This is a genomic window from Zoogloea sp. (assembly GCF_030157465.1).
In the GTDB taxonomy this organism is placed as follows: Bacteria; Pseudomonadota; Gammaproteobacteria; order Burkholderiales; family Rhodocyclaceae; genus Zoogloea.
Window position 1 is genome coordinate 1 of record NZ_JAOAUU010000167.1, and the last position, 55,759, is coordinate 55,759.

Here is a 55,759-nt window from a genome sequence, read left to right on the forward strand (position 1 = left end):
CTGATCGGCGAAACGGCACGCCGAAGGCTGTCAAGCTATAGCAGGACGGGACACACTGACCCGATTCTTCGGTAGTCGTGCGCTTGTCGATTTTTCCCTGGCTACCCGATTTCGATCTTCGTTGCGCCCTGTTGCAGTGCACTGCAGTGCAGGGCGCGCGGGCGTGTTCGGGCGGCGTGTGAGGTGTACGTCATGGTGGCGGCTCTGTCCGGTGTGTATCATTAAAATAAGGTTTGCCGTGTCGCGGTGGCAGGGCGGACGTGCAAAGACAAATGCAACCGTTATCCGGGTTTTTGCCGGGTCAAGTGGAATGATTCGACCATGCTAGGCAACAAAAAGGCACATTTTCTTCTCACCCTGTCCTTGAGCGTATTGATGAGTATTGCCGTACGTCCGGCTCAGGCCGACGAGGCGATCACTGCCGTTGAGTTTATGGTTTTGCCTGAATTCTGCCGGTCGGCGCTTGCAGGTTCATCGTATGCCGCAAGCGTCCCGTTCGAATACAGGTCGCGTCGGGGCGTGGCTGCCCCGCAGGGCGGGAACAGCACTCTTGGTGCCGGGATTCCAGGGGGGCACCACTTCTGCATGGGCATGGTGTATCTGAACAGGGCCGGTCGTGGTAACAACGGCGCCTATGCCGGGGCGGTCCAGGAGTTCACGTATTCCCAGACGCGGATGGAGATGGATTCGCCGAGTTACTCTTACGTCAACGCCAATCTGGGTCGGGCTTTGTATCGGTCAGGCAAGCGCAGCTATGCCATGAAGGTGTGGGCCGAGGCGATCAGCGTGCAGCCCCAGGGGCGTGATTCCTACCTGGCGATGGCTGAGGCGCTGCTCTCCGAGCGCCGCCCCCAGGATGCGCTCGAAGTCCTGCAGAAGTTCGATCAGGTGAAGGATGTGGAATACGCCGATGCCGAGCATTTCATGGCCCAGGCATATTTCGAGCTCAAGCGCTACGACGAGGCCAAGCTGCATCTCGATAAGGCCTATTCACTGGGCTACCCGGTTTTTGGCTTGCGGGACAAGCTCAAGCGTGTAGGCAAGTACTGAGCCGTTCAGGCTGCGGGGCCGCTCTCTCGCAGCTCAAGTGCCTCGACGGTGGCTGAATGGGCCACCCTCTTTCTCCGGGGCAGGGATCCTTTCAGCGCGTCTTGAAGCTTTCGGGGATAGGCCTCGGGGCCAGTTTTTCGGCGGCGACTTCAAGTGCGTAGAGGGTGCCGCCGGTGACCAGCCAGGCATTGACCCAGTCGGGTTTCGGGCCGACGCCGGACCAGGTCAGGGCGCGATTTGACGGATGCATGTAGCGGACAGCCTGCGCAGCGGCTTCGCGGGCCTGGCGTTCGGCTTCGGCAGCCCGGGCTGCGCGCTCGGCCTCTGCTGCGGCTTCTTTCGCTGCAGTTTCGGCCCGTTCGGCCTCGGCCGTGGCGTCCTCGACTGCCCGTCGCGCCCGCTCCTCTTCTTCCCGTTCGCGTTTGCCGATTTCGGATTTGATTTGCTCGGCGAGTGCTTCGAGCTGGGGGAGGTCGTAGGACTTCAGTTCGGTCATGGGGCGTGTGGGGTTTGGGGCGGCAGGCTGGCAGGTGGCTGCCGCGAACATATCAGGCTCTCCCGACGGCGAGGCGCCAGATTTTCGACGCTTCGTTCCGGGTGTCACGTTTCGGCCGATATTTCAGCTTGCAGGCCTGGCTCGTTCAAGGCCCGCCGACAGGTGTTTTCCGAGAGTTCGTGACGGTAGCACCATCGACCCCCGCCATGCCATATCGTGGGGCAGGAAATTTTCAGATCCGGGGTAGCCGGCTTGTGCTGCGCAAGTCCGATCCCGGGGCGTTTTCCTGCAGCGTTTTTTCTATCCGTCAGCCGATAAAAAACCCGCCGGGCCATCAGCCGGGCGGGTTCTTGATTTCATGCATCCAACCGGTGAAACGTCGCTCAGTCCGATTCCGGCCGCATCTGCGGGAAGAGAATGACGTCGCGGATGGCCGGGCTGTCGGTGAGGAGCATGACGAGGCGGTCGATGCCGATGCCGCAGCCGCCGGTCGGGGGCAGGCCGTATTCGAGCGCGCGGATATAGTCGGCGTCGTAGTACATGGCTTCTTCGTCGCCGGCCTCCTTGGCCTGGGCCTGGGCCTGGAAGCGGGCGGCCTGGTCTTCGGGGTCGTTGAGCTCGGAGAAGCCGTTGGCGATCTCGCGGCCGACGATGAAGAGTTCGAAGCGCTCGGTGATGTCCGGGTTTTCATCGGAGGCGCGGGCCAGCGGGCTGACTTCCACCGGGTAGTCGATGATGAAGGTCGGCTCCCAGGTGTCGGCTTCGGCGCAGGCTTCGAAGAGTTGCAGCTGCAGGCTGCCGAGGCCACCGGGTTTCACCTTTTCGCCGAAGTCGTGGATCTTCTGCTTGAGCCAGTCGGTGTCGGCCAACTGGGCGTCGGTGAAGCCGGGGTGGTGCTTGCGGATGGCCTGGACGATGGTCAGGCGATGGAAGGGCCTGGACAGGTCGAGTTCGCGGCCCTGGTACTGGAACACTTCGGTGCCCAGCGCCTCGCGGGCGGCGTGGCGGAGCAGGCCTTCGGTGAAGTCCATCAGCGTGCGGTAATTTGCGTACGCCTCGTAGAACTCCATCATCGTGAATTCGGGGTTGTGGCGGGGCGAGAGGCCTTCGTTACGGAAGTTGCGGTTAACTTCAAAGACCTTCTCGAAGCCGCCGACCACCAGGCGCTTGAGGTAGAGCTCCGGCGCGATGCGCAGGAACTGCTGCATGTCGAGGGCGTTGTGGTGGGTGACGAAGGGCTTGGCCGAGGCGCCGCCGGGGATGGGGTGCATCATCGGCGTTTCGACTTCGAGGAAGCCGTGGCCGGTCATGTAGTTGCGAATCGACTGTACGAGGCGGCTGCGGGCCACGAAGGTGTGGCGGGATTCCTCGCTGACGATGAGATCGACGTAGCGCTGGCGGTACTTGGTCTCGGTGTCGGTGAGGCCGTGGAACTTGTCGGGCAGCGGGCGCAGGCTCTTGGTGAGGAGGCGCAGTTCGCTGCTCTTGACCGACAGCTCGCCGGTCTTGGTGCGGAACAGGGTGCCCGTGGTGCCGACGATGTCGCCGATGTCCCAGCGCTTGAAGTCGGCGTAGGCGTCTTCACCGAGGGCGTCGCGGGTGACGTAGAGCTGGATGCGGCCGGAGAGATCCTGGATGGTGATGAAGCTGGCCTTGCCCATGACGCGCTTGAGCATGATGCGGCCGGCGACCTTCACTTCGACGGGCATCGCTTCGAGGTCTTCGGCGGTTTTCTCGCCGTAGATTTCGTCGAGTTTGCCGGCGGTGTTCTCGCGGGAGAAATCGTTCGGATACGCCTTGCCGGCGGCACGCCATTCGGCGAGCTTTTGCCGGCGTTCGGCGATCAGTTTGTTTTCGTCCTGGACGGGCGTGTTGGTCTGGTCGGACATGGTGGGCTCTTCAATCAACGGAATCGGGGCGCGGCGTGGTCGCGGCAGCATCAATGAAACGCTGCAAAGCCCTGAATTTTGACACATCCGGCGCTGAACGTCGCGGCCTGGGCGGGGCAAAGCGGCCCTACAGGAAGATTTCGTCGATATCGGACTGGATCTGGGCCTGGCCGGCCGGGGTGTTGATGCGCAGCTTGCCGCTCATGATCAGCTCGTCGAAGCCATTGACCTGGTTGCGGCCGTTGTTCTTGGAGTAATAGAGGGCTTCGTCGGCGCGGCCGAGGAGCTCGGCGGGTGAGAGGCGCGGGTCGATGCGGGCGAAGCCCAGCGAGCAGGCCACGCGGCCGACCCGCGGGAAGTCGTGTTTTTCGACATCCGAGCGAAAGCGGTTGAAGATGCTCTGGACGTGGTCTTCGGCCACGTTGCGCAGCATGACGACGAATTCTTCACCGCCAAAGCGGAACAGTTTGTCGTTGTTGCGAAAGCTCTGGCGCATCAGGTCTGCCACCCGCAGCAGCACTTCGTCGCCGAAAAGGTGGCCGAAGTTGTCGTTGATTTTCTTGAAGTGGTCGATATCGACGACGCCGAGCCAGCAGGGCTGGGTGAAGCTCTGGGCTTGCTCGCGCCTTTCCTGCGGGGCTTTGCGGGCCTGTTCGGCAAGCTCGGCGGCGGCAATCAGGCGTTCGAAGTCGTCGTCGAACGTTTTGCGGTTGAGCAGCCGGGTGAGGGTGTCGAGATTGGCGTATTCCCATTGCTGCTGCTGGTTTTCAAAGCAGCGCAGGAACAGGCAGAGGGCGTTGCAATCGGCCTCGCGGGGTTTGGTCGGGGTGTGGATCTCGAGCACCCAGCGGGCCTGGCCGAGGGCGCCGACGGAGAAGGCGAGGCGCCACATGTCCCCTTCCTGCATGAGCGCGTGGCCGAAATCGGTGTCCAGGCAATTGGCCAGCAGCGGATCCACCGGTAGCCAGGATTGTCCGTCGCAGACGTCGTCCCAGTAGGTGTCGGTGCCGTCCGACACGCAGCAGCCGAGCAGGCCGACGGTGAGATCGGGCGGGGTGAAGCGCACCGCAAAGAGCAGGCCGTAGCTGCCGTTCAGGAAGCGCATGGCGCATTCGGCTGCGGTGCGGAAAATCTCGCGCAGATCCCGCGTGCGCGACAAGCACTCTGCGCCGGCGAGGAGCTGGAGGAGGCGCTGTGACGAGAGCGAGGATGCCTGGCGTGGGGGCATGGAGATTTGTGTCAGGGTGTGTCTTCGTCCAATAACGTCAGCTCCGGAGAAATCTGAAGTTTCCGTGGCGCCCCGCCGGGTCGGGTTTGAGCCGTGCTTCAGGGGGCTCCGGACCGGCCAGGGGCGTCAGAAAGCCGGATGTGCCCCCGGCTTCCAATCACAAGGCCCGCTGGATCAGCCCGATCGGCGGGGCCCAGTCGTCGCCGGGTTTTTTCTTGCGTGTGACGAGGGTGAGCTGGGCCGGGGCGAAGACGTTGGCGTTGTGGGTGACCGGCGTGGTGATGAGGTACTGGGCGCGGGTTGCGCGCAGGAAGGTGCCGACGCGGTCGATGTTGGCGATGTCGAGGTGGGCGAAGGGTTCGTCGATGAAGACGAAGCCGCCGGGACGCGCCTCGTCCATCAGGAGGGCGATGAGCAGGATCAGGGATTTCATGACCTGCTGGCCGCCCGATGCTTCGCCGTCGTTGAGGCCGACGGCGCCCTTGCGGTCGAAGTCGAAGCGCACCTCGAGCCCTGCGGCGGACAGCAGGCGGTCGTCGTTTTCGAGCAGAGGCACCGGGCAATCCACGTCCACGTTGGCCAGATCGCCTAGGGCGCGCAGGTTTTTGCCGTACTGGCGCACGGTGGCGCGCAGCTTGGCGATGTAGGCGGCGCGGGCGTCGGAGGTGAGGCGGCGGGTTGTGGCGAAGTAGGCTTCGCGCTCGGCGTAGTCGCGCTCGCGCAGGCCGAGGTCGGCCTTGAGGCGGCCGGCCAGCGTGAGCACGGTGTCGTCGGTGATCCAGTCGCCCTCGGCGAGGCGCGAGCGCAGGCGTTCGAGTTCGGCGCGGGCGCCGCGGGCATCGCCGTATCGGTCGGCAAGGAGGGCGTTCTGCTGCGGGTCGCGCCAGTCGGCGGGCATGCCGCGGCGCAGCTTGCGCAGCCTCAGGATGCGCCGGGCCTGCTCGCTGCGGCGCGGGGCGGCCTCAAGGGCGAGTTCGCTGACGCGGCGGGCGAGGCCGGCAATGTCGCGTTTGCGGCGGTCGAGTTCGATATCGATGCCGCGCAGGCGCTGGTCCACGGCTTCCACCTGGCGTTTGGCTTCGGTGCGGGCGGCGATGGCGGCGGTGAGGCGGGCGCGGGCAGCGGGCAGCGCAGCGTCGGCGCGCTCGAATTCATCCGCGCGGGCGGCCAGCAGCTGGGCGGCTTCGATGCCGTGCAGGCGGGCGCGCAGGGCGTCGGCTTCTTCCTTGGTGGCGTCGAGTTCGGGGCGCAGCTTTTGCAGGCGGGCGTCGATGCTGTGCATGTCGGCCTCGCATTGCTTGAGGCGGGCACTGCGGGCCAGTTCGCCAAAATGGAAGTCGGTGGGTTTGCCCAGGTGGCGGGCGCCGCGGCGTTCGCGGTGGTAGCCGTCCGGGGTGATCCACTCGGTTTCGCGCGGCAGGCGGCGGGCGGCGTCGGTGTCGGTAACGCGCTGGATGCGGCCCAGCAGGTCGGCGAGCCAGCGGGGCACGTCGCCGGCAAAGCGGATGACTTCGGCCAGCGAGCCGCGGGTGGCCGGCGGGGCGGTTTCGAGTTCGGGCACCAGGAAGTGGCGGAAGCGTTCCTGCTCGCCCAGCGCCCAGGCGGCGTGGCGATCCTGTTCGCGTTCGAGCAGCAACACGTGGCGGTAGGGGCGCAGCACGGCTTCGACCGCGCCCTGCCAGGCCGGGTCGGTGACTTCGACGATTTCGGCCAGCGCGCGGTGGCCGATGCCGGCTTCGGCCAGGCGGGCGCGGAAGCGGCTGACTTCCGGGTCGCCCGGCGGGCCGCGATGGTCACGGGTGGTGCGAAACAGGGCGGTTTTTTCTTCGAAGGCGGCGATGGCCTCGCGCTCCTGGCGCTGCAGGTGGAGCAGGCGGGCGTCGGCCCTGGCGTAGGCGGCTTCAAGGTCGACGGCGCCGTCACCGGCTTCGCGGGCCAGGCGCGCGCGCAGGGTGGCGCGTTCGGCGAGCAGCCTGTCGGCGTCGCGCACCTCGTCGTGGGCGGCGAGGTGGGCTTTTTCGGCTTCGAGTTCCGCGCTGCGGGCGGCCTTGCGTTCGGCCTCGGCGGCGGCTTTTTCGGCTTCTACACCCGCGCTGCGGGCCCGTTGCGCGGTGACTTCGTCTTCGCCCTTCTGGCGCTCGAGGCGGCTGCGGGCGATGTCGTCGCGGGACAGGCGGATGTCGCGGACGAGTTCGGCGACTTCGAGGCGCGGCACGATTTCGCTGGCCAGCGCGATGGCTTCGTCGTCGAGCTGCTTCCATTCGAGGAAGCGGTCGGCCTCGAGGCGCTTGGTTTCGGCCTGAGCGCGCAGGCGGTCGAGGTCGAGGCCGAGGGCGGCGAGTTCGCGTTCGGCGTTGTTCTGTTCTTCGCGGGCGGCGGCGTAGTTGTCGAGCACTTCCTTGTCGCCGAAGACGTCGAAGACGAGTTCGAGCAGGGCCTTGGGCGAGTATTCGCACAGCTTGTCGGTGTCGCCCTGTTCGAGCGCCAGCACCTTGGCGATGGCCGGGGTGAGGCCGCCCCAGGCGAGGCGGCTCTGGTAATCCCGGTAGCCCACCCATTCGACGACCTTGTCGGCGTTGGCTTCCAGGGTTTCGATGGAGATGTCGCCGTCGGCGATGGCGTAGTCGCGGGTCCAGTCGCCGCCGGCGCGGCGGATGCGGCAGGCGAGGGTGACTTCATCCTTCAGGCACGGAAAGAAGGGCCGCTTGCCGGTGCTGCCGGGCTTGTTGGCGACCACCGCGCGAATCCACGCAAAGCTGCGGTTGGCGCGGCGCACGTAGCGGCGGAAGTCGCGCTTGCCCGAGCAGCGCAGGCCGAAAAGGGTGCGCAGGGCGTCGAGCAGGGTGGTCTTGCCGGAGCCGTTGGGGCCGACGATGGTGATGATCTGGGCGTCCAGGGGCAGGTTGAAGCGGCGCCAGTAATCCCAGTGGACCAGTTCGAGTTGCTTGATGTGGAACATCAGTCGTTTTCCTCTGCGTCGTCGTCCGCGTTTTCAGGCTCGGGCGGCGTGAATGCGTCGCGGCTGGGGGGCGGGTGGCCTGACTGGGCGAGCACCTCGCCGAGGGTGCCGTAGATGATGCGGTCGGCGAGCAGGCGGTAGTCGAGCAGCACGTCGAGCAGCGGGCCTTCGAAGATCAGGCCGCCACGGCGTTCGATGAAGCCGAGCTGCGCCAGACGCGACAGCAGCTTGCCCTGCACGTAGGTTTTATGGCCGAGCACGTGGGCGAAGTCGGCGAGCAGCGAGGCCTCCGACAGGCTGCCGGCAACCGCCTCGCCGTGGGCTAGCGGGGTGTCCTTGCCGAACAGGTCGTTCTGGCCGTCGTCGGCGAGTTTTTGACGATTGACCTGGCGTTCGCGCTTGGGCAGCACGATCAGCGCCCAGATGATGACGAGCAGCGCGATCTGGTCACGGGTCAGGCCGATGTTGCTGGCGGCGTATTCGCGGGTGGCGCCGAACACCGGCTCGTGCATGTCGTCGGCAAGGGCGACGGCGACGTGGGCGGCGTAGGGGTTGTCGATGAGCTGCAGGCCGACGTTGGCGAGGCGGGCGTCGAGCTCGACGCGAAAGGCTTCGTCCACCAGCGCGCGGCGCACCAGCGGGTCGGTGCGCGGCAGGCTGCGGCTGGCCAGCAGGCGGGCGGTGAGGGTCCGGATCTGGTGTTCCATCAGGCTTCGTCGGGAAGGGATGCTGTTTCGGTGGAGTCGAGCTGCGGCACGGTTTCGGGCGCCGGCAGGCTGCCGTGGGCGCCCACCAGGCCGGCAGACATGGTGGCGATTTCGTCTTCGTTCACCTTGACGGTGGCGGCCTCGAAGCGCACCTCAAGGGGGAGGCGCATGAAGTCGCCGATGGGGCCGTCGGCCGGCGTGGCGCCGCCTTCGCCACCGCCGTCGGCCAGGAGCGCGAGCAGCGACAGCCGGTAGCTGGCGGCCGGAAAACCGCCACCGGCCACCAGCCGGGCGAGGCTGGCGGGCTCGCAGCCGGGTTCGGCAAGGCGCCCGAGGCGCTGGCTGAAGTGTTGCAGCAGGCGCAGGTCTTCCTGCTCGGCCTGTTTGCTGCCAGGGGCTTCTTCTGCGGGCGGCAGCGCCGTGTCGGATTCGATCTGGCGGGCTTCTTCGGACAGGGTGAGTTCGGCCCGGTCGAGGAGTTCGTGGCCGCCGGCCAGCAGCGTGAGTTCGGGAGCCGGGGCCAGGGCGCCCATGGCCAGTTCGACCAGCCGGCGGGCATCCAGCCCGCGCAGCCAGCCGGCCACGTCACTGGAAGAGATGCCGGAGCCGCCTAGGGTGACGCGTTGGGCCTCGATCTTGTTCACGGCGCGCTGGAAGGCGGCGTCGGCCCGGGCCAGCCGCGACTGGGCCAGGCCGATACGCTGGGCCACGCGGGCGAGATCGAAGGGAACGTCCGGATCGGCCAGTAGTTCGAGCAGGATCTCGGTGCCCTTTTCGATCCAGCGGATGTTGGCCGAGAGGCGCCGGCGGGCGTCGGCGATGCGGAATTCCGAGCCGGACGCGATGGCGTCCTCGAAGTGCCAGGCGAGGTCGTTGAGCTTGCCGAGCAGGTGGCCGAGGGCTTCGGGCGTTACGCTGCCAACCGCCTGCAGGCCGGCCAGCTGGGCGGTGAGAAATCCGAGTTCGAGGTCGTCTTCGGTGCTGAAGCTGACCAGCATGCCGATGGCCGCCACGGCGTTGCGGCCCAGGTTGGAGAGCGCGTAGCGGTTGTCGTCGCCGATTTCGAGCAGGCCGTTGCCGCGCAGGCGGCGCAGCACGGTTTCAAGCTTGACCGGATCGAGGAAGGCAAAGCGCTGGCGCAGTTGCTCGGGGCCCCAGCGCGGGGCGTCGGTTTCGCGGCCGATTTCGCGCAGCACCAGGAGGCGCATCAGCACTTCGGCCTCGCTGCCATGAAACAGTGTGCTGAAGGCGGCCAGTAGCGGCCGGGCCTGGAGCAGCGGGGCCAGTTCGGGCACGTCGTCGGCGGCAACGCCGGGGGCGAGCAGTTCGTCGAGGCGGACTTCGGTCATGGTGTCAGCGGAACAGGGCCAGGGCCTTGATGCGACGGTCGATTTCGTCGCTCATCTGGCGGTAGGCCGGCGCATCGGTGCTGCCGAAGCGCTGGTGGAATTCGCTGGCCATCATCGCTTCGGGCAGGCCGTCGATGGGCGGCAGCAGGGTGCTGCCCTCAATGCCCGCTTTGATGGCGGCGGCCAGGCGCTCGGGGTTGTGCACGGCCAGTTCGCCCAGGCGCGTGCCGGCGCGGTCGGCGGCGAGATCGACGAAAGAGAAGCCGCTGCCGTGCCGGGAGTCGCTCACTTCTTTGTCGAGGCCGACCACGTTGGCCAGCGATTCACCCCCCCAGGCGGCGATGGCGGCCGAAATGGCGAAGTGCTGGGCGAGGTCGCCACGCCCCCGCAGGCTGAGCGCCAGCGGAAGCGGCCGGGGCCAGCGGGCGGCCTCGGGGATCACAAGGGCGATGTTGTGGCCGGAAAGGTGGAGCGCTGTGACCAGCAGCGCGTCGCGGTAGGCGTCGCTGCGCCGGGATGCGCCGGCCTGGTCGCCGGCCGCCTGCAGCAGCGGGCCGAGCACGTCGGCGAGGTCGGCCTTGCGGCGGGTTCTGGCGATCGGGTTGATGCTGTCCACCAGCAAGCGGTGGGCGGCGGCAAGGCGTTCGCGCTGGGCGGGCGTAACGGCCAGGGTGCGCACCGAGTCTAGAAGTTCGGGCTGCCAGACGTAGGTGAGCTTCGCGGCCTCGGGCGTGATGGCCACCTTGGCTACGGTCTTCTTGAGCAGTTCGAGTTCTGGGGCGAGGCCGGTGTAACGCATGCCTTCTACCAGCAGCACTTCGAAGAGCGCAGCCGGCAGCGGAATGCGGCCGATGCGTACCTGCTCGACTTCCAGGCGCTGCTTGCTCACACCCAGCCGGGCCCGGACGTTGATGAAGCGGCCGGGCCCGATGTCGGCAAAGAGGGCCGGCAGCGCGGCGGTGTAGCCGATGTCGGCGCCGTCCTGGCGCAGGGTGAGCGCTGCGTTGCCCTTTATGCCGCGGCGGGCGGCAAAGTTGAGCAGGGCTTCGAGGTCCGGGCCGCTGAGGCGGATGTCACGGGTGCTGCCGGGGGCCATTCTGCGTGGATCGTTCTGGCGCAGGATGGCCTTCGCCCGGCTGATGGAGGCTGCCGACAGTTCGTCCGTGGCGGTGACCAGGGGCCGCATTTCGAGGGCCTGGATGCACAGCAGGATCAGGGCTGCCAGCGCCAGCACGAAGCCGGTCGTCAGCCAGGCAAGGAGACGGAGCATTGGGGAGCTGCGGTGAGGGGGCGCTGGCCGTGCCAGCTCTTTGCCCGTTCAGGAGTGCGGGTTGGCCGGGGGCGTCGGGCGCGCAGCCCCTCACCCCCGACCGATTTCAGACGCCCTGCTTGAGGCTGGCCTGGATGAAGCCGTCCAGGTCGCCGTCGAGTACGCCTTGGGTGTTGCCGACTTCATAGCTGGTGCGCAGATCCTTGATGCGGCTCTGGTCGAGCACGTAGCTGCGAATCTGATGGCCCCAGCCGATGTCGCTCTTGGAGTCTTCCAGCTTCTGCTGCTCGCTCTGGCGCTTGCGCAGTTCGAGTTCGTACAGCCGGGCACGCAGCATGGACCAGGCTTCGTCCTTGTTGCGGTGCTGGGAACGGTCGTTCTGGCACTGCACGACGATGCCCGATGGAACGTGTGTGAGACGCACCGCGGAGTCGGTCTTGTTGATGTGCTGACCGCCGGCGCCGGATGCGCGATAGGTATCGGTGCGCACATCCGCGGGGTTGATGTCGATCTCGATGGAGTCGTCCACTTCCGGGTACACGAACACCGAACAGAAGCTGGTGTGGCGCCGGGCATTGGAGTCGAAGGGGCTCTTGCGGACGAGGCGGTGGATGCCGGTCTCGGTGCGCAGGAAGCCGTAGGCGTATTCGCCGCCGACCTTGATGGTGGCGCTCTTGATGCCGGCCACTTCGCCTTCGGATTCTTCGAGCAGCTCGACCTGGAAGCCCTTGCGTTCGGCGTAGCGCAGATACATGCGCTCGAGCATGCCGGCCCAGTCCTGGGCCTCGGTGCCGCCGGCGCCGGACTGGATTTCGATGAAGCAGGCGTTGCCGTCCATCGGGTTGTTGAACATGCGGCGGAATTCAAGTTCGGCCACGCGGCCTTCGAGGGCAGCGGTGTCGGCTTCGACGGCCTGCATGGTGTCTTCGTCGTCTTCCGTCGAGGCAAGCTCGAACAGATCCTTGCAGTCGGCCAGGCCCTGGTCGATTTCCTGCAGGTTCACAACGACGCCTTCGAGGGTCTTCTTTTCCTTGCCGAGTTCCTGGGCGTGGGCCGCGTCGTTCCAGATATCGGGGTCTTCGAGTTGCTTGCTGACTTCGATCAGCTTTTCAGCCTTGGTATCGTAGTCAAAGATACCTCCGAAGTTCTTGCTCCCGAGCCTTCAGGTCGGTGAGCTTGTTGGAGATGGCGTTAATGCGTTCTGCTTCCATGATCAAGGCCCTGGCTAATGCGGGAAAACCGAGCATTATACCCAGAGCTGCAGCGGGCAAAGAATTCATCGAGCGGCGCTTTTGCCGATCGATGAAGCCCGGCGGTGAGCTGGATCAGGGTTGGCCGGCCTCTGCCTTGCAGGCCTTGAACCTTGTGCGGCAGCGGTTGGCGCACAGGAACTCGCTGTTGTAGTCGCCCTGGGGGCAGGTGGACAGGCAACGGGTGTTGCTCTTGATGCAGTCGGTGATGGAGGCGGCGCTGCCGATTACGCGCATGGGGTCGCGTTTTTCCTCGTCGCGCTCGGGCTCCTTGCGCAGGAGCCGGAAGGTGCCGCGCGATGCGGCGTCGCGGCGGCCGGGCTGGGAGTACTTGCCCTCGAAAATGCCGGGCCGGCAGGTGCCGGTCAGGCGCAGGGCCGCGCCCCCGTGGAAGGCAACCTGGACATCGCATTTTTCGCCGCTCATCTCGCCGCTGCGAACCGGCGCGACGCCGTAAAACGGCGCGCCGGCCTTGACGCGGCCAACCAGCACGCCCTGCAGGTCGCGCAGTTCGACGGTGACGGAGATGGGGCCGGCGAAGTCGTCGGGCAGCAGCAGGCCTTCGTAGTATTTGTCTTCGGAGGCGAAGGCGCTGCCGAAGGCCAGCAGGAAAACGAAGCCGAGGCAGCGCAGCGCGGACAGGAGGTTCATGGGCAGTGGCAGCAGTCTGAACGCGCGGATGCGCGGGTTGGGGCGGCGGGGGCGGTCAATGGCACCCCCGCGCGGCCAGACTCTCAGAATAACTCGTTTGCGGCCAGATACCGCCACTGGCCGGGCGGCAGATTGCCCAGCATGACACGGCCGATGCGCACGCGCTTTAGGCCGACGACCTTGAGGCCGACGAGATCGCACATGCGGCGGATCTGGCGCTTCTTGCCTTCCCGCAGCACGAAGCGCAGCTGATCCTCGTTGAGCCAGCTGACCTTGGCCGGGCGCAGGGCTTCGCCGTCGAGGGACAGGCCGTGGTTGAGCAGCTTGAGGCCTTCGGCATCGACCGTGCCTTCGACGCGCACGTGGTATTCCTTCTCGATCTTGGAGTCGTCACCGATCAGGGCGCGGGCGATGCGTCCGTCCTGGGTGAAGACCAGCAGGCCGACGGAGTCGATGTCGAGCCGCCCGGCCGGCGCGAGGCCCCGGTGGTGGGTGCGCAGGTAGCGGGTTTCGGAGGGGTCTTCGACCCAGCGGTTTTCGGGCTTGAGCAGCACGCTGGCGGGCTCGTAGCCATCCTCGGCCTGGCCGGAAACGTAGCCGACCGGCTTGTTGAGGATGAAGGTGACGCGCTGGTCCTGGATGGTCTGGCCACGGCGATCGAGTTCGACGACCTGCCCCGGTTTGACCCGCGAGCCGAGTTCGCTGACCACGTGGCCATCGACGCGGACCCAGCCCTTTTCGATGTATTCGTCGGCTTCACGGCGGGAGCACAGGCCCAGTTCGGTCATGCGCTTGGAGAGGCGGATCGAGCCGTCGTCGCGCAGGGGCGAGGCGGTCGGTGCGGGTCGCGCTTCGCCGGTCCATTGCTTGCGCTCGTGACGCGGCGGACGGGCCTCGGCATCGGGACGCGCGGGACGGTCGCCGTAGGGCCGCGCCGGGCGGTCGCCATCGGGACGTGCGGGGCGGTCGCCGAACGGACGCGCCGGACGATCGCCCGAGGGGCGGGCGGGACGATCGTCGCCGGAACGGGGCGGGCGATCACCGTAGGGCCGCGCCGGGCGGTCGCCATCGGGACGTGTGGGACGGTCGCCGAACGGACGCGCCGGACGATCACCGGAGGGGCGGGCAGGACGATCATCGCCGGAGCGGGGCGTGCGATCACCATAGGGCCGCGCCGGGCGGTCGCCATCGGGGCGTGCCGGGCGGTCACCGAACGGACGTGCCGGGCGATCACCCTCCGGGCGCGGGGGTCGGTCGTCGCGGGCGCGGCGTTCCGGTTCGGCGTTGGCTTGTTCCGGGAAGGAGGCCTTGCCGCGCTTGCGGTTCGGTGTGCCATCGGCGGGCTTGCGCCATTCGCGGTCGGGCTTGGCCGTGCTGGCGGGGACCGGTTCTGCCGGTGCGGTGGTGCGCGGCTTGATGCTGAGGGTGCCGGACTTGGTCGGCAGGGGCGGGCGGCGGCGGGGCGTATCGGTCATGAATGGCCCTTTCAGGCAGCGGGGTACAGTTGTTGGAGGTCGGCCTCTTCGAGGTAGATCCATTCGCCTTCGGCCAGGCTGGCGAGCGGGCCTTCACCAAGGGTGAGGCCACCGAAGCCGTTGCGGTGGAGCTTCTCCACGTGGTTGCCGGCGGCGGCGACCATGCGTTTGACGACGTGGTATTTGCCCAGGTCGATGCTCATTTCAAGGCTTCGTTCGGCCAGCAGGCGGGCGGTGAGGGCAGGCACCGGCAGGGGCTCGTCGATCAGGTCGACGCCGGCCAGGAGGCGCTCGATCAGTTCGTCCGTGCCATCTTCGGCCAGCTCGGCACGGTACACCTTGGGGATGTGCTTCTTGGGGGACGACAGATTGTGGATGAAGGCGCCGTCGTCGGAAAACAGCAGCAGGCCGGTGGTGTCCAGATCGAGCCGCCCGACGCTTTGCACATTGCGCTCGACCAGCTGGTGCGGCAGCAGGGAATACACGGTGCGGTGGTGCTTGGGCTCGTGGGAGCACTCGTAGCCGGCGGGCTTGTAGAGGGCGACGTAGGTTTTTTCGCGGTAGGTCCAGGCTTCGCCTTCGACTTCATAGACGAGGCCGGCGGTGGCGATTTCGGCGCCGGGGTTGTCGATGACTTCGCCGCCGATGCGGACTTCACCGAGTTCGACCAGCTGCCGGCACTGGCGCCGGCTGCCGAAACCCTGGTTCTGGAGAATGCGTTCGAGTTTCACGGGGGAGAGCGGATTGCTTGGATAACCCGCTATTGTCCTCGCCAAACAGGGGGGAGGGCAACCCGGGGCGAGCGGTCCCCGTGATTCGTGCGTCTACCGCCCGCGCAAAAACAGCTTGTCCAGCTCGGTCATCGTCAGTGCGGTCCAGGTGGGGCGGCCGTGGTTGCACTGGTCGGCGCGGTCGGTGGCTTCCATTTCGCGCAAGAGGGCGTTCATTTCTGGGATCGTGAGCGTGCGGTTGGCGCGCACGGCGCCGTGGCAGGCCATGGTGGCGAGCAGTTCGTTGCGGCGCGCGGTGATGACTTCGGTGCTGGGGTAATCGCGCAGCTCGGACAGCAGCGCGCGCACCAGTTCGCTGACCTGGGCGGAGGCCAGCAGGGCGGGCACGCTGCGTACGGCGAGTTCCTGCGGGCCGGCGGGGGCGATCTCGAAACCCATGCGTTCGAGGAGCCCCGCGTGCTCTTCGGCGCTGGCCATGTCCTTGGCGCCAACCCCGAAAACGGCCGGAATCAGCAGGCGCTGCACGCCGGGCGTGCCGTCGAGGAGGGTCTTGAGGCGCTCGTAAAGAATGCGCTCGTGGGCGGCGTGCATGTCCACCAGGATCAGGCCGGCTTCGTTCTGGGCCAGGATGTAGACGCCGTGTAGCTGGGCCACGGCATAGCCGAGGGGCGGGGCCAGATCGCTTGCGGGGAGCGCGGGCGCCGCCATGCCGCCGGAGGCCGCGGCGCCCGGACGCGGCGCGAAGGCGGTGGCCGAGAAGCCGGCGGCGGGTTCCGGCCGGGCCGAGGCGGCGAAGTCGAAGTAGGCGCGGGAGGCGGGCTCCATGGCGAGCCGCCCCTGCTGGGGTGGTTGGTGGAAATAGGTTTGCTGGGGGGCGTGGCTGGCGGGCGCCGGGCTTTCCGCGCCTTGCGTCGCGTCGGCTTCGGCGGCCGGGCTGCCCACGGCGCCTGCACCCGATGCGGCCAGCGCGCGGTGGATGGCGTGATAGACGAACTGGTGCACGGCGCGCGAGTCCCGGAAGCGGACTTCGATCTTGGCCGGGTGCACGTTCACATCCACGCCGAAGGGGTCGAGTTCGAGGAACAGCACGTAGGCCGGGTGGCGGCTGCCGTGGAGGATGTCGGCGTAGGCTTCGCGAATGGCGTGGGTGACGAGCTTGTCGCGCACGAAGCGGCCATTGACGTAGAAGAACTGGGCGTCGCGGCTGCTGCGCGAGTAGGCCGGCAGCGAGGCAAAGCCGCTGAGGCGGAGCAGGCCGGATTCGGCTTCGATGCTGCGGGCCGCGGCGAGGAAATCGTCGCCCAGCAGGGCACGCACACGGGCTTCGCGGCGGCCGGAGGGCAGGCGCAGGCTGACCCGGCCGTTGTGGGTGAGCTGCAGCGCCACGTCCGGCCGGGCCAGCGCGACGCGGCGGAAGACGTCGTCGCAGTGGGCAAATTCGGTGCCTTCGCTCTTCAGGAACTTGCGCCGCGCCGGGGTGTTGAAATAGAGATCGGCTACGTCGACCACGGTGCCGTGGTTGAGCGCCGCCGGGGCGAGTTCGCGCGGGTCGGCGTCGATGCGCCAGGCGTGGGGTTCGGTATCGAAGCGGCTGGTGATGCTCATCCGTGACACCGCGGCGATGGCCGCCAGCGCTTCGCCGCGAAAGCCCATCGTGCCCACGCGTTCCAGGTCGTCGAGGCTGGCGATCTTGCTGGTGGCGTGGCGTTCCAGCGCCAGCGGGAGTTCGTCCTTCGGAATGCCGCTGCCGTCGTCGGTGACGCGGATGCGCCGCACGCCACCTTGTTCGAGCTGCACCTCGACGGCGGTCGAGCCGGCGTCCATGGCGTTTTCAAGCACTTCCTTGAGCACCGAGGCGGGACGTTCAACCACCTCGCCGGCGGCGATCTGGTTGATGAGGTGGTCGGGGAGGAGCTGGATCGGCATGGCGGTTTCCGGGTCGGCAGGGGGCGAATTGTAGCGCCCGTGAACGAAAACGCCCCGCCAGGTTTTCGCTGGCGGGGCGTTGTGCCGATGGGCTCAGAAGGGCAGCACGTCCAGTCGGGTGATGGCCATCGAAGTGCCGGAGGCGGTGGCGAGGCTGCCGTTCAGGTTGGTGGTCAGCTCAGGGCTCGAACGTGGAGCAACTCAACGTGGTGCCGCCTTTGTCCGGCATCACGGCAAGGGTGAAGCCCTTGTCCTCGTTGTCGCCGCTGTAGCTGCCCTGGATCTCGTGCAGTTTGGCGCCCTGGGCTTTGGCCCGGGCCGCAATCGCGCTGGCGACCGCCTTGGGTTTGGCGGCAAGCGTCACGCCGATCATCGGTGCGATTTGCCCGTAGGCGGGATAAAGCATGACGCTGACCAGCGGAAAGCCGAACACGCTCAAGCCTTCGGCGGCCTTGAAGGCCGTGGCTTTCCGGCCGGCCTTCGGGATGACCGAATTGTTCGGGATGGCGCCGGTTTCCTTGAGAAGCTGGAGGTGCATCTTGATGTCGGTGTGCGGATACGACGCGCAGGTCAGGTCTTTTTCGAGGAGATCCTTGTAAGCATCGAAAACGATGGCTTGGGCCTGCGTGCTGGCAAGCACAAGCGCCACGGCCAGGTATTTTTTCATCAGGGTTTGCTCCGGTTGGCTGGGTGTCGATGAACGCTTGAAACGGCTTATTCGATGCCGCCTGCGAAATCGACTTTCATCTGCGATTTGATTTTTTTCAGCGTGGCCTGGAACTGCGGGTAGGTCATGAGCCCGAACTTCGACTTGTTGTTGAAGTCCAGCAGTTCAAAGCGTTCTTCGGCCATTGACGGGCTGCCGCTGGTGTCCAGGTATTTGACCATGGTGTAGATGTCCTGATTGACGGTGGCGACGTAGCCCAGCCCGGCAATCCAGAACTTGTAGCTGCCGTCCTTTTCCTTCGGAACCGAGCTTGAAACGTAGCCGCCGCCCTCGGGGAAGAGGATTTCCTGCTTCAGGCAGGTGTAGCCGCGCGGAATTGAAAAGTCGCAGTCGTATTTGACCTTGAAGGTGCGCTGGTTGACCTTGTCCTTGTATTCCACAAGCTTCTGCTCTGCGACGGCGGTGCTGGTGGAGAGGCAAAGGGTCAGCAACAGGCTCAGGGATTTGATCATTGGCGTAAGGGCGTTGAGGGAGATTTTTCTTTTACGGTGCCGCCCGTGGCGACTTTAGCCGGCAGCCGTAGTCGGGCTTTTTGGGTGCCTGCAGCGCGGTGCTATGATCCTGCGCCTGTATCCACCCTACCCGGAGCGACTCATGAAATTCGGCACCCCTCTCTCTCCTTCGGCCCTGCGCGTGATGCTTCTTGGCTCCGGCGAACTCGGCAAGGAAGTCCTCATCGCGCTGCAGCGCCTCGGGGTCGAGACGATTGCGGTCGATCGCTACCCGAACGCCCCCGGCCACCAGGTGGCACACCGCGCCCACGTCATCCAGATGACCGACGGCGCTGCGCTGCGCGCCCTCGTCGAGCTGGAAAAGCCGCACCTGATCGTGCCGGAAATCGAAGCCATCGCCACCGACATGCTGGTGCAGATCGAGGCCGAGGGGCTGGCCGAAGTGATTCCCACCGCCCGGGCCGCCCAGCTGACGATGAACCGCGAGGGGATCCGCCGCCTGGCCGCCGAGGAGCTGGGCCTGGCCACCTCGCCCTACCGTTTTGCCGACTCGCTGGACGAACTTCAGGCCGCCATCGATGGCAGCGACGGCGCGCCTGCCATCGGCTACCCGTGCATCGTCAAGCCGGTGATGTCGTCCTCGGGCAAGGGTCAGTCGCTGCTCCGTGGCCCGGACGACGTGAAGAAGGCCTGGGACTACGCCGCTGCCGGCGGCCGGGTCAATTCCGGGCGTGTCATCGTCGAGGGCTTCATCGATTTCGACTACGAAATCACCCTGCTCACCGTGCGCGCGTGCGATGCCGGCGGCACGGTTCAAACCTATTTCTGTGATCCCATCGGCCATGTGCAGGTGTCGGGCGATTACGTCGAATCCTGGCAGCCGCAGGCCATGAGCCCGCTGGCCCTGCAGCGCTCCCGCGAGATTGCCGGGGCGGTTACCGCCAACCTGGGCGGGCGTGGCCTGTTCGGCGTCGAACTGTTTGTGAAGGGCGATGAAGTGTGGTTCTCGGAAGTCAGCCCGCGTCCCCACGACACCGGCCTCGTCACGCTGTGCTCCCAGCGTTTCTCCGAGTTCGAGCTGCACGCCCGCGCCATTCTCGGCCTGCCGGTGGATGTGAGCCCGCGCGAGCCGGGCGCCTCCGCAGTGATCTACGGCGGTATGGACGAAGCCGGCATTGCCTTCGAAGGCGTGGCCGACGCGCTGGCCGTGCCGCGCACCGACATTCGCCTGTTCGGCAAGCCGGAAGCATTCGTCAAGCGCCGCATGGGCGTGGTGGTGGCCAATGGCGCCGACGTGGGCGAAGCCCGCGAGCGGGCGAAGCTGGCGGCCGGCAAGGTCAGGCCGGTAAAGGCATAAACCATGAAGCTGCTGCGCTACGGCCCGCCGGGCCAGGAGAAACCGGGGATGCTCGATGGGGAAGGCCACATCTGCGATCTCTCGGGTCTGCTCGACGACATCACCCCCAAAACCCTCGCGCCGGCCGCGCTGGAGGTGTTGCGTGCCATCGACCCGAGCCGTCTGCCACGGGTTGCGGGCGAGCCGCGCCTCGGCGTGCCCTGGAGCGGCACGCCCAAGTACATCGCCATCGGGCTCAACTACCACGATCACGCCATCGAATCCGGCATGCCGGTGCCGGTCGAGCCGGTGATGTTTCCCAAGTGGACCAGCTGCCTGTGCGGCCCGAACGACGACATCGTGCCGCCGGCCGATTTCAATCGCCTCGACTGGGAGGTCGAGCTGGGCATCGTCATCGGAAGCCGGGCACGCAATGTGTCGGTGGAGGATGCGCTCACCCACGTGGCGGGGTTTTGCGTGGCCAATGACGTTTCCGAGCGCACCTGGCAGCTCGAGCGTAGCGGCGGCCAGTGGGGCAAGGGCAAGGGCTTCGATACCTTCGGCCCGGTGGGCCCGTGGCTGGTGACGCCGGATGAAGTGGCCGATCCGCAGGCCCTCGAGCTGTGGCTGGATGTGAACGGCGAGCGCATGCAAACCGGCAACAGCCGTCTGATGATCTTCTCGTGCGCCGAGCTTGTGGCCCGTTGCAGCCGGGTGATGACCCTCGAGCCGGGCGACCTGATCATTACCGGCACGCCGCCGGGCGTCGGCATGGGTTTCAAACCGCCGCGCTTTCTCAAGGTGGGCGACGTGGTCGAACTGGGAATTTCCGGGCTCGGCAGCCAGCGTCAGCGGGTCGTGGCGGGGCTTTAGGTTTTAGACAGCCAGGCGTTTGCGTGCTTCGATAGTCTGTTGTTAACGTAAAAAGCGCCGGTTGTCCGGCGCTTTTTTGTGCTCGTTGCAGCCTTGCGGCTGCGCGGTGCAATTACACGGACATGGCCAGTTCGAACAGTTCGCGCTTGAGCATGAATTGCTTGGGCAGACGATCCTGCAGCTTTTCGAACCACTCCTTGTGGCCGGCCAGCTCGGTCTTCCAGGCTTCGGCATCGATCTTGGTGAGTGCTTCGAACTCTTCCTTGGTGACGTCGGAGCCGGTCCAGTCGATGTCTTCGTACTGGGGCATCCAGCCGAGGGCGTTTTCCTTGGCGTGGACACGGCCGCGGACGCGATCGACAACCCATTTCAGGACACGCATGTTCTCGCCGAAGCCGGGCCACATGAATTCGCCCTTCTCGTTCATGCGGAACCAGTTCACGCAGAAGATGCCGGGCGCCTGATCCACGGTGTGACCCATCTTCAGCCAGTGGTTGAAGTAGTCACCCATGTGGTAGCCGCAGAACGGCAGCATGGCGAACGGATCGCGACGGACTACGCCCTGGGCGCCGAAGGCGGCAGCGGTGGTTTCGGAGCCGAGGGTGGCTGCCATGTAGACGCCGTAGTTCCAGTTGAAGGCCTGGTATACCAGCGGCACGGTGGTGGCACGACGGCCGCCGAAGATGAAGGCGGAAATCGGCACGCCGGCCGGATCTTCCCAGTTCGGGTCGATGGACGGGCACTGGCTGGCCGGGGCGGTGAAGCGGGAGTTCGGGTGGGCAGCCTTGCGGCCGGTTTCCTTGGCGATCTCCGGGGTCCAGTCCTTGCCTTGCCAGTCGATCAGGTGCGCCGGCGCTTCCTTGGTCATGCCTTCCCACCACACATCGCCATCGTCGGTCAGCGCGACGTTGGTGAAGATGATGTTTTCCTTGAGGGTGGCCAGCGCGTTGAAGTTGGTCTTCTCGGAGGTGCCCGGTGCGACGCCGAAGAAGCCGGCTTCCGGGTTGATGGCGTAGAAGCGGGTGGTGCCGTCGGCTTCCTTGCGGGGCTTGATCCAGGCGATGTCGTCACCGACGGTGGAGATCTTCCAGCCGTCGAAGGAGCGCGGCGGGATCAGCATCGCGAAGTTGGTCTTGCCGCAGGCGGACGGGAAGGCGGCGGCGACGTAGGTCTTCTCGCCGGTGGGGCTTTCCACGCCGAGGATCAGCATGTGTTCGGCCAGCCAGCCTTCGTCGCGGGCCATGTTGGAGGCGATGCGCAGCGCGAAGCACTTCTTGCCGAGCAGGGCATTGCCGCCGTAGCCGGAGCCGTAGGACCAGATCTCGCGGGTTTCGGGGTAATGGACGATGTACTTGACGGTCGGGTTGCAGGGCCAGGCGGAGTCCTTCTCGCCGTGGGCCAGCGGGGCGCCAACCGTGTGCATGCAGGGGACGAATTCGCCGTCGGTGCCGAGCACGTCATAGACTGCCTTGCCCATGCGGGTCATGACGCGCATGTTGGTGACGACGTAGGGGCTGTCGGAGATTTCGACGCCGATGTGGGCGATCGGCGAGCCGAGGGGGCCCATCGAGAACGGAATGACGTACAGCGTGCGGCCGTGCATGCAGCCCTTGAACAGTTCGTTCAGGGTCTTGCGCATCTTGGCCGGGTCTTCCCAGTTGTTGGTGGGGCCGGCGTCGTCCTTGTTGGCGCAGCAGATGTAGGTGCGGTCTTCCACGCGGGCCACGTCGGACGGGTCGGAGCAGGCGAGGTAGGAGTTCTTGCGCTTTTCCGGGTTCAGCTTGATGAGCATCCCGGCATCGACCATCTCGGCACAGAGGCGGTCGTATTCTTCTTGCGAGCCATCACACCAGACCACGCGATCGGGCTCGGTGAGGGTAGCGATCTCGGCAACCCATTGCTTGAGCTTCTGGTTCTTGACGTATTCGGGGGCGGCTGCGATGGCGGCTTCGGCAATGCTTTGAGACATCAGACGATTCTCCAGGACGTTACGGATGCGTTGTTTCACGTTTGCCGGCGGGGAGCTTGCCGGCTGGGTAATCGCGTCTTTGGGCCTCCAGGGCGCGGCGCGTATTATTGGGCGTCGATAGGATTGCCGCCGGTTGATTGCCGCCGGTTCATTCCGGTTCGGGTCAATCGGGAATAACCCTAAAGAAGCTAGCCTGTAATTATGCCACGGTTCGCAAGGTGACGTAATTCACCCGTCACGCCGAAATGCTGCGGATGTCACGAATTGCCGTCATTGCGCTTTGGCAGGATCATGGGTCGGGAACAGCAACAACACACGAGAGGGAGAAAAGCATGGATGAGCAAATTCGCCAGGCCGCACTGGAATACCACCGCCTGCCCAAGCCGGGCAAGATTTCGATCGCCCCCACCAAGGCGCTGACCAACCAGCAGGATCTTTCGCTGGCCTATTCGCCCGGCGTGGCTGCTGCCTGCGACGCGATTGTCGAAGACCCGGCCGAAGCCGCGTCGCTGACTTCGCGCAGCAACCTCATTGGCGTCGTCACCAACGGCACCGCGGTGCTGGGCCTGGGCAACATCGGCCCGCTGGCTGCCAAGCCGGTGATGGAAGGCAAGGCCGTGCTGTTCAAGAAGTTTGCCGGCATCGACGTGTTCGACCTGGAAATCGACGAACCCGACGCCGACAAGCTGATCGACATGATTGCGGCGCTGGAACCCACCTTCGGCGGCATCAACCTTGAAGACATCAAGGCGCCGGAGTGCTTCTACATCGAGAAGAAGCTGCGCGAGCGCATGAAGATTCCGGTTTTCCATGATGACCAGCACGGCACTGCGATCGTCGTCGGCGCTGCGATCCTCAACGGCCTGCATCTGCTGGGCAAGAGTCTGTCGACGGTCAAGCTGGTGACTTCCGGCGCCGGCGCGGCTGCGCTGGCCTGCCTCGATCTGCTGGTGATGCTTGGCGTGCCTGTCGAGAACATCTGGGTGACCGACCTTGAAGGCGTGGTGTATGTGGGCCGTACCAAACTGATGGATCCGATCAAGGACCGTTACGCCAAGGTGACCGACGCCCGCACGCTGGGCGAGGTGATCGAGGGCGCCGACGTGTTCCTGGGCCTGTCGGCGGGTGGTGTGATGAAGCCCGAGATGGTTGCCAAAATGGCGCCCAATCCGATGATCATGGCGTTGGCCAACCCGACGCCGGAAATCCTGCCCGAAGAAGTGAAAAAGGTGCGCAGCGACGCGCTGATGGCCACTGGCCGTTCGGATTACCCGAACCAGGTGAACAACGTGCTGTGCTTCCCGTTCATCTTCCGCGGCGCGCTCGACGTGGGCGCCACCACCATCACCGACCAGATGAAGCTGGCTGCCGTGAAGGCGATTGCCGAACTGGCCCGTGCCGAGGCGTCGGACATCGTGGCGGCGGCCTACGGCGAGAACGTCTCCGGCTTTGGTCCCGAGTACATCATTCCCAAGCCCTTCGACCCGCGCCTGATCGTCAAGATTGCGCCGGAAGTGGCGCGCGCGGCGATGGAGTCCGGTGTGGCGACGCGTCCGATCACCGATTTCGAGGCCTACCGCCAGCAGCTCAACAACTTCGTGTGGCAGTCCGGCCTGGTCATGAAACCGGTCTTCCAGGCGGCCAAGCGTGCGCCCAAGCGCATCATCTTCTCGGAGGGCGAGGCCGAGCGCGTGCTGCGCGCCGTGCAAACGGTGGTGGACGAGGGGCTGTGCCGGCCCATCCTGATCGGCCGCCCCGAGGTCGTGGTCGAGAGCATCGAGCGCTTCGGCTTGCGTCTGCGTCCGGAACTCGACTTCGAAATGGTCAACCCCGACACCGATCCGCGCTACGAGCAGCTGTGGAGCCACTACCACTCGCAAATGGAGCGCAAGGGCGTGTCGATGGATTACGCCAAGCGCGAGGTGCGTCGCCGCCCGACCCTGCTGGGCGCGCTGCTGCTCAAGTTCGGCTACGCCGACGGGATGATCTGCGGCACCTACGGCATGCATGGCTTGCACCTCAAGTTCATCGAAACAGTGCTCGGCCGCCAGAAGGGCGTGCGCAACTTCTACACGATGAACCTGCTCACCCTGCCGGGCCGCACGGTGTTTTTGTGCGACACCTACGTCAATTACGATCCGACTCCCGAGCAGGTCGTCGAGATGACCCGGCTTGCGGCCGACGAGGTGCGCCGCTTCGGCATCCAGCCGCGCATTGCGCTCTTGTCCCATTCCAGTTTCGGCACCGATATCTCGCCGACCGCCGACAAGATGAGAAAGGCGCTGGTGATGCTGCACACCGAGCATCCCGAACTCGACGTGGAAGGCGAGATGCACGGCGATGCGGCGCTGGATGCGGGCATCCGCAAACAGGTCTTCCCCAACGCCAGGATGAGCGAGGACGCCAACCTTCTGATCTTCCCGACCCTGGATGCGGCCAACATCGCCTTCAACCTGCTCAAGACCGCTTCCGGAGAAGGCATGACCATCGGTCCGATCCTGCTCGGTTCGGCCAAGCCGGTGCATATCCTCACGCCCACCGCAACCGTGCGGCGGATCATCAACATGACGGCGCTGACCGTCGTCGAGGCAGGGCGCTAAAAGGGAAAGGCAGCCTGTTTTTGCCCTGAGCCGTGCCGACGGGCTGCGCCCGCGCCTGTCCATGCCGTTAAACTTCCTGAAATAAACGATCGGGGAGGCGGCATGGCAGCAGGACGGACAGCACTGGTGCTCACCGGTGGGGGCGCGCGGGCCGCTTATCAGGTCGGTGTGCTCATCGCCGTGCGCGACGTGTGGGGCAAGCGCCCGGAGAATCCGTTTCCCATCATCTGCGGAACCTCGGCCGGGGCCGTCAACGCGGTGGCGTTGGCGGTCTTCTCGGCCGATTTCAACGAGGCGGTGCGCAAGCTCGCCTTCATCTGGCGAAATTTCCACGTCGATCACGTGTATCGGGCCGACACGCTGGCGATCACCGAATCGGTGCTGCGCTGGGGGTCGGCCATTTTTTTGGGCTGGCTGGCCCGCCAGACGCCCCATTCGCTGCTCGACAACAGCCCGCTGAGAGAACTCCTCGAAGCCCAGCTCGATTTCAGCGCCATCGGCCGCGCCATTACCGATGGCCACCTGCAGGCCGTCTCGGTGACAGCGTCCGGCTACACCTCCGGCGAGAGTCTGGCGTTCTTCCAGGGGCGCGAAGAGCTGCAGCCCTGGCGTCGCGCCCAGCGCATCGGCGTGCGTACCGAACTGAAGGTCGAGCACCTGCTGGCCTCGAGCGCCATTCCGTTTGTCTTTCCGGCCGTGCGCATCAACCGCGAGTATTTCGGTGATGGCTCCATGCGCCAGTTGGCGCCGATCAGCCCGGTGATCCACCTGGGGGCAGAACGCATTCTGGTGATTGCCGGCGGCCGCCGCTCCGAGGAGGCGCGCCAGCGCTCCGATGCCTACCCGTCACCGGCCCAGGTGGCGGGTCACGCCATGTCGAGCATCTTTCTCGACGGTCTGGCCATGGATCTCGAGCGGCTTGAGCGCATCAACGCCATCGTGGACGCAATCGAGCCGTCGCGGCGAGCCGAGGCCGGCATTCCCCTCAAGAAAATCGAAACCCTGGTGATTGCACCATCGCAACGACTGGACTATCTTGCCGCCCGTCATCGTAATGCCTTACCACGGGCCCTGAGCCTTGTTCTACGCGGGATTGGTGCAACGCGGAAGAACGGCTCGGTGTTACTCTCCTACCTTTTGTTCGAGCGAGGGTATACCCGTTCTTTGATGGAGTTGGGCTACCGGGATGCCATGAGCCGGCGGGCCGAACTGACGCGCTTCCTGCATGGCGCTGGCCAGTGACAGGCCTCGATCGGGGTGCATCCGGAGGCTTGGGCTCCTGCTTACAAAAAAACATTCACAAAAAACTTCAAAAATTTAAAATAAACCATTATTTTGAATAAGAAGTCTGCCGTTGATGGACTTGACCCCGAGGGGGCTTCAGGACCAAGCAAGTCGATGATCGGCCGGGAGGCGGTCCAGTCCGCGAGAGTGCTTCATCGCGAAGGTTTGTTATCTGGGAAGGGCGTGCCCTTCCTGTTTCTGATTCAATATTGAAATACGATGAAAATCCGTAATACCGTAATCGCCTTGCTGAGCGTTTTTGTGCTCGGCTCAGTGGCACCCGCCGACGCTCTTGCTGCTGCGCAGCGTCCGTCATCCAAAAAAACTGCCGAGGCCAAGCCTGTGGCCAGACTGGCTGCGAAGTCTGCCGCCAAACCCGGGAAGCGTGCCGACGCGGCAGACCGGATTGTCGCCCGGGCTGGCAAGTCGGCCAGCCAGCGGGAGAAAAACCGTCGCGTAGCCTACGCCTCGCCGCTGGTTCAGCGCACCGCCGTGGCTGCGGTGGGGCCGGAAATCGACCAGGAGGGCAACCCGCTGCTGCACTCGGCCGCCTTCATGATTGCCGACCAGGCAACGGGCAACGTGCTGCTCGAAAAAAATTCCGACGCAGTGCTGCCGATCGCCTCCATCACCAAGCTCATGACGGCGATGGTGGTGCTGGATGCGCGCCTCAGCCTGGGTGAGTCGCTGGTCATCGCTGGGGACGACGTGGATACCCTGCGCAACAGCAGCTCGCACGTGCCGGTGGGTACCGAGCTGTCCCGCGAGGACATGCTGCGCCTGGCGCTGATGTCATCCGAAAACCGGGCTGCAGCGGCGCTGGCCCGTAATTACCCCGGCGGCTTGCCGGCCTTCGTGATGGCCATGAACCGCAAGGCGACATCCCTTGGCCTCCGCGAGACGCGCTTCTCCGACAGCACCGGCCTCAACTCGGCCAACGTGTCGAGCGCTCGCGATCTGGTCAAGATGGTGTCGGCGGCGTCCCGCTATCCGCTGATCCGCGAGTTTTCCACAACGGCCAACTACGTCGTGTCGCTTAACGGGCGCCAGCGTCAGTTCAACAACACCAACGCACTGGTGAGCAGCCCGGACTGGCAGATCGGGGTCTCCAAGACCGGTTTCATCAATGAGTCCGGCAAGTGCCTGGTGATGCAGGCCTGGCTGCTCAACAAGCCGATGATCATCGTGCTGCTCGATTCCTTCGGACGTTTTACCCGCGTGGCGGACGCCCAGCGGGTCAAGCGTTGGCTGGAGAGCGCAGCCGTGCAGCAGAAGGTTGCCGCGAACCTTCGTGGCCCGGCTACCTGAGTACGCTTAGGCTGAGACAAAAAAAGGCGCCACGCGGCGCCTTTTTTCATTGCGGCTGCGCTTCAGCGTGCCGGCGGCTGGATGTAGCCGAGGGAGTGGGAGATTTCGTCTGCCGTTTCGCGAATCAGCGGTGCCCAGTCGGCGTCGAAGCGCTCGGAGGGGGTCGAGAGGGACAGCCCGGCCACCAGCTCGCCGCTGTCGTCACGGATGCCGGCAGCGATGCAGCGTACGCCGTTTTCGACTTCGTCGAGGTCGAAGGCAACACCATGGCGGCGTACCTTGTCGAGCTCCTTCTCAAGGCCCTGCAGGGTGGTGAGCGAGGTTGGCGTGGAGGCGGGCAGGCCGGTGCGCCTGGCGTAATCCTTGACCTTCTGGGCGCCGTCTTCGACGAGGAAGAGCTTGCCGGTGGCGGTGGTGTGCAGCGGAGCTCGGGCGCCTACGATGTGCACCACGCGCACTGCCGAGCGCCCGCTGGAGGTGCGTTCGACGTAAACGATTTCGTCACCGGCACGGATGCCCAGATTGACGCTTTCGCCGGTGGCGGCATGCAGCTTGAGCATGGCCGGCATGGCGGTTTCGCGCAGCGAGATGCGTGATTTGACGATGCTGCCCAACTCGAGCAGACGAATGCCCAGGCGATAGACGCCGGCCTCGCCGCGTTCCACGAAACCGCTGCCGGTCATGGCGCCGAGAATGCGGTGTGCCGTGGACGGATGCAGGCCGGTTTCTGTGGCGAGTTGCTTGAGGGGAACCGGATCGGGATGCTCGGCGAGCACGTCGAGCAGCTTCATCATGCGCTCGATGACCTGGATCGGATTCTTCGCGGGTTCTTGTGTGGACAACGGTTTCTGCCTGTTCGTCAGCGGTGGGGAATGGTAGCCCAGGAGAGCCTATTTCGCCTAGTGAAATGCTGCGCTGCAGCAAAAACGGATTAGAGCTTGATCGAAAAGGGCGTGAAGTTGGTGGCCACGTCGTAGTGGTCTTCGCGTTCGGCGTGCTTGAGCGCGGCGACGATCTTGTAGGTGAGGGGCGTGAACAGCACTTCGACGCCAACCTTGGAAACGAACTGGGTGAGCATGATGCCGGCCAGCAGTTCGTTCGGGATGAGCCCGGAATTCCAGAACGCGAGCGGGTAGAAAAGCAGTGAGTCGACGCCCTCGCCGACGAGGGTCGAGCCGATGGTGCGCTTCCAGAGGTGGCGTCCGTTGCTGCGGATTTTCATCCGGGCGAGGATGAATGAATTGACGAATTCGCCACAGAAAAACGCACACAGCGAAGCGCCGACGATGCGCCAGGTGGAGCCGAAGGCGATTTCGTAGGCCGGCTGGTTGGCCCAGGTGGGCGCCGGGGGCAGGGCCACGACGACTGCGGCCATCACCGACGCAAAGACCATGGCGCCGAAGCCGGCCCAGATCACCCGCCGGGCGCGGGCGTAGCCGTACACCTCGGTGAGGATGTCACCAAAAATATAGGAGACGGGGAAGAACAGCACGCCAGCGCCAAAGGTGACGGGGCCCCAGCCGGGTAGATCGAGCTGGGCGGCCTTGGCGGGGCCGATCAGGTTGGAGCACAGATAGACGGCGACGAAGGCCGCCATCACGAATTCGTAGTACTTGTACTGGCGGCTTGGGCTGGCGTGGGTGTGGTCGGGGCGCATGGGAGCTTTCTGGTCAGCCGATCAGCATGTGTCCGGCCATGCGGACGATGAGCCCGACCACGGCGCCGCAGGCGGCCGGCTTCCAGACATCGGCGACGCGCCGACCGGCGGAGAGCAGCACGGCAACGCCGGGGAGATCGAGGGGGTGGATCAGCAGGCCGGCGCTGGCGCCGTTGAGGGTGGCTGGGGTGGCCGTGCCGGCACGCAGCATTTCGTCCATGACACCCATCATCGCGGTGCCGCCTGCCAGGAATTTGGTGAGGGTAGGCAGGATCAGCGCCGGGTCGGCGCCGACGGCCAGCAGCAGCGGAGCGAGCAGGGCTGTCAGCGCGTCCAGGGCACCGAGCCGGCGCAGGGCCAGCACCACGGTGAGCGACAGGACCAGCATGGGAATGGAGCCGACGGCGATCTTGAAGGCTTCGGCGCCGGCCCGGTTGATCACGTCGAGCACGCCCTTGGCGTTTTCTGCCACCGGGTGGTGGAGGGTTTCGTCCACCGTGTGTTCGATGGCGGAGAGCGTGCGCCCGAAGATGTAATACGTGGCGGCTGCGGCGACCAGCCCACCGACGATCGACCAGCCGAGGACGATGCCGAAGTGCAGGCCCATGGCCGCCATCGGCATCGAGACGTTGGCCTGGGCCATGGCCATCACCATGGCCAGCGTGGCGGCAATGTGGCGGCTCGAGGCGCCGCGCTGGTCCATCATGGCCAGCGTGGCCACTGGCGCGGCAAAGCTCACGAAGTTGATCTGCAGTGCGGCGAAGCCGCCGAGGCCGGTGAGGCCCAGCGGGCGCAGAACCGGGGCGAGGCGGGCAACCACCCAGTCGAGCACGCCGCGGGCTTCGAGCAGGCGCATCAGCGACAGCATGACGACCATCACCGGCAGCAGCACAAAAAACGATAGCTCGACCGCTGAACGGCCGGCTCGCAGGATTACGTCGATCAACAAGTCCATGGGAGGCTTACTGCAGATGAGGCAAGGGCTCCGATTATCAGTGCCCTTGCGGGTGGTCACAAACTGGGGGGTTACCTGACCGGTATGGGCTACCTGAGCAGCGGGGCCAGCAGGGGCAGCAGCCAGGGCAGGGTGAGGGCGGTGAACAGGCCGTTGATGCCCATCGCCAGCGCGGCAAACGCGCCGGTTTGTTCGCTGAGTTGAAAGGCCCGGGCGGTGCCGATGCCGTGGGAGGCGAGCCCCATGGCAAAGCCGACGCTGGCTTCATCCTTCACGCCGAGGCACCGAAGGATGCCGGTGGCGAATATGGCACCGAAGATTCCGGTGAGGATGACGAACACCGCCGTGAGCGATGCCAGCCCGCCGAGGCGTTCGGCAATGCCCATTGCGATGGGGGTGGTGACTGACTTGGGGGCCAGTGAGGCCAGGGTCGGGGCGCTTGCGCCCAGCCATGCGCCGATGGCATAGGCCGACAGCCCCGCGACGAGGGAACCGACCACGAGCGCGACGATGAGCGGCCCGCTCATGGCGAGGAGCCGCTTGAGCTGGGCGTGCAGTGGCACGGCGAGGGCGACGGTGGTCGGCCCGAGCAGGAAATGCACGAACTGGGCGCCGTCGAAATAGCGCTGGTAGGGCGTGCCGGTGGCCAGCAGCAGGGCGACCAGGATGCTCACCGAGATCAGCACCGGATTGACTGCCGGATGCCCGCCGGACTTGCGGTGCAGGAATACGGCCAGCAGGTAGATCGCCAGGGTGAGGGTCAGCCACAGCAGGGGCTGGGCGGAGAGGTAAACCCAGATTTCCGTCATGCTGTCGGGCGTCATTGCGCGTCCTTCTTGTGGCGGGTGAGCCGGTGCAGCGTGAGGCCGGCGGCAACAATGCCGAGCACGGTGCTGGCCACGAGGGCGATGGCGATCGGCCAGGCTTCATCGGCGAGCCGGCCCACGTGGAGCATGACACCGGTGCCGGCCGGCACGAACATCAGCGAGAGGTTCTGCAGCAGGGTGCCCGATGTATGGCGCAGGGGCTCGCCCGGCCCCCGGCGGATGATCAGCCAGACGAGCAGGAGCGCCATGCCGATGACCGGGCCGGGAACCGGCAGGTGAAGGGCAACGCGCAGGGCTTCGCCGGCGAGCTGGAAAGCGAGGAGGGTGGCGAGAGCGGCAATCATGGCTGGCGCTGGGTTTTGGGGGCGGGAAGCGAATGGTCTCAAAAAACCTTCACAAAGAAAAAGAGCCGCGCGAGGCGCGGCTCTTCGGTGCCGGGGCTGACGGGCTTATTTCTTGGCGGCCTTGGCGTTGCGGTTTGCCTGTTGCATGAAGTTGTCGTAGCGGTTTTCGGCTACGGCGAACCATTGCAGCTGGTCTTCGCGGAATTTCTTCCAGGGTTCGTAGATCTTCTTGAACTTGGGGTTCTTGGCCGCGGTTTCTTCGTAGAGCTCATGGGCGGCCTTGTAGGCGGCAGCCATGACGTCGTTCGGGAAGGGGCGCAGCTGGGTGCCGGACCCGACGAGTTGCTTGAGGGCGTTCGGGTTTTTGGCGTCGTAGCGGGCCTGCATTTCGGCGTGGGCGTAGAGGCAGGCATCTTCCAGGATGGTCTGGTATTCCTTCGGGAGGGAGGCCCACTGCTTCTGGTTTACATACAGGGAGATCTGCGGGCCGCCTTCCCAGAAACCCGGGTAGTAGTAGTACTTGGCAACCTTATTGAAGCCGAGCTTCTGGTCGTCGTAGGGGCCGATCCATTCGGCGGCGTCGATGGTGCCTTTTTCGAGCGCCGGGTAAATGTCGCCGCCCGGAATTTGCTGGGGCACGACGCCGAGTTTGGCGAGCACCTGCCCGGCAAAGCCGCCGCAGCGGAACTTGAGGCCCTGCAGGTCTTCAACGGTCTTGATTTCCTTGCGGAACCAGCCGCCCATCTGGGCGCCCGTATTTCCGCAGGGGATGTTGTAGATGTTGTATTCCTTGAAGAACTCGCGGAACAGCTCGAGGCCGCCGCCGTCCATCATCCAGGCCGTTTGCTGGCGGCTGTTGAGGCCGAACGGAATGGCGGTGTCGAGAGCGAAGGTGGGATCTTTGCCGACAAAATAGTAGGAGCAGGTGTGGCCGCATTCGACGGTGCCATCCTTGACGGCATCCATCACGCCGGGGCCCGGAACGATTTCACCAGCCGCGAAGACCTGGATCTGGAACTTGCCGCCCGTGGCTGCGGCTACGCGCTTGGCTACCACGTCGGCGCCGCCGAAGATGGTGTCGAGGCTCTTCGGGAAGCTCGAGGCCAGGCGCCATTTGATGGTCGGCAACTCGGCTGCAAGTGCAGGTGCTGCAACAACTCCGGCAGCAACGCCGGCGCTGGCTTTTTTCAGAAATGAACGTCGTTCCACTTTGTCTCCTTTTTATTGCGCTGCGAAAGTTGAATCGATTATTGATGAGGCCCGGGGAGCCCTGACATTACGGAAAACCCTATGCTGCTTTGCGGAAAAAACGATGCTTGATACGGGTGCTCATGCCGGTCCCGCCGGGGTTTGCCCGGCGGGGCTGTTTCGATGATTACTTCTTGGCGCGTGCGGCGTTGTGGCGTGCGGCCTGCATGAAGTTGTCGAAGCGGTTTTCGGCCACGGCAAACCATTGCAGTTCTTCGTCGCGGAATTTTCTCCAGTGATCGTAAATCTTCTTGAACTTCGCGTTCTTGGCCGCGGTTTCTTCGTAGATTTCGTTGCTGGCCTTGTAGGCTGCGTTCATCACGTCATTGGGGAAGGGGCGCAGTTGGGTGCCGGCGCCGATCAGCTGCTTGAGTGCCGTGGGGTTGCGTGCATCGTAACGGGCCTGCATTTCGGCGTGGGCATACAGGCAGGCGTCTTCCAGGATGGTCTGGTATTCCTTGGGCAGCTCGGCAAACTTCTTGGCGTTGATGTACATGGAGAGCTGGGCGCCGCCTTCCCAGAAACCCGGGTAGTAGTAGAACTTGGCGACGCGGTTGAAGCCGAGCTTCTGGTCGTCGTAGGGCGAGACCCATTCGGCGGCGTCGATGGTGCCTTTTTCGAGCGAGGGGTAAATGTCGCCCGCGGGGATTTGCTGAGGAACGACGCCTAGCTTGGCGAGCACCTGACCGGCAAAGCCGCCGATACGGAACTTGAGGCCCCTGAGGTCTTCAACGGTCTTGATCTCCTTGCGGAACCAGCCGCCCATCTGGGTGCCGGTGTTGCCACAGGGAATGTTGTAGATGTTGTAATCCTTGAGGAATTCGCGCATCAGCTCAAGTCCGCCGCCGCTCAGCAGCCAGGCGCTGTGCTGGCGGCTGTTGAGGCCGAAGGGGATGGCGGTATCGAAGGCGAAGGTGGGATCCTTGCCGATGAAGTAGTAGGACGCCGTATGGCCGCATTCGACGGTGCCGTCCTTGACCGCATCGAGCACGCCGGGGCTGGGTACGATCTCGCCGGCGGCGAAGAGGCTGATCTGGAATTTGCCGCCTGTGGCTGCAGCCACGCGCTTGGCGACGGTTTCGGAGGCGCCGAAGATGGCGTCCAGGGTTTTCGGGAAGCTTGAAGCCAGACGCCACTTGATGGTGGGCAGTTCGCTGGCCAGGGCCGGAGCGGCCGCGGCGCCAACGGCAATACCAGCGCCGGCCTGTTTCAGGAAGGAACGCCTTTCCATGATGTTTCCTCTTCTTTCTGTTTGACGAACGGTAAAGCGAATCATTCGGGCTGGATCCGCCGGGCTCAGGCGCCGGCGACGGTCATGCGGTCGACGAGAATCGAGCCACAGTGCTTGGAGCCGCGCACCAGCACATCGGAGCCGATTTCCTGGATGCCCATCAGCATGTCCTTCAGGTTGCCGGCGATGGTGATCTCGTGCACCGGGTACTGGATGATGCCGTTTTCGACCCAGAAGCCGGCCGCACCGCGGGAGTAGTCGCCGGTGACGTAATTGACACCGTGGCCGAGCAGCTCGGTGACGAGCAGGCCGCGGTCCATCTGTTTGAGCAGGCCGTTGAGATCGTGCTGGCCGGGCTTGACCAGCAGGTTGTGGCTGCCGCCGGCATTGCCGGTGGTCGTCATGCCGAGCTTGCGGGCCGAGTAGGTGCTGAGGAAATACCCCTGCAGCACGCCGTCGATGATGATCTCGCGGTCTTTCGTGGCCACGCCGTCGTCGTCGAAGGGGCTGCTGGCGAAGGCCTTGGCCAGATGCGGACGTTCGGAAATCTGGATGTGCGGGCGGAAAACCGGCTTGCCCAGGCTGTCCATCAGGAAGGTGGATTTGCGGTACAGGGCGCCGCCGCTGACCGCATGCACGAACGCGCCGATCAGGCCTGCAGCCAGCGGGGCTTCGAAAAGCACCGGCACTTCGCAGGTGGGAATCTGCCGGGCGCCGAGGCGGGCCAGGGCGCGACGGGCGGCAAAGGTGCCGATTTCGTCGGCGGGGGCCAGTTCGGAGGGGTCGCGCTTGGTGGTGTACCAGTCGTCCCGCTGCATGTCGTCGCCTTCGCCGGCGATCACCGAGCACGACAGGTAGTGCCGCGAGCTGGCGTAGCCGCCCATGAAGCCGAGGCTGTTGGCCGAGATGAAGTGGGATTCCTGCATCGAGATGCTGGCCCCTTCCGAGTTGCGGATCTCGGGGCTTACCGCAAAGGCTGCCTGCTCGCAGCGACGGGCGATTTCGATGGCTTCCTCGACCGGGATTTTCCACGGGTGGTACAGATCGAAATCGGGGAACTCCCTGGCCAGCAGCGCTTCGTCGGGCAGGCCGGCGGCGGGGTCGGGGGCGGTGAAGCGGGCGATCGACACGGCTGCGTCGACGGTGGCCTTGAGGGCGTTTTTCGAGAAATCGGAAGTGCTGGCGTAGCCGCGCTTCTGGCCGTCGTAGATGGTGACGCCAACGCCCTTGTCGCGGTTGTATTCGATGGTGTCCACCTCGTCGCGGCGGACGCTGACGGACTGGCCGAAGCCCTCGGAGACATCGACCTCGCAGGATGTCGCGCCGCGCTTTCTGGCGAAATTGAGAATGTCCTCGGCGATGGTCTTGAGTTTGTCCTGAGTGAAGCTAAAACGGGTGTCGGCCATGGCTTTCCGGGTTGAGGCTGGGCTAAAGGCTATAATCTTACCCTCACAGAGCACTTCACGCGCCCAGATGGCCAAGCACAAATACTCCCCAGACGAAGAATACGATGGTCCCAGCAAGTCGCAACTCAAGCGCGACAGCACCGCCCTGCAGGATCTCGGCCGCGAACTGGCCGAACTTGGCAAGGAGCGGCTGGCCAAGGTGCCCATCGACGAGGATCTTCGCGATGCGGTCAAGGATTACCAGCGTTTCACAGCCCACGAGGCCAAGCGCCGACAACTTCAGTACATCGGCAAGTTGATGCGCAACGTCGATCCCGAACCGGTTCGCGCTGCGCTGGACGCCTTCAAGGGTGTTTCGGCGGTCGAGACGGCCAGGATGCACAAGCTCGAGGCCCTGCGCACCAAACTGATCGAAGACGAGAAGACGCTGCACGGCATCGCCGAAGCCCATCCGGGCGTCGACCTGCAACAGCTTCGCGTGCTGCGTCGCAACGCGATCAAGGAAAAAGAAGCCAACAAGCCGCCGCGCGCCTATCGCGAATTGTTCCGCGTGCTGCGCGAACTGGAGGAAGGCGGCGCCGCAGCGGGTTCCGGGGCCTTCGACGAGGAAGACGAAGCTGGGGACGAGGCATGAGCGAAACCCTGAGGATCGGCCTTGTTTCCATCAGCGACCGCGCTTCCAGCGGCGTGTATGAAGACAAGGGCATTCCGGCCCTGCAGGCGTGGTTCGGCAAGGCCCTGGCGTCGCCGTGGATCATGGAAACCCGCCTGATTCCCGATGAACAGGCGGACATCGAGGCTACGTTGATCGAACTGTGCGATGTGGCCGGCTGCAACCTGGTGCTCACCACCGGCGGCACCGGCCCGGCGCCGCGCGACGTGACACCCGAAGCCACGCTGGCCGTGGCACACAAGGTGATGCCCGGTTTTGGTGAACAGATGCGCCAGATCAGCCTGGCTTTTGTGCCCACCGCGATCCTGTCGCGGCAGGTGGGCGTGATCCGCGGCCAATCCTTGATCCTCAACCTGCCCGGCCAGCCCAAGGCCATCGCCGAAACGCTGGAAGGCTTGAAGGACGCCGACGGCAATCAGAAGGTGCCCGGCATCTTTGCCGCCGTGCCTTACTGCATCGACCTCATCGGCGGGCCTTACGTGGAAACGAACGACGCGGTGGTCAAGGCGTTTCGGCCGAAATCGGCGATCCGGACTAAGGGCTGAACTTGAGGAGCGGGCCTGGCCCGCGTGTCAGGCCCCGCCGAAAACGGTGTGCAGACCTGCTCTGGCAATCACACCGAGAGCCGCGCAGTTGAGTGCCACCGTCATCCAGAACACCCGCCGGAATGAAACCTTGCGGGTTTTGTGGCGATACCTGCGCTGCGCCAGCAGCGCCCCCGGCCAACCGCCGATCAGTGCAAACAGGTGCAGGGTGTTCTCGGGTGTCCGCCATCTGCCGCTCTCGGCGGAAATTTTGTCCCAGAGGTACATGACGAAGGCGAGGACGCTGGCGACGGCGTAAAAGCCGAGCACCGCGAATGGCAATGCGCCGCGTACGCAGGCCGCGGCGAGTGCAAGGACGAAAACCCCGAGCAATACCATCGGCAGCGCGCTGTCGCCCTGCTGCGCCGCCGCCGCAGGCCTGGCTGCTCCTGCAAAGGCGACATTCCCTGCGCGCGCCCGGCCGTTGGTGTCGAGTTGTAATTCGTAGGTCAGCAGCACATTTTCGGCTGGCCGCCGGTGGCGCGACGGGAAGGACTTGATATGCACAAAAACCCGCTCACTGCCTCCGTTCGGAGTGATGAAGCCGAAGCCTTTGTCGTCGTTCCATTGGGTGAGTTTGCCTTGGTAGCGCATGGGGAGTGATGGACAGGCTGGCTATCCCGGATTTTTTGAACCGCGATTCTAATCGCATCCGGGATCTTTCCGTTTTCGTCTCACTTCGCGAATATCTTGATCACCTTGCCTTCGAACTTCGGTTTGGGCAGGTAGCCGCCGGCAAGCTGCTTCCGTCGTTCCTGTTCGCGCCACCAGGCCCGAATTCCGAGCAGCGCCACGGTGATGACCGTATAGACCAGCGGCCAGGTCACGTCCTTCTTTACCAGCCACCAGAAGTGCACGCAGCCGAGGATCGCGATGGGGTAGATCGCGCGGTGCAGGCTTTGCCAGCGGCGTCCGCCGAGTTTGCGGATGGCGTAGTTGCTGGACGTGACGGCCAGCGGAAGCATTAGCATCAGCGCGGCGAAGCCGACGGTGATGAAGGGGCGCTTGATGATGTCCCTGGCAATCGCCTCCCAGTCGAAGAACTGGTCGAGCCAGACATAGGTGAGCAGATGGCTGACGCCGTAGGCGAAAGTGAACAGGCCGAGCATGCGGCGCAGGCGGATGAGCCAGTGCCAGCCGGTGTATTTGCGCAGCGGCGTTACGGTGAGGGTGATCAGCAGGAAGCGCAGGGTCCATTCGCCCAGGCTGCGGGTGATCGTCTCGATGGGATTGGCGCCGAGGGTGTCGAGTTCGAAGCCGCGCCACAACAAAAATGCGGGAATCAGGCAGACGAGGAAGAGCGCGCTCTTGATGGCGGACAGTTGCGGGGAGCTGGGTGTCATGGCAGGGGCGGGTAATCAGAAGAAGCGGCGTAGATCCATGCCGGAATACATCGCGGCGACCTGGTCGGCGTAGCCGTTGTACATCAGGGTTTTGCGCTTGGTGAATTCACCGATGCGACGTTCGGTGGCCTGGCTCCAGCGCGGGTGGTCCACGTCCGGATTGACGTTGGAGTAGAAACCGTACTCCGACGGGCCGGCCTTCATCCAGGCGGTGACGGGCTGTTTTTCCAGGAGGCGGATGGCAACGATGGATTTGCCGCTCTTGAAACCGTATTTCCACGGCACGACCAGGCGCACCGGCGCGCCGTTCTGCACCGGCAGCACGTCGCCGTAAAGGCCGACGGCAAGGAGCGTGAGCGGGTGGCGGGCTTCGTCGAGGCGCAGGCCTTCGGTGTAGGGCCAGTCGAGCACACCACGGGTCATGGTGGTCTTGTCGTAGTGGGAAACGAATTCCACGTATTTGGCGCTGCCCTGCGGATCGGCCTGTTTGAGCAGCGTGGCCAGCGGAATGCCGACCCACGGAATGACCATCGACCAGCCCTCGACGCAGCGCATGCGGTAGATGCGTTCTTCGAGCGGGGCGAGCTTGAGGATTTCCTCGATACCGAAGGTGCGCGGCTTGTTGACCAGGCCCTCGATGCGAAGCTGCCATGGCGCAGGTTTGAGGCGATGGGTGTTCTCGGCCGGGTCGGATTTGTCGGTACCGAGTTCGTAGAAGTTGTTGTAAGTGGTAACGGCCTTGCGTGAAGTCTGGCCTTCGGCGGTGCTCAGCGGGCTGGCCACGAGCGGGCCGAGGGCCGCGTGGGCATGGCCGGCCGGCAGCGCGGTGGCGAGTGCCAGGCCGCCTGCCTGGGCGATGAAGCGGCGGCGTGCCCGGTAGACGTCCGGGGCGGTGATCTCGGAGGGCAGGATGTCGGCAGGGGAGCGGATCAGCATGGCGGCGAGTCCAGTAAAGTGTGTGCTTTAGCGGTAGACGATACAGCGGCCCGGAAATTACGCAGGCGGCAGATTATTTTTCCGTCGGAGCGGCTTCGCTGCAGACCGCATTCCTGCCGGATCGTTTCGTATTGCGTCGGCGGGCTTGCTGCCGCGGTTTGCGCCTAGCAGGCGCCAAGCCGACTCTGCTAAACTCAGCGACTGTTCAAGGTCTTCCGCACGCTGCCGTCAAACCGGGTCTTGCCCAGTTCGGGATGCGCGTTTCGCGAGCCTGCATCCTTTCCCGCAAAGCCTGATTCCGGTTCCCCCATGCGTATTCTGCTGAGCAACGACGACGGTTATTTTGCCCCCGGTCTTCAGGCCCTTGCTGCCGCCCTCTCCGATGTGGCCAAGATCGATGTAGTGGCGCCGGAGCGTGACCGCAGCGGCGCGAGCAATTCGCTCACGCTCGATCGTCCGCTGTCGCTGCGCAGGGCGGCCAGCGGTTTTCACTACGTCAATGGCACCCCCACCGATTGCGTGCATCTGGCTGTCACCGGCATGCTCGACGAGTTGCCGGACATGGTGGTGTCGGGCATCAACCATGGTGCCAACATGGGCGACGACACGATCTACTCGGGCACCGTCGCTGCGGCCACCGAAGGTTTTCTGCTCGGTGTGCCGGCCATCGCGATTTCCCTGGTTGCCAAGGGTGCGTCCGATTTTTCCGGCGCAGCGCGTATCGCCCGCGAGCTGGTCGAGCGTTATCAGCGCGATCCGGTACGCCAGCCCACGCTGCTCAACGTCAATGTGCCCGACCTGCCCTTCGACCAGATCAAGGGCATCCGGGTGACCCGCCTCGGCAAGCGCCACAAGGCCGAGCCGGTGATCAAGTCCACGACGCCGCGCAACGAAACCGTTTATTGGGTCGGCGCGGCCGGCGGCGCGCAGGATGCCGGTGAGGGTACTGATTTTCATGCGGTGGCCAACGGCTACGTGTCGGTCACGCCGCTGCAGATCGACCTGACCCACGTCGGCCAGATCGCCGGCATTCGGGACTGGCTCGCCCAATGACCAGCGAGGTTCTGCGGACGGCCCTTGCAAGCTGCCAGCGGGCCCGGGCGCGAATGATCGAGCGCCTGCGCGAGCAGGGCGTGCGTGACGAGCGGGTGCTTGCCGCCATGATGGCGGTGCCGCGCCAGCTGTTCGTCGAGGAGGCCCTGGCCTCGCGCGCCTACGAAGACACGGCTTTGCCGCTCGGCCTGCAGCAGACCATCTCCCAGCCCTTCGTTGTGGCGCGGATGATTGAACTGCTGCGCGCCGGCCGCGAACTCGGCAAGACGCTCGAGGTGGGCACCGGCTGTGGCTACCAGGCCGCGGTGCTGTCCCATGTGGCCACCGAGGTGTATTCGGTCGAGCGCCTCCGCCCGCTGCTCGACCGGGCCCGGGCCAATCTGCGCCACCTGCGACTTCCCAACGTGCGCCTGAAACATGCTGACGGTAGCGTTGGCCTGCCGGAAGCGGCGCCTTTCGATACGATCATTGTTGCTGCGGCTGCGCCCAAGGTGCCCCCCGCACTGACCGAACAACTCGCCGAAGGCGGGCGGCTGATCCTTCCGGTGGGCACCGCGGAGCAGCATCTCGTGCTCATAGAGCGCACGCCCCGCGGCTTCCGAGAAACACGCCTGAGTGCAGTGCGCTTCGTGCCGCTGTTGCCCGGCACTGAATGATTGACCCCTAACGAATGATGTTGTCCCGTTTCAGCCTCGCCAGCGTCCTGATCGCCCTTTCCGTGGCCGGTTGTGTCACCAAGTCGCCCGCCCCGGTCAGCGAGCGGGTTCGTCCCGGCGCCCCGGCGCAGGCAGACGCTCCGGCCGAGCCGCCGCGCGTTGCGCGTCCCGGCTACTACATCGTCAAGCCTGGCGACACACTCATCCGCATCGCGCTTGACCAGGGCCAGAGCTACCGCGACATCGCCACCTGGAGCGGGCTGGAGAACCCCAACCTGATTGAGGTCGGGCAGGAACTGCGCGTTCGCCCGCCCGAATCCCGGGCTGTTGCACGGCCGGTAAATGGCAACTCGGGCGTTGAAGTGCGTCCGGTGGTGCAGCCAGGCAGCGTGGCGGTTGCGGTGCCGGCCGACGGGCTGCGTCGCGAGCCCAGGGGCGGCAAACTGCCGTATTCCGAGCAGGCCTGGGCTCAGGCCCAGAAGCCCGAGGCGCCGGTGGTGGTGGCCAAGGTGGAGCCGAAGCCGGAACTCAAGCCCGAGCCGAAATCCGAACCCAAGCCCGATGTGAAGCCCGATGCGAAAGCCGACGGCAAGATCGTGGCCAAGCCTGACGCGAAGGCCGAGCCCGTCAAGACCGAGCCCGCGAAGCCTGCAAACGGCGACGACAAGATCGAGTGGGGCTGGCCGGCTTCCGGCAAGGTCATTGCCGGTTTCAACGAAACCTCCAGCAAGGGTGTCGACCTCTCCGGCAAGCCGGGCGACCCGGTGCTGGCTGCCGCTGGCGGCAGGGTTGTTTATGCCGGTACGGGTCTGCGCGGATATGGCAAACTCGTGATCGTCAAACACGACAACAGTTTTCTCAGTGCCTACGCCCACAACCAGAGCCTGCTGGTCAAGGAAGGCCAGGCGGTGAGCAAGGGCCAGAAGATCGCCGAGCTGGGCGATACGGACAGTGACCGTCCCAAGCTGCACTTCGAGATTCGCAGGCAGGGCAAGCCGGTCGATCCGGGCAAGTACCTGCCGTCCCGCTGAGTTTCGGGGGGCGGATGATGCGGTGCGGTGCTGGAATAAAATCAGTAACACACCGGACACCCCGTGGCAGGGGGTGATGAGTAAAGTCCGGAAAGGCGCGGTGCCTTACCGGCCCGCCTGTATTGTTCCGATAACGCAGAGAGGGCTTCATGTACGAACCGGCAGCGCCTGAAGAACTGGATAGCACCGAACCGGACCTGCCCCCGGAGGTCGAGGTTTTCCTCGAAGCGCCGGCACCCTCGGTCGATTCCGACTTTCTCGGTGATGTCACCCAGCTTTATCTGAACGAAATCGGCGCCAACCCGCTGCTGACCGCCGAAGAAGAGCTGGCCCTGTCACGCAAGGTTCGCGAAGGCAATTTTGCGGCGCGCCAGAAGATGATCGAGCGCAACCTGCGCCTCGTCGTCAATATTGCCAAGCATTATCTCAATCGTGGCATACCGCTTCTCGACCTCGTCGAGGAGGGCAATCTGGGTCTGATCCACGCCCTCGAAAAGTTCGATCCGGAACGCGGCTTCCGTTTTTCCACCTATGCCACGTGGTGGATTCGCCAGAATATCGAGCGGGCGATCATGAACCAGTCGCGCACCATCCGCCTGCCGGTGCACGTGGTGAAGGAGCTCAACCAGGTGCTGCGCTGCCAGCGTCAGCTTGAAGCTGCCAGCAACGGCGATACCAGCATCGAAGACGTGGCCCGCCGGCTTGATCGTTCGGTGGCCGATGTGCGTGCCATCCTCGCCCTCAACGAGCACACCGCGTCCCTCGACGCACCGCTGGATATCGATCCCAGCCTGTCCATCGGCGAATCCCTTGCCGATGATTCCGCCGATACGCCCGATGTCCAGATCCACGATCTCGAAGTGGGTAACCTGGTGCGGGACTGGATCAACCAGCTGAACGAAAAGCAGCGCATGGTCATCCGCCATCGCTACGGCATCGACGAGTGCGAGGTGCAGACCCTCGAGGAGCTGGCCGACAGCCTCGAACTGACCCGCGAACGGGTCCGTCAGATCCAGCTCGAAGCCCTTGGTCAGTTGCGCCGCATCATCAAGCGGCGGGGCGTGTCGAAGGATGTCCTGCTTTAGCTCGCCGTCGCCCGCTCCAACAAAAGCCCCCGGAAGTCATCCCATGAGCGAAACCGTTCGCGTGTATCACAACGCCCGTTGCAGCAAGAGCCGTAGCGCCTGCCAGTTGCTGGAGGGCAGGGGCGTGACGCTGGAAATCATCGAATACCTGAAAAGCCCCCCGAGCCGTGATGAACTGGCGGATGTGCTGAGAAAGCTGCGCATGTGTGCCGCTGACATCGTCCGCAAGGGCGAGGATGTTTTCAAATCCGACTACGCGGGCCGCGAACTCAGCGAGGACGAATGGCTGGATGCGCTGGTGGCGCACCCCATTCTGATCGAACGGCCGATTGTCGTGCGTGGCGAGCGGGCGGTGATTGGTCGCCCGCCTGAAAAGGTGCTGGAACTCTTCTAGCGCCTTGCCGAGGCCGCCGTCCTGGCGGCCTTTACCGCTTCACCCAGCTGGAACACCGACATGGCGTAGAAGCTGCTGCGGTTGTAGCGGGTGATCACGTAGAAGTTCTGGTAACCAAGCCAGTATTCGCTGTCTTCGCCGGGTGTGACCAGTTCGATGAAGGCTGCCTTGCCGGCGGGTTCGGTGCCGTCGGCGGTCTTTACGCCGTGGCTGGCCAGGCTGGCGGCGTCGAAGTTCGGGTTGATGTCGTTGGCGATCAGCGGGGGCAGGTTGGCATCGGTGCCGATGCTGGCGAGCTTCGTCACCGGGGCGCCGGCTTCCCATCCGTGCATCTGCATGTAGCGGGCGACGCTCCCGATGGCGTCCTTCGGGCTGTTCAACAGGTCGATCTGGCCGTCGCCGTCAAAATCGACCGCGTAGTTACGAACGCTGCTGGGCAAAAACTGGGGCAGGCCGAGCGCACCGGCGTAGGAGCCCTGGTAGTCCAGCGGATCGCGGTGCTGTTCACGGGCCATCAGCAGCAGGTTTTCCAGCTCGCCACGAAAGAGTTCGGCACGCCTGGGGTAATCGAAGGCGAGCGTGGCCAGCGCGGAAACCGCCGAGAAATTGCCGGTGTTGCGTCCGTAGATGGTTTCGACGCCGATGATTCCGACGATGATTTCTTCCGGCACACCGTATTTTTCGCTGGCCGCCCGGATCGTGTTCTGGTGACGATCCCAGAAAGCCACGCCGGCCTTGATGCGTACAGGTTCGATGAAACGACCGCGATAGCGCTGCCAGGAGCGCACGCCGACGGGGTCTTTGGGCGGCGAGATGTACTTGATCACCGACGGCAGGTATTCGGCGCGGCGGAAGATGAAGGTCAGGGCGTCCTTGTCGAAGCCGTGCTTTTGCTGCATTTCCTCGATGAACAGCTGGGCTTCCGGTCGGTCGGCGTAGCGTTGGGCTGCGTGGCTAGCGGTGGTTGCGAGCAGGCCGGCGAGCAGGGAGAGCGCGAGGCGCAGTCGGGGTGAGGCGGTTTTCATCGGGGACGGAAATTCTTGATGGAGTGGTGGAAGCGTCGGCTTTGAAGCGGATCTGCGGTGGCTGGGCCGTAGCGCAGGCGGGCGTAGTCGGTGGCGAGGGAGGTGAGTGTTTCGGCCAGGTCGGGACGTTGGCGGGCGAGGCGGTGCGCGTAATCGAGCGGCCCTTCCCAGGCGTCGCGAGGCAAACCGATGCTGGCGAGGCGCCGGCAAAGCAGGGCCCAGCTGCGGTCGATGGCGTCGGCCGAACTGCGCCTGCGCAGCGCCCAGAGGGTGAGCCCGCCCATCACGATGAGGCTGCCTCCGCCCATGAGCGCGGTGAGGGTTTGCCAGTCGGGTTGGCCAAAGCCGAGGCCGCTGAGCAACTCTTTTTGGCGCGCGGGATTGTACCCGAGAACCCATTGGTTCCAGCTGTTGTTGAGGGCGTCGAGACGGTTGCGCAGGCCGTGCAGCCAGGCCAGGTCGGCCCTCAGCATGAGCGGCAGGCGGGTGCTGTCGGGCAGGGCCGCGGCGAGCCCGTTTTCAATGCGCTGGGGCGCGCTGGCCGCCGTGGGGTCGATGCGAATCCAGCCGCGCCCGGGGAGCCAGGCTTCGGTCCAGGCGTGGGCGTCGGATTGGCGGATGACGAGGGTGCCGTCCACCGGGTTGATCTCGCCGCCCTGGTAGCCCGTTACGACCCGGGCCGGGATGCCGGCGGCGCGTAGCGTAACAACGAACGCTGCGGCGAAGTGCTCGCAAAAGCCCTGTTTTGTGTCGAACAGGAAGCTATCCACGTCGTCGCGGCCGAGGGGCGCGGGCTCGAGGGTGTAGCTGAGCCGGCTCTGGCGGAAGTGGGCGATGGCGAGGGCTGGAATGTCCGCCGGGTTTTTTGCTTCGGCGCGCAGGCGCTGGCCGAGTTCGCGGGTGCGCGGATTGAAGCCCGGTGGCAGCGCAAGCGCCGCGCGCAGGTTGAACACGGTTTCTTCCACGCCAACCGGCGTGTGCGGATAGGACAGCAGCGTGACGCGCTGGCGGTTCTGCACCGGCTCGCGGGCCAGAAGCTGGTAGTCGTCGGTAAAGCGCAGGCCGGGTGTGGCCGCGGGAAAATCCAGCGCCAGCAGCCAGTGATTGTTGTGGGCTTCGAGGGTCAGCGTGTAGGGGTAGGCGATGCCCTGCGGGCGGTAGGCGGGCTGCTCGCCGCTGCGCAGCGGGCCGCTGCGCCAGGTGTGGCCGTCGAAGCGGGTCAGTACCGGTCCGCGCCAGTAGCGCTCGGCGGGGGGCGGTGGATCGCCTTCGAAGCGGGCCCGGAAGGCGATGGCGCCGGATTCGCCGAGCCGTGCAAAATCGCCCGGCGCCATGCTGTCGGAAAGCCCTCCAACCCGGTTGTAGGCATCCGCCGGCAAACCCCACAGCGGCCCCTGCACCCGCGGGAACAGCACGAACAGCACGAGCATCAGCGGCAGGCCTTGCAGTATCAGCCGGGCCGCCGCAAGGGCGCGGGCCCTGGGCGGCTCGGCGAAACCCTGCAGCGCCAGCAGGCTGGCGACGGTGGTGATCGTGCCGATAAAGGCCAGTGCGGCGATTGCCATGTTCTGCTGGTAGAGAAATTGCCCAAGCTGCATAAAGAAGCACAGCAGCACCACGGCCCGGCCATCGCGAACGCTGCGGGTTTCGAGGAGCTTGAGGCTGAGCAGTCCGGCCAGCAGGGCGATGCCGGGTTCCTTGCCGAAGAGGTGGTGAAACTCGATAAGCACGATCGCCACGATGGTGGCCGCCAGCGCCATCAGCAGGGCGCGGTGGGGCAGCGCCCGGCCGCCATGGACAAGAGTGCCGCGCCACGCGAGCAGCAGCGTGCAGATGGCGGAGAGGGCCAGTGGCAGGTGCGCTGTGTGGGGCAGGAGCGTGATTGCCGCGCTGGCCATCAGCCAGCCGGCCTGATCAGGGCGCAGGCTGCTCATCGGAGGCTCCGAACAGGGCGAGGGCGCTGAGACAGGCGTGGCGGTGGGCGGCTCCGCGGGCCGGGTGGAATTCCGTGCCGGGCAGGCGCAGGCCGTAATCGACGCCGCTTGCGTCGGCGTCGATGACCCAGCGGGCAAGTCGTGACAGGCGGGCGTCCAGGCCGAGGTTCGCCGGCAGTCCCTGCCAGTCGAGCCACACCGATTGACTGCCGGCCCCGGCAAATTGCTTGGTGCGCCACGGCCCGCCACGGGCGACGCTCTTCCATGCCACGTGGCGCGGCGAATCAGCCGGCTGGTGGTGGCGCAGGCCGGCGAAATCGTCCTGCCCGTGGCCGTGCGCGCCGGGGCCTGGCCGAGTGTCGTCGCCGAAGGGAAGCGGCGGCGCATCGGTTTCGGGGGCCGGATAGACGAGGCAGCGCAAGTCCGGCTGAAACAGGCTCCAGGCGCGGATCAGCCCCAGTGGATGGCGGGTTTCGAGGCTGAGCCGCGGAAGTCTCAGCCAGCCGCGGGTGGTGGCGGGAATGATGATTTCCTGCGTGCTTGTGCTCTCGGGCAGGAGGCTGAACGGTGGCGCGCGCAGGGTTGGCGACCGGGTGGGAAACAGCTCGAGGCCGAGGCGCGGGCGCAGGCTGGCGTTGTGCAGCAGGATGCTGAAGTGCGCCGGGCTGCCGCAGAAGACGGCCTCACTGCGACCCGGCGAAATCGCAAGATCCACAAGGTTGCGAAAGGCGTGGTGGATGCTGATCCACGCCACGCTGCCGATCAGGAAGGTGAGGCCGAAGCCGAGGCTCAGGGCGTAGTTGATCGAGGCCAGCAGCATCACCAGCAGCGTGAGCCCCAGCGCCAGCCCGAAGCCGGTGGGCAGCACGAAAATGCGCCTTTGCCCCAGGCGGATCGGCGCGGGCTCGGGGCCGCCGACGCGGAACAGCCAGCGCTGCAGGCGAACGCGGATGCCGGCCAGCGTCATCAGGGCAGCGCCACCGCCTCGATCAGCCGGCACACCAGGCGCTCGGGCGGCAGCGGTGTTTCATCCGCGGCCCGCAGGCGATGGCCGGCGACAGCCGGCAGCACGGCCTGCACGTCCTCCGGAAGTACGTGATCACGGCCTGCCATCAGCGCCCAGGCTCGCGCTGAGGCAAGCAGGCCGAGACCGGCGCGGGGCGACAGTCCGACGGCAAAGCCGGCACCTTCACGGCTGTGGGCCAAGAGGGCCTGGACGTAGTCGAGCAGGCGGGGCCCCACGTGAACGGCGCGGGTGGCGGCGAACAGGGTGTCGAGTTCGCCAGGCTTCAGCTCGGTGGGCAGCCGGGCCAGCATCTCCCGGCGGTCGTCGCCGGCCAGCAGGGCGCGCTCGGCGGCCCGGTCCGGATAACCGAGCGAGATGCGCATCAGAAAGCGGTCGAGCTGGCTTTCGGGCAGCGGAAAGGTGCCGATCTGGTCGGCCGGGTTCTGGGTGGCGATCACGAAGAAAGGCTCGGGCAGCGGCCAGGTGCGGCCCTCGGCGCTGATCTGGTGCTCCTCCATCGCCTCAAGCAGGGCGCTCTGGGCTCTGGGGGTGGCGCGGTTGATCTCGTCGGCCAGCACCAGCTGGGCGAATACCGGCCCCGGATGGAAGCGGAAGGCGCCCTCTCTTTGATCGAATACCGATACCCCGACGATATCGGCCGGCAGCATGTCGCTGGTGAACTGGATGCGCTGGAACTGCAGCCCGAGCAGCCGCGCGAGGACGTGGGCGAGGGTGGTTTTGCCGACGCCGGGGATGTCCTCGATCAGCAGGTGCCCCCGGGCGAGGATGCAGGCGAGGGCGAGACGCACCGCGTGCTCTTTGCCGAGAATGATCCGGCTGGCGGCGTCGGTGAGTCGGTGGGCAGTGTGAATCGGCATGGCGCAGGCTTTTTTCAGGGGCGGGTTAAGTGGATAATGATTCCACAACAGCATGTCAGGCACCGGTTTCCGGGCAAGTCTCCATATGCATGGAGTCTGTGCAGGTAATCGGGTTCGCCTGGCAATGTGACAATCGACGCGCAAAAACGACGTATCGTGAGAGGGTAGGGGAGAGTTTATGACGAGTACCGCATTCATCACACACCGTGACTGCTGGCTGCACAACATGGGTGAGCATCACCCGGAATCGCCCGAAAGGCTTGCAGCGATCAACGATCGTTTGATCGCTGCCGGGCTTGATATGTATCTTTCGTTCCACGATGCCCCGCTGGCAACGGTCGATCAGGTTGCCCGTGCCCACCCCCGCGAGCACGTCGAGGAGCTTCTGGCCAGTGTGCCCGAGCATGGTATCCGCCACCTCGATCCGGACACCGCGGTCTGCCCGAGTTCGATGAAGGCGGCTCTCCGCTCCGCCGGGGCCGGCATCCTCGCAACCGATCTGGTGATGTCGGGTGAAGTCGAGAATGCCTTCTGCGCCATCCGCCCGCCCGGCCATCATGCCGAGGCAGCCAAGGCGATGGGCTTCTGCTTTTTCAACAACGTGGCGGTTGCGGCCCGCCATGCCCTCGAAGAACACGGACTCAAGCGTGTCGCGATTGTCGATTTCGATGTTCACCACGGCAACGGAACCGAGGACATCTTCAAGGACGATCCCCGCGTGCTGATGGTCAGTATCTTCCAGCATCCGTTCTATCCCTACAGCGGCGCCGACAACCCGGCTCCCAACATGGTCAACGTGCCGATCAAGGCCTGCTCGCGGGGTGACGTTTTCCGCGAGATCGTCACGAACATCTGGATGCCGGCCCTGCGCAATCACGAGCCGGAAATGATCTTCATCTCCGCCGGCTTCGATGCGCACTACGAAGATGACATGGGCTCGCTGGGCCTCGTCGAGGCCGATTACATGTGGGTCACCGAGCAGCTCAAGAAGGTGGCGGCCGAATCGTCCGGCCGGCGCATCGTGTCGATGCTCGAAGGCGGTTACTCGCTATCGTCTCTCGCGCGCAGCGTCGTGGCCCATATCAAGACCCTGGCAGATCTCTGATGTTCGTTGCGACCGGCTCCGCGTTTGCGGTGCCGGCGCTTTCTTCGATACCCGTTTGTGCCCTGTTCCTCCGGCTTTTCGTAACGGTACTTTGCATCCGTCTAGCCTTGCGGAAGTGATTGGGTACAATAGCCATCTTTACCTCTTTTCCCGACAGCCCATGATTACCGGTTCGATTGTCGCCATCGTCACGCCGATGCACGAGGATGGCAGCCTGGATATTGCCCGTTTCCGCAGCCTGATCGATTTCCACATCAAGGAAGGCACCGACGGCATCGTCGTTGTCGGTACTACCGGCGAGTCCCCGACGGTGAACGTGGAAGAGCACTGCGAACTCATTCGCGTCGCTGTCGAGCACTCCGCGGGGCGTACGCCCATCATCGCCGGAACCGGCGCCAACTCGACGCGCGAAGCGGTTGAACTGACCGAGTTTTCCCGTCAGGCCGGCGCCGTCGCCGGGTTGTCCGTGGTGCCCTACTACAACCGGCCGACCCAGGAAGGCATGTACCAGCACTTCCGCACGATCGCCGAGGCCAGCCCGCTGCCGATGATCCTGTACAACGTGCCGGGTCGCACCGTCGCGGATTTGTCCAACGACACCACCCTGCGCCTGGCCGAGATTCCCAACATCATCGGCATCAAGGACGCCACTGGGAGCATCGATCGCGCCTGCGACCTGATCGCCCGTGCGCCCAAGGATTTCGCGCTCTATACCGGCGACGACATGACCGCGATGGCCTTCATGCTGCTGGGTGGCCACGGAACCATCTCGGTTACCGCCAACGTGGCTCCGCGCCTGATGCACGAGATGTGCGTCGCAGCCATCAATTGCGACGGCCCGCGTGCCCGCGAGCTCAACGCAAAGCTGGTTGGCCTGCATCGCGATCTGTTCTGCGAAGCCAATCCGATTCCGGTGAAGTGGGCCGTCGAGCAGATGGGCCTCATCGGCAGCACCATCCGCCTGCCCCTCACGCGTCTTTCCGAGTCTTTCCACGCACGTGTTCGCGCGGCCGTGCGTCAGGCCGGCGTCGAAATTTGAATCTCTTGCCGTTGAGCGAGTCTTTCCCACCCCGAGGGTTACGCATGCAAAGCCGAATTCTGGCTTCCGGTGCGACGGTTTTCGTCGCGGTAGCACTTGCCGGATGTTCCGGTTCCTTGCTGGAATCGAAAAAAATCGACTACAAGAGTGCGGCGTCCGCACCGACACGGCCTTCCCTGGAGATTCCGCCTGATCTCACCGCACCGACTGCAGATGATCGTTATGCGGTGCCGGACGTGAGTCCCAAGGGTATCGCGACCTTCTCGGCCTACAGCGCCGAGCGTTCAGGTCAGCCGGCAGCGTCCGGTGCGGCCGCGGTGCCCGGCGTGGTCGCGCCGCAGTTCATCGACAAGATGCGGGTTGAGCGTTCGGGCTCCCAGCGCTGGCTCGTCGTGCAGGGCACGGCAGACAAGCTGTGGCCACAGGTTCGCGAGTTCTGGCAGGAAAACGGCTTCATTCTCAGTGTCGATCGTCCCGAGATCGGCGTCATGGAAACCGACTGGGCCGAGAACCGCGCCAAGATCCAGGACGACATCATCCGCCGCACGCTCGGCAAGGTGATCGACGGGCTCTACTCGACGCCCGAGCGGGACAAGTACCGCACCCGTCTTGAGACAGGTAGCGAGTCCGGTTCGGTGGAGATCTACATCAGCCACCGCGGCATGATGGAAATCTATCCGAACGAAGCCAAGGATCGTACGATCTGGCAACCCCGTGCGGCCGATCCCGAGCTCGAAGCCGAATTCCTGCAGCGCCTCATGGTGCGCCTTGGCGCTGATGAATCGCGGGCCAAGGCGCAGATCGCCGCGGTGCCCAAGGCCGACAAGGCGATGCTGCAGAGTGCGGCGGACGGTGCCTCGGCACTGCAGGTCCAGGAAGGTTTCGACCGTGCCTGGCGGCGTGTCGGCCTAGCCCTCGATAGGGTTGGTTTTACCGTTGAAGACCGCGATCGCACGCAGGGCATTTATTACGTGCGTTATGTTGATCCGGAAGCGGATGCCAAGAAGAAGGCTGACGAAGGCATTCTTTCGAAGCTCGCCTTCTGGCGCAGCGACAAGCCCCAGGTGGCGAGCGGCAGTCAATACCGCATCTACGTCAAGGGTGAGGATTCGGCATCGACGGTGAAGGTTCTGACCCGTGAAGGCGGAACGGATACCTCTGATTCGGCACGCAGGATTCTCGGGCTGTTGCACCAGCAATTGAAATAAGGGCGCCCAGCCGCATGCAAAGCAAAACGCCGGTTTTTCCGGCGTTTTTTATTACGTGTTTTGCACTGCGCTGTATTTCGCAGTATTTCTCTGGACGTAAAAAAGCCAACCCTCAGGTTGGCTTTTTTATCGCCTGCAGAAAAATTACTTCTTCTCGGCGGTAGCAGCGGCAGCAGCAGCGGCGTTTTCAGCGCTGTTGGCAGCGGCCGGAGCAGCGGCTTCAGCCGGCTTGGCATCAGCAGCCGGGGCGGCAGCTTCAGCGGGCTTGGCTTCGGCAGCCGGAGCAGCGGCCGGTGCAGCTTCAGCGGGCTTGGCTTCAGCAGCCGGGGCAGCAGCGGGGGCCGGAGCTTCGACGGGCTTCGGCTCTTCCTTCTTGCCGCAGGCGGTAACAGCGAGTGCAACGAGAGCAGCAACCAGGAGAGATTGTTTCATTGTTGGTTTCCCTTATCGATAAATGAAGTACAGCAAGCTAAATCCAGGAGCAATCAGGTGGGGAACCCGATCTGGCCCGAATGCTATCACGGAGGAAGTGCTTGAATAAAGACATTGTTGCGTTGCCGCAACAGGCTTGGACGGCTGTCAAGTACCCTCTCGCGCTTTTGAGCTTATTTCATCAAATTTTTTGATGGGTGTGCGAAGCCGCAGCAATACCAGTCGTAAAGGAGGGCTATTCCTTCTTCGGAAAGTCCGGCAATTGTGTCGAGGTCGCGCTTGTCTGCAAGCTGCTCGAAGATTGCCTGGTCTGCACCTTCGATCGGCACGGGTTCGCCGTTGATGAAGAACTGGCCGGCGGAAAACAGCAGCAGACTGCAGGCGTCGAGTCGGTACCCCTGGGCGCAGGCGTTAAGGAATTCTTCGTGCTCCAGGGGCTCGTCCGGGGAGTCGAAGAAGATGTGGGCTTTGGGCTCGGTGAGATAGACGCCGAGAAAGCTGCGGATGTCCTCACGGCTCCAGGTGATGCGCTGGAGGGTGTCGGCAACACGATCGATCATGGCTTCGCCGATCTGGGCCGAATGGGCCTGGTGTTTCAGGTCGGGGTCGGCGTAGATGCCGTCCAGTTGCAGGGTGTCCTGCAGGTAGATCAGGAATTGCTGGCCCAGCTCCTGGGTTGTGGGAGAGCGGAAGCCGATGGAATAAGTGGTGCATTCGCCGATGGCGATGCCGTTGTGGGCCCAGTGCGGCGGCAGGTAAAGCATGTCGCCCGGCTCGAGCACCCAGTCGTGGACGGGGCGGAAGTCCTGCAGGATCTTGAGCGGGGCATCCTCGATGAGCGCCCGGTCGTCCTGGTCGCTGATCAGCCAGCGACGCTGGCCGATGCCCTGGAGCAGGAAGACATCGTAGTTGTCGAAATGAGGGCCCACGCCGCCGCCATCTACGGCGTAGCTGACCATCAGGTCATCTAGGCGTGCCTGGGGGATGAAGTCGAAGCTGTGAAGGAGCTTGTCGCCATCAGGGCAGACGAGGTTGAGACCTTGCACCAGCACCGTCCAGGGCTGCTTCTTGCGCCGCAGGTCGGCTGCCTTTTGAGGGCCGTGGATGACTTCCCAGTGGGTGTCGTCGTGGGTGACGTAGCGGGATTCAACGTCAGGGTCGCGGGCGAGCGAGAACAGCTCGTCCTTCGAGAGCACGCCGCTGAAGCCGGGAACCGCCTGGCGAATGAGGAGCGGTTTTTTTTGCCAGTATTCGGCGAGGAATTCCTCGACCGACAGGCCGCCAAGAAGTGTTTTGATCATCGGGCAATTATAGCCTGCCGCCTTGCAATGGCCGGTCCCGCCGCTAAAATGGCCCCCTTCATTTCCGGACCCAAAGCCATGCGCGAAGCCGTCATCGAGTCACTGGACCACGAAGGGCGGGGTGTTGCCCGCGTCGACGGGAAGGCGATCTTTATCGAGGGCGCCCTGCCCGGCGAGCGGGTGACGTTTTCATCCTACCGGGTCAAGCCGAACTTCGAGCAGGCTGAAGTCGTGCGTGTGCTTTCGCCCAGTTCCCGCCGTGTCACGCCGCGGTGTCCGCATTTCGGTGTCTGCGGTGGCTGCAGCATGCAGCACCTGGAGCCCGATGCCCAGGTGGCAGCCAAGCAGCGGGTGCTCGAAAACGCGCTCTGGCACATCGGCCGGGCCAGGCCGGACGTAATCTATCCGGCCATCGTCGGCCCTGCCTGGGGCTATCGTTACCGGGCGCGGCTCTCGGTGCGGGTGGTGCCGGGCAAGGGTGGCTTGCTTGTCGGATTTCACGAGCGGCGCAGCAGCGCTGTGGCGCCCATGGAGAGCTGCGCAATCCTGCCGCCGCATGTCTCGGCGATGGTGCCGCGCCTGCGCGAGCTGCTAGCCGGGCTGTCGGTGCGGGAGGGTTTTCCGCAGATCGAGATTGCCGTTGGCGAAGGCCTTGTCGCGCTGGTCTTTCGCAACCTGCAGCCGCTCAGCGCTGCCGACGATGCCCGCTTTGCGGCCTTTGCCGAGGCCGAGAATGTGCAGGTATGGCTTCAGCCGGGCGGGCCGGATTCGGCCTTTCGTCTTTACCCGGTCGACGCGCCGGGGCTGGCTTACACCTTGCCGGAGTTCGGCGTGTCGATGGCCTTTCGGCCGACCGATTTCACGCAGGTCAACATGGACATCAACCGCCTGCTGATGCGCCGCACGATGCAGCTTCTTGACCCACGGCCGGGCGAACGCATTGCCGACCTGTTCTGCGGGCTGGGCAATTTCAGCCTGCCAATGGCCCGCCTGGGTGCCCGGGTGGTGGGTGTCGAAGGCAGCGAGGCGCTGGTGCGGCGTGCGGGTGAAAATGCGGCGGAGAACGGTCTTGCCGGGCGCTGCGAATTTTATGCAGCGAATCTCTTCGAAGCCACCGAAGACAGCCTGGCCGCCCTTGGCCCGCTGGACAAGCTGCTCATCGACCCGCCGCGGGAGGGTGCCCTCGCGGTGGTCAGGGCCCTCGGCGCAGCATCGCCCAGGCGCATCGTTTATGTGTCGTGCAATCCGGCAACGCTGGCCCGCGACTGCGCCGTGCTGATCAAGGAGAAGGGTTACACGCTCAAGGGCGCCGGTATCGCCAACATGTTCCCGCAGACCTCGCACGTGGAGTCGATTGCGCTTTTTGAGCGTGACTGACGGCAGCATTAAAAAAGGCGACCCGAAGGGCCGCCTTTTTTGTTGCGCTGAAAATGCTCAGTCGCGGTCGCCGCCAAAAGCCATGATGAGGTTCAGCAGGCTGGTGAAGACGTTGTAGACGTCCAGGTACACCGCCAGCGTGGCTGTCACGTAGTTGGTTTCGCCGCCCCGCACGATGTTGCTGATGTCGTAGAGGATGTAGCCCGAGAACAGCAGCACGACGGCCGCCGAGATCACCAGGTGCAGCACCGGCATCTGCAGGAAGATGTTGGCGACAACTGCCAGCAGGACGACCACCAGGCCAACGGTGAGGAACTTGCCCATGTTGGTGAAATCACGCTTCGACACGCTGGCAATGCCGGCCATCGTGGCGAAGATCGCGCCGGTGCCGCCCGCCGCCAGGGCGATCATCGAGCCGCCATTGGAGAAGCCGAGTGCTGCCTGCAGGATGCGCGACAACATCAGGCCCATGAAGAAGGTGAAGCCCAATAGCAGTGCGACGCCGAGGCCGTTGTTCTTGTTCTTTTCGATGCCATAGAAGAAGGCGAACGAAATTCCCAGGAACAGCGCAAAGGCGATGAACGGGCTGCCGGCCATGAACGAAAACTGCATTTGCACGCCCAGGAGCGCACCGGCAACGGTCGGCACCATGGTGAGTGCGAGCAGCATGTAAGTATTGCGCAGCACGCGGTTGGCGCTTTGCGACAAAACCTGCGTTTGCTGACCGTAAGTGTCGAGTTGCATGAAAATCCTCCGTATTGATATAAAGCAGTATGGCCTGCCGTGTTTGAGAGTATCCAAGGCCGGTTAAAGTTTCAACCATGAGTCATCACCTGCGCTCGCCCGGCCCGGCTTGGCAAGGCCGCGCGTCGTGTTAGAATGCGCGCCCTGTGGAGGTGTGGCAGAGTGGTCGATTGCACCGGTCTTGAAAACCGGCGGCCCGAAAGGGTCCGTGAGTTCGAATCTCACCGCCTCCGCCAGTTTTGATAAAAAGCCCTTGTTTTTAGAGGGCTTTTTTGTCGTCTGATTTTCCTGGCATGCCGTTCGGTGTGCCATCGGTTTTTCTGCTTGCCATCCGCCCCCGGTTTTCCGAGTCATTGCGCGTGGAGCGTAACTTTTGCGCCGGAAGCTTGTCGGACGCCAACACGCGCCGCTTTCTTTGCAGGTTCGATACCCCTGGCGCTGGGGGCAATCGGGCCTCGAGACTGAACTGGCAGGAATGTCGGGGCCGGCCTTCGGCACAAGTCACGTAATAAGACGAGGTTTTCAGGATGACTGCTGGATGTTTTCGTCGTATCGGCCTGGCGCTGTTTTTGACGGGCGCCGGCGCGGCCCTTGCCGGGCCGGTGGCCCCCCGCGAGCGCGCCCAGCCGGCTCAGGCTTGCAGCGAGGCCGGGCGCTGGCTGGCCTTTGATGGCAAGCGGCTCCTGGGGGTGCCTGCCGGCGGTGTTCTGGCCGATGCGGCGGCGAACGAGGTCGTGCTGATCGGTGAGCAGCACGA

General features: G+C 64.7%; 51 protein-coding genes and 1 tRNA gene (1 of these 52 cut by a window edge). 19 read left to right on the plus strand and 33 right to left on the minus strand.

Translation table 11 applies throughout. From position 1 onward, the window contains the following. The first annotated feature begins 321 nt into the window (after positions 1 to 321). Entirely contained in the window at positions 322 to 1,050 is a 729-nt protein-coding gene (locus tag Q1W26_RS19955; protein WP_300444054.1) for a tetratricopeptide repeat protein, read from the plus strand. Between the two features lie 91 nt (positions 1,051 to 1,141). Here the strand turns inward: Q1W26_RS19955 and Q1W26_RS19960 are convergent, their stop codons facing one another. From Q1W26_RS19960 to Q1W26_RS20025, 14 genes are all read right to left on the minus strand, one after another. Further along, entirely contained in the window at positions 1,142 to 1,546 is a 405-nt protein-coding gene (locus Q1W26_RS19960) for an H-NS family nucleoid-associated regulatory protein (protein WP_300444060.1), read from the minus strand. Between the two features lie 383 nt (positions 1,547 to 1,929). Then, a complete protein-coding gene (gene lysS / locus Q1W26_RS19965; RefSeq protein ID WP_300444063.1) occupies positions 1,930 to 3,435 on the minus strand; it encodes a lysine--tRNA ligase in 1,506 nt (501 codons plus the stop codon). 127 nt (positions 3,436 to 3,562) lie between these two features. After that, positions 3,563 to 4,663, minus strand: coding sequence for a GGDEF domain-containing protein (locus Q1W26_RS19970; RefSeq protein WP_300444075.1), 1,101 nt, complete (start codon positions 4,661 to 4,663; stop codon positions 3,563 to 3,565). A 157-nt stretch (positions 4,664 to 4,820) separates the two neighbouring features. After that, entirely contained in the window at positions 4,821 to 7,622 is a 2,802-nt protein-coding gene (locus tag Q1W26_RS19975; RefSeq protein ID WP_300444081.1) for an AAA family ATPase, read from the minus strand. Next, a complete protein-coding gene (locus Q1W26_RS19980; protein ID WP_300444083.1) occupies positions 7,622 to 8,329 on the minus strand; it encodes a hypothetical protein in 708 nt (235 codons plus the stop codon). Before Q1W26_RS19980 ends, Q1W26_RS19975 begins: the two co-directional genes overlap by 1 nt. Next, complete coding sequence (locus tag Q1W26_RS19985) at positions 8,329 to 9,678, minus strand: hypothetical protein (RefSeq protein WP_300444093.1); 1,350 nt, start codon at positions 9,676 to 9,678, stop codon at positions 8,329 to 8,331. Before Q1W26_RS19985 ends, Q1W26_RS19980 begins: the two co-directional genes overlap by 1 nt. A gap of 4 nt (positions 9,679 to 9,682) precedes the next feature. Continuing rightward, complete coding sequence (locus tag Q1W26_RS19990; RefSeq protein WP_300444099.1) at positions 9,683 to 10,948, minus strand: hypothetical protein; 1,266 nt, start codon at positions 10,946 to 10,948, stop codon at positions 9,683 to 9,685. Between the two features lie 106 nt (positions 10,949 to 11,054). Next, positions 11,055 to 12,159 (minus strand): peptide chain release factor 2 gene (gene prfB / locus Q1W26_RS19995; protein WP_300444102.1). Its coding sequence is split into 2 segments (ribosomal slippage): positions 11,055 to 12,077 and positions 12,079 to 12,159, totalling 1,104 coding nucleotides; the frame shifts between segments, so codons are not numbered across the junction. Positions 12,160 to 12,273: 114 nt separating this feature from the next. Continuing rightward, positions 12,274 to 12,849, minus strand: a complete 576-nt coding sequence (locus Q1W26_RS20000; RefSeq protein ID WP_300444117.1) for a hypothetical protein — start codon at positions 12,847 to 12,849, stop codon at positions 12,274 to 12,276. Between the two features lie 83 nt (positions 12,850 to 12,932). Beyond that, complete coding sequence (locus tag Q1W26_RS20005) at positions 12,933 to 14,324, minus strand: pseudouridine synthase (protein WP_300444124.1); 1,392 nt, start codon at positions 14,322 to 14,324, stop codon at positions 12,933 to 12,935. A gap of 11 nt (positions 14,325 to 14,335) precedes the next feature. After that, on the minus strand, positions 14,336 to 15,055 hold the full coding sequence (locus Q1W26_RS20010) for a pseudouridine synthase (RefSeq protein ID WP_300444127.1): 720 nt from the start codon (positions 15,053 to 15,055) through the stop codon (positions 14,336 to 14,338). A gap of 93 nt (positions 15,056 to 15,148) precedes the next feature. Beyond that, positions 15,149 to 16,981, minus strand: a complete 1,833-nt coding sequence (gene mutL / locus Q1W26_RS20015) for a DNA mismatch repair endonuclease MutL (RefSeq protein ID WP_300444129.1) — start codon at positions 16,979 to 16,981, stop codon at positions 15,149 to 15,151. A 178-nt stretch (positions 16,982 to 17,159) separates the two neighbouring features. Further along, a complete protein-coding gene (locus Q1W26_RS20020) occupies positions 17,160 to 17,648 on the minus strand; it encodes a hypothetical protein (RefSeq protein ID WP_300444142.1) in 489 nt (162 codons plus the stop codon). A 47-nt stretch (positions 17,649 to 17,695) separates the two neighbouring features. Next, a complete protein-coding gene (locus Q1W26_RS20025) occupies positions 17,696 to 18,160 on the minus strand; it encodes a hypothetical protein (RefSeq protein WP_300444147.1) in 465 nt (154 codons plus the stop codon). A gap of 142 nt (positions 18,161 to 18,302) precedes the next feature. Between Q1W26_RS20025 and purT the strand changes: the two genes are divergently transcribed. Further along, positions 18,303 to 19,517 carry a formate-dependent phosphoribosylglycinamide formyltransferase gene (gene purT / locus Q1W26_RS20030; RefSeq protein WP_300444149.1) on the plus strand — a complete coding sequence of 405 codons (1,215 nt, stop codon included), beginning with the start codon at positions 18,303 to 18,305 and terminating at the stop codon, positions 19,515 to 19,517. A 3-nt stretch (positions 19,518 to 19,520) separates the two neighbouring features. Next, positions 19,521 to 20,369, plus strand: a complete 849-nt coding sequence (locus tag Q1W26_RS20035; RefSeq protein WP_300444162.1) for a fumarylacetoacetate hydrolase family protein — start codon at positions 19,521 to 19,523, stop codon at positions 20,367 to 20,369. Between the two features lie 112 nt (positions 20,370 to 20,481). Here the strand turns inward: Q1W26_RS20035 and Q1W26_RS20040 are convergent, their stop codons facing one another. Then, positions 20,482 to 22,338, minus strand: a complete 1,857-nt coding sequence (locus Q1W26_RS20040; RefSeq protein ID WP_300444167.1) for a phosphoenolpyruvate carboxykinase (GTP) — start codon at positions 22,336 to 22,338, stop codon at positions 20,482 to 20,484. A 332-nt stretch (positions 22,339 to 22,670) separates the two neighbouring features. Between Q1W26_RS20040 and Q1W26_RS20045 the strand changes: the two genes are divergently transcribed. The 3 genes from Q1W26_RS20045 (at position 22,671) to pbpG (ending at position 27,530) form a co-directional block, all read left to right on the plus strand. Next, complete coding sequence (locus Q1W26_RS20045; RefSeq protein WP_300444170.1) at positions 22,671 to 24,938, plus strand: NADP-dependent malic enzyme; 2,268 nt, start codon at positions 22,671 to 22,673, stop codon at positions 24,936 to 24,938. 102 nt (positions 24,939 to 25,040) lie between these two features. Further along, entirely contained in the window at positions 25,041 to 26,180 is a 1,140-nt protein-coding gene (locus tag Q1W26_RS20050; RefSeq protein ID WP_300444183.1) for a patatin-like phospholipase family protein, read from the plus strand. Positions 26,181 to 26,441: 261 nt separating this feature from the next. After that, positions 26,442 to 27,530 (plus strand): D-alanyl-D-alanine endopeptidase, encoded by a 1,089-nt coding sequence (pbpG, locus tag Q1W26_RS20055; RefSeq protein ID WP_300444190.1) that lies wholly within the window; start codon positions 26,442 to 26,444, stop codon positions 27,528 to 27,530. A 62-nt stretch (positions 27,531 to 27,592) separates the two neighbouring features. Here pbpG and Q1W26_RS20060 read toward each other — a convergent pair whose 3' ends face one another. The 8 genes from Q1W26_RS20060 to pmbA form a co-directional block, all read right to left on the minus strand. Further along, on the minus strand, positions 27,593 to 28,324 hold the full coding sequence (locus Q1W26_RS20060) for an IclR family transcriptional regulator (RefSeq protein WP_300444346.1): 732 nt from the start codon (positions 28,322 to 28,324) through the stop codon (positions 27,593 to 27,595). A gap of 137 nt (positions 28,325 to 28,461) precedes the next feature. Next, on the minus strand, positions 28,462 to 29,187 hold the full coding sequence (locus tag Q1W26_RS20065) for a queuosine precursor transporter (RefSeq protein ID WP_300444192.1): 726 nt from the start codon (positions 29,185 to 29,187) through the stop codon (positions 28,462 to 28,464). Between the two features lie 13 nt (positions 29,188 to 29,200). Further along, the gene (locus tag Q1W26_RS20070) at positions 29,201 to 30,142 is read right to left on the minus strand and encodes a nucleoside recognition domain-containing protein (RefSeq protein ID WP_300444195.1); all 942 of its coding nucleotides are present in this window, start codon (positions 30,140 to 30,142) and stop codon (positions 29,201 to 29,203) included. Between the two features lie 89 nt (positions 30,143 to 30,231). Then, on the minus strand, positions 30,232 to 30,966 hold the full coding sequence (locus Q1W26_RS20075) for an LrgB family protein (protein ID WP_300444198.1): 735 nt from the start codon (positions 30,964 to 30,966) through the stop codon (positions 30,232 to 30,234). Continuing rightward, complete coding sequence (locus Q1W26_RS20080) at positions 30,963 to 31,313, minus strand: CidA/LrgA family protein (RefSeq protein ID WP_300444201.1); 351 nt, start codon at positions 31,311 to 31,313, stop codon at positions 30,963 to 30,965. The genes Q1W26_RS20075 and Q1W26_RS20080 overlap by 4 nt, the downstream gene beginning before the upstream one ends. A gap of 105 nt (positions 31,314 to 31,418) precedes the next feature. After that, positions 31,419 to 32,522: a TRAP transporter substrate-binding protein gene (locus tag Q1W26_RS20085; RefSeq protein ID WP_300444212.1), complete on the minus strand. Its 1,104-nt coding sequence runs from the start codon at positions 32,520 to 32,522 to the stop codon at positions 31,419 to 31,421. A 166-nt stretch (positions 32,523 to 32,688) separates the two neighbouring features. Then, entirely contained in the window at positions 32,689 to 33,792 is a 1,104-nt protein-coding gene (locus tag Q1W26_RS20090) for a TRAP transporter substrate-binding protein (RefSeq protein ID WP_300444221.1), read from the minus strand. A 65-nt stretch (positions 33,793 to 33,857) separates the two neighbouring features. Continuing rightward, positions 33,858 to 35,198 (minus strand): metalloprotease PmbA, encoded by a 1,341-nt coding sequence (gene pmbA, locus Q1W26_RS20095; protein WP_300444224.1) that lies wholly within the window; start codon positions 35,196 to 35,198, stop codon positions 33,858 to 33,860. Between the two features lie 67 nt (positions 35,199 to 35,265). On the opposite strand from pmbA, the gene yjgA reads away from it, so the two are divergent. Both yjgA and mog read left to right on the plus strand, forming a co-directional pair. Continuing rightward, positions 35,266 to 35,832: a ribosome biogenesis factor YjgA gene (gene yjgA, locus Q1W26_RS20100; RefSeq protein WP_300444235.1), complete on the plus strand. Its 567-nt coding sequence runs from the start codon at positions 35,266 to 35,268 to the stop codon at positions 35,830 to 35,832. After that, on the plus strand, positions 35,829 to 36,416 hold the full coding sequence (gene mog / locus Q1W26_RS20105) for a molybdopterin adenylyltransferase (protein WP_300444238.1): 588 nt from the start codon (positions 35,829 to 35,831) through the stop codon (positions 36,414 to 36,416). Before yjgA ends, mog begins: the two co-directional genes overlap by 4 nt. Positions 36,417 to 36,443: 27 nt before the next feature. On the opposite strand, the gene Q1W26_RS20110 is transcribed toward mog, so the two are convergent. The 3 genes from Q1W26_RS20110 to msrP all read right to left on the minus strand — a co-directional run bounded on the left by Q1W26_RS20110 (position 36,444) and on the right by msrP (position 38,734). Continuing rightward, entirely contained in the window at positions 36,444 to 37,049 is a 606-nt protein-coding gene (locus tag Q1W26_RS20110) for a cold shock and DUF1294 domain-containing protein (RefSeq protein ID WP_300444241.1), read from the minus strand. A gap of 80 nt (positions 37,050 to 37,129) precedes the next feature. Continuing rightward, positions 37,130 to 37,798: a protein-methionine-sulfoxide reductase heme-binding subunit MsrQ gene (locus Q1W26_RS20115; RefSeq protein WP_300444243.1), complete on the minus strand. Its 669-nt coding sequence runs from the start codon at positions 37,796 to 37,798 to the stop codon at positions 37,130 to 37,132. Positions 37,799 to 37,813: 15 nt separating this feature from the next. Beyond that, positions 37,814 to 38,734, minus strand: a complete 921-nt coding sequence (msrP, locus tag Q1W26_RS20120) for a protein-methionine-sulfoxide reductase catalytic subunit MsrP (RefSeq protein ID WP_300444246.1) — start codon at positions 38,732 to 38,734, stop codon at positions 37,814 to 37,816. A gap of 309 nt (positions 38,735 to 39,043) precedes the next feature. On the opposite strand from msrP, the gene surE reads away from it, so the two are divergent. The 5 genes from surE (at position 39,044) to arsC (ending at position 42,953) form a co-directional block, all read left to right on the plus strand. Next, on the plus strand, positions 39,044 to 39,787 hold the full coding sequence (surE, locus tag Q1W26_RS20125) for a 5'/3'-nucleotidase SurE (protein ID WP_300444249.1): 744 nt from the start codon (positions 39,044 to 39,046) through the stop codon (positions 39,785 to 39,787). Continuing rightward, on the plus strand, positions 39,784 to 40,443 hold the full coding sequence (locus Q1W26_RS20130; RefSeq protein WP_300444252.1) for a protein-L-isoaspartate(D-aspartate) O-methyltransferase: 660 nt from the start codon (positions 39,784 to 39,786) through the stop codon (positions 40,441 to 40,443). The genes surE and Q1W26_RS20130 overlap by 4 nt, the downstream gene beginning before the upstream one ends. A gap of 14 nt (positions 40,444 to 40,457) precedes the next feature. Further along, positions 40,458 to 41,474, plus strand: a complete 1,017-nt coding sequence (locus Q1W26_RS20135; RefSeq protein ID WP_300444255.1) for a peptidoglycan DD-metalloendopeptidase family protein — start codon at positions 40,458 to 40,460, stop codon at positions 41,472 to 41,474. A 149-nt stretch (positions 41,475 to 41,623) separates the two neighbouring features. After that, complete coding sequence (gene rpoS / locus Q1W26_RS20140) at positions 41,624 to 42,559, plus strand: RNA polymerase sigma factor RpoS (RefSeq protein ID WP_300444258.1); 936 nt, start codon at positions 41,624 to 41,626, stop codon at positions 42,557 to 42,559. A 43-nt stretch (positions 42,560 to 42,602) separates the two neighbouring features. Next, positions 42,603 to 42,953: an arsenate reductase (glutaredoxin) gene (gene arsC, locus Q1W26_RS20145; protein WP_300444261.1), complete on the plus strand. Its 351-nt coding sequence runs from the start codon at positions 42,603 to 42,605 to the stop codon at positions 42,951 to 42,953. Here the strand turns inward: arsC and mltB are convergent. Genes mltB through Q1W26_RS20165 form a run of 4 tightly spaced genes read right to left on the minus strand, consistent with a single transcriptional unit; the run spans position 42,950 to position 47,796 of the window. Next, on the minus strand, positions 42,950 to 43,978 hold the full coding sequence (mltB, locus tag Q1W26_RS20150; RefSeq protein WP_300444266.1) for a lytic murein transglycosylase B: 1,029 nt from the start codon (positions 43,976 to 43,978) through the stop codon (positions 42,950 to 42,952). The genes arsC and mltB overlap by 4 nt on opposite strands. Next, positions 43,975 to 45,912, minus strand: a complete 1,938-nt coding sequence (locus Q1W26_RS20155) for a DUF3488 and transglutaminase-like domain-containing protein (RefSeq protein ID WP_300444268.1) — start codon at positions 45,910 to 45,912, stop codon at positions 43,975 to 43,977. The genes mltB and Q1W26_RS20155 overlap by 4 nt, the downstream gene beginning before the upstream one ends. Further along, complete coding sequence (locus tag Q1W26_RS20160) at positions 45,893 to 46,879, minus strand: DUF58 domain-containing protein (RefSeq protein ID WP_300444270.1); 987 nt, start codon at positions 46,877 to 46,879, stop codon at positions 45,893 to 45,895. The genes Q1W26_RS20155 and Q1W26_RS20160 overlap by 20 nt, the downstream gene beginning before the upstream one ends. Further along, positions 46,879 to 47,796 carry an AAA family ATPase gene (locus tag Q1W26_RS20165; RefSeq protein WP_300444273.1) on the minus strand — a complete coding sequence of 306 codons (918 nt, stop codon included), beginning with the start codon at positions 47,794 to 47,796 and terminating at the stop codon, positions 46,879 to 46,881. Before Q1W26_RS20165 ends, Q1W26_RS20160 begins: the two co-directional genes overlap by 1 nt. Positions 47,797 to 47,974: 178 nt before the next feature. On the opposite strand from Q1W26_RS20165, the gene Q1W26_RS20170 reads away from it, so the two are divergent. From Q1W26_RS20170 to bamC, 3 genes are all read left to right on the plus strand, one after another. Then, positions 47,975 to 48,901, plus strand: coding sequence for a histone deacetylase family protein (locus Q1W26_RS20170; RefSeq protein ID WP_300444276.1), 927 nt, complete (start codon positions 47,975 to 47,977; stop codon positions 48,899 to 48,901). Positions 48,902 to 49,061: 160 nt separating this feature from the next. Then, complete coding sequence (dapA, locus tag Q1W26_RS20175) at positions 49,062 to 49,940, plus strand: 4-hydroxy-tetrahydrodipicolinate synthase (RefSeq protein WP_300444278.1); 879 nt, start codon at positions 49,062 to 49,064, stop codon at positions 49,938 to 49,940. A 44-nt stretch (positions 49,941 to 49,984) separates the two neighbouring features. Then, a complete protein-coding gene (gene bamC / locus Q1W26_RS20180; protein ID WP_300444281.1) occupies positions 49,985 to 51,148 on the plus strand; it encodes an outer membrane protein assembly factor BamC in 1,164 nt (387 codons plus the stop codon). A gap of 144 nt (positions 51,149 to 51,292) precedes the next feature. On the opposite strand, the gene Q1W26_RS20185 is transcribed toward bamC, so the two are convergent. Both Q1W26_RS20185 and Q1W26_RS20190 read right to left on the minus strand, forming a co-directional pair. Beyond that, the gene (locus Q1W26_RS20185; RefSeq protein WP_300444284.1) at positions 51,293 to 51,580 is read right to left on the minus strand and encodes a hypothetical protein; all 288 of its coding nucleotides are present in this window, start codon (positions 51,578 to 51,580) and stop codon (positions 51,293 to 51,295) included. A 173-nt stretch (positions 51,581 to 51,753) separates the two neighbouring features. Next, positions 51,754 to 52,881 carry a cupin domain-containing protein gene (locus tag Q1W26_RS20190; RefSeq protein ID WP_300444287.1) on the minus strand — a complete coding sequence of 376 codons (1,128 nt, stop codon included), beginning with the start codon at positions 52,879 to 52,881 and terminating at the stop codon, positions 51,754 to 51,756. Positions 52,882 to 52,959: 78 nt separating this feature from the next. Here Q1W26_RS20190 and rlmD point away from each other — a divergent pair, with 78 nt between their 5' ends. Next, positions 52,960 to 54,258, plus strand: coding sequence for a 23S rRNA (uracil(1939)-C(5))-methyltransferase RlmD (gene rlmD / locus Q1W26_RS20195; protein WP_300444289.1), 1,299 nt, complete (start codon positions 52,960 to 52,962; stop codon positions 54,256 to 54,258). Positions 54,259 to 54,315: 57 nt separating this feature from the next. Here rlmD and Q1W26_RS20200 read toward each other — a convergent pair whose 3' ends face one another. Beyond that, positions 54,316 to 55,002, minus strand: a complete 687-nt coding sequence (locus Q1W26_RS20200) for a Bax inhibitor-1/YccA family protein (protein ID WP_300444291.1) — start codon at positions 55,000 to 55,002, stop codon at positions 54,316 to 54,318. A gap of 148 nt (positions 55,003 to 55,150) precedes the next feature. Between Q1W26_RS20200 and Q1W26_RS20205 the strand changes: the two genes are divergently transcribed. Both Q1W26_RS20205 and Q1W26_RS20210 read left to right on the plus strand, forming a co-directional pair. Further along, positions 55,151 to 55,238: transfer RNA gene (locus Q1W26_RS20205), tRNA-Ser, on the plus strand. A gap of 291 nt (positions 55,239 to 55,529) precedes the next feature. Next, positions 55,530 to 55,759: the 5' end (the start) of a ChaN family lipoprotein gene (locus Q1W26_RS20210; RefSeq protein WP_300444294.1), read on the plus strand. It continues 979 nt past the right edge of the window; the window shows 230 of its 1,209 coding nt (coding positions 1–230); it begins with the start codon at positions 55,530 to 55,532; the stop codon falls past the right edge of the window.

Coding starts and splice junctions, on each gene's coding strand:
- Q1W26_RS19960 (WP_300444060.1), bottom strand. CDS start 1,546: ATGACCGAACTGAAGTCCTACGACCTCCCCCAGCTCGAAGCACTCGCC.
- rpoS (WP_300444258.1), top strand. CDS start 41,624: ATGTACGAACCGGCAGCGCCTGAAGAACTGGATAGCACCGAACCGGAC.
- Q1W26_RS19970 (WP_300444075.1), bottom strand. CDS start 4,663: ATGCCCCCACGCCAGGCATCCTCGCTCTCGTCACAGCGCCTCCTCCAG.
- Q1W26_RS20190 (WP_300444287.1), bottom strand. CDS start 52,881: ATGATCAAAACACTTCTTGGCGGCCTGTCGGTCGAGGAATTCCTCGCC.
- Q1W26_RS20035 (WP_300444162.1), top strand. CDS start 19,521: ATGAAGCTGCTGCGCTACGGCCCGCCGGGCCAGGAGAAACCGGGGATG.
- Q1W26_RS20005 (WP_300444124.1), bottom strand. CDS start 14,324: ATGACCGATACGCCCCGCCGCCGCCCGCCCCTGCCGACCAAGTCCGGC.
- Q1W26_RS20200 (WP_300444291.1), bottom strand. CDS start 55,002: ATGCAACTCGACACTTACGGTCAGCAAACGCAGGTTTTGTCGCAAAGC.
- Q1W26_RS19955 (WP_300444054.1), top strand. CDS start 322: ATGCTAGGCAACAAAAAGGCACATTTTCTTCTCACCCTGTCCTTGAGC.
- Q1W26_RS20155 (WP_300444268.1), bottom strand. CDS start 45,912: ATGAGCAGCCTGCGCCCTGATCAGGCCGGCTGGCTGATGGCCAGCGCG.
- Q1W26_RS20135 (WP_300444255.1), top strand. CDS start 40,458: ATGATGTTGTCCCGTTTCAGCCTCGCCAGCGTCCTGATCGCCCTTTCC.
- bamC (WP_300444281.1), top strand. CDS start 49,985: ATGCAAAGCCGAATTCTGGCTTCCGGTGCGACGGTTTTCGTCGCGGTA.
- mog (WP_300444238.1), top strand. CDS start 35,829: ATGAGCGAAACCCTGAGGATCGGCCTTGTTTCCATCAGCGACCGCGCT.
- Q1W26_RS19985 (WP_300444093.1), bottom strand. CDS start 9,678: ATGACCGAAGTCCGCCTCGACGAACTGCTCGCCCCCGGCGTTGCCGCC.
- Q1W26_RS20060 (WP_300444346.1), bottom strand. CDS start 28,324: ATGATGAAGCTGCTCGACGTGCTCGCCGAGCATCCCGATCCGGTTCCC.
- pbpG (WP_300444190.1), top strand. CDS start 26,442: ATGAAAATCCGTAATACCGTAATCGCCTTGCTGAGCGTTTTTGTGCTC.
- purT (WP_300444149.1), top strand. CDS start 18,303: ATGAAATTCGGCACCCCTCTCTCTCCTTCGGCCCTGCGCGTGATGCTT.
- mltB (WP_300444266.1), bottom strand. CDS start 43,978: ATGAAAACCGCCTCACCCCGACTGCGCCTCGCGCTCTCCCTGCTCGCC.
- mutL (WP_300444129.1), bottom strand. CDS start 16,981: ATGCCGATCCAGCTCCTCCCCGACCACCTCATCAACCAGATCGCCGCC.
- Q1W26_RS20170 (WP_300444276.1), top strand. CDS start 47,975: ATGACGAGTACCGCATTCATCACACACCGTGACTGCTGGCTGCACAAC.
- Q1W26_RS20025 (WP_300444147.1), bottom strand. CDS start 18,160: ATGATCAAATCCCTGAGCCTGTTGCTGACCCTTTGCCTCTCCACCAGC.
- Q1W26_RS20075 (WP_300444198.1), bottom strand. CDS start 30,966: ATGACGCCCGACAGCATGACGGAAATCTGGGTTTACCTCTCCGCCCAG.
- Q1W26_RS20130 (WP_300444252.1), top strand. CDS start 39,784: ATGACCAGCGAGGTTCTGCGGACGGCCCTTGCAAGCTGCCAGCGGGCC.
- Q1W26_RS20110 (WP_300444241.1), bottom strand. CDS start 37,049: ATGCGCTACCAAGGCAAACTCACCCAATGGAACGACGACAAAGGCTTC.
- Q1W26_RS19975 (WP_300444081.1), bottom strand. CDS start 7,622: ATGTTCCACATCAAGCAACTCGAACTGGTCCACTGGGATTACTGGCGC.
- Q1W26_RS20115 (WP_300444243.1), bottom strand. CDS start 37,798: ATGACACCCAGCTCCCCGCAACTGTCCGCCATCAAGAGCGCGCTCTTC.
- Q1W26_RS20070 (WP_300444195.1), bottom strand. CDS start 30,142: ATGGACTTGTTGATCGACGTAATCCTGCGAGCCGGCCGTTCAGCGGTC.
- lysS (WP_300444063.1), bottom strand. CDS start 3,435: ATGTCCGACCAGACCAACACGCCCGTCCAGGACGAAAACAAACTGATC.
- dapA (WP_300444278.1), top strand. CDS start 49,062: ATGATTACCGGTTCGATTGTCGCCATCGTCACGCCGATGCACGAGGAT.
- Q1W26_RS20045 (WP_300444170.1), top strand. CDS start 22,671: ATGGATGAGCAAATTCGCCAGGCCGCACTGGAATACCACCGCCTGCCC.
- yjgA (WP_300444235.1), top strand. CDS start 35,266: ATGGCCAAGCACAAATACTCCCCAGACGAAGAATACGATGGTCCCAGC.
- Q1W26_RS19990 (WP_300444099.1), bottom strand. CDS start 10,948: ATGCTCCGTCTCCTTGCCTGGCTGACGACCGGCTTCGTGCTGGCGCTG.
- Q1W26_RS20165 (WP_300444273.1), bottom strand. CDS start 47,796: ATGCCGATTCACACTGCCCACCGACTCACCGACGCCGCCAGCCGGATC.
- Q1W26_RS20090 (WP_300444221.1), bottom strand. CDS start 33,792: ATGGAAAGGCGTTCCTTCCTGAAACAGGCCGGCGCTGGTATTGCCGTT.
- Q1W26_RS19980 (WP_300444083.1), bottom strand. CDS start 8,329: ATGGAACACCAGATCCGGACCCTCACCGCCCGCCTGCTGGCCAGCCGC.
- Q1W26_RS20020 (WP_300444142.1), bottom strand. CDS start 17,648: ATGAAAAAATACCTGGCCGTGGCGCTTGTGCTTGCCAGCACGCAGGCC.
- Q1W26_RS20040 (WP_300444167.1), bottom strand. CDS start 22,338: ATGTCTCAAAGCATTGCCGAAGCCGCCATCGCAGCCGCCCCCGAATAC.
- Q1W26_RS20000 (WP_300444117.1), bottom strand. CDS start 12,849: ATGAACCTCCTGTCCGCGCTGCGCTGCCTCGGCTTCGTTTTCCTGCTG.
- Q1W26_RS20185 (WP_300444284.1), bottom strand. CDS start 51,580: ATGAAACAATCTCTCCTGGTTGCTGCTCTCGTTGCACTCGCTGTTACC.
- msrP (WP_300444246.1), bottom strand. CDS start 38,734: ATGCTGATCCGCTCCCCTGCCGACATCCTGCCCTCCGAGATCACCGCC.
- Q1W26_RS20160 (WP_300444270.1), bottom strand. CDS start 46,879: ATGACGCTGGCCGGCATCCGCGTTCGCCTGCAGCGCTGGCTGTTCCGC.
- rlmD (WP_300444289.1), top strand. CDS start 52,960: ATGCGCGAAGCCGTCATCGAGTCACTGGACCACGAAGGGCGGGGTGTT.
- Q1W26_RS20050 (WP_300444183.1), top strand. CDS start 25,041: ATGGCAGCAGGACGGACAGCACTGGTGCTCACCGGTGGGGGCGCGCGG.
- surE (WP_300444249.1), top strand. CDS start 39,044: ATGCGTATTCTGCTGAGCAACGACGACGGTTATTTTGCCCCCGGTCTT.
- Q1W26_RS20065 (WP_300444192.1), bottom strand. CDS start 29,187: ATGCGCCCCGACCACACCCACGCCAGCCCAAGCCGCCAGTACAAGTAC.
- arsC (WP_300444261.1), top strand. CDS start 42,603: ATGAGCGAAACCGTTCGCGTGTATCACAACGCCCGTTGCAGCAAGAGC.
- pmbA (WP_300444224.1), bottom strand. CDS start 35,198: ATGGCCGACACCCGTTTTAGCTTCACTCAGGACAAACTCAAGACCATC.
- Q1W26_RS20080 (WP_300444201.1), bottom strand. CDS start 31,313: ATGATTGCCGCTCTCGCCACCCTCCTCGCTTTCCAGCTCGCCGGCGAA.